This window comes from Massilia sp. W12, from assembly GCF_037300705.1.
In the GTDB taxonomy this organism is placed as follows: Bacteria; Pseudomonadota; Gammaproteobacteria; order Burkholderiales; family Burkholderiaceae_D; genus JACPVY01.
Map to the genome: position 1 here is coordinate 3,514,177 of NZ_CP147776.1, position 56,675 is coordinate 3,570,851.

Annotated in this window: 51 protein-coding genes and 2 tRNA genes (2 of these 53 only partly in view); 22 read left to right on the forward strand and 31 right to left on the reverse strand. The window is 57.4% G+C overall.

Annotated features, from left to right (window positions below; translation table 11 throughout):
- The 6 genes from V8J88_RS14055 to tkt all read right to left on the reverse strand — a co-directional run.
- A protein-coding gene (locus V8J88_RS14055) for a methyl-accepting chemotaxis protein (protein WP_338844767.1) crosses the window boundary here: on the reverse strand, window positions 1–1,067 show its 5' end (the start). Its footprint begins 1,342 nt before the window's first position; the window shows 1,067 of its 2,409 coding nt (coding positions 1–1,067); its start codon is at window positions 1,065–1,067; its stop codon lies beyond the left edge, outside the window.
- 356 nt (window positions 1,068–1,423) lie between these two features.
- On the reverse strand, window positions 1,424–1,876 hold the full coding sequence (locus tag V8J88_RS14060; protein WP_338844768.1) for a rhodanese-like domain-containing protein: 453 nt from the start codon (window positions 1,874–1,876) through the stop codon (window positions 1,424–1,426).
- Between the two features lie 268 nt (window positions 1,877–2,144).
- A complete protein-coding gene (locus V8J88_RS14065) occupies window positions 2,145–2,618 on the reverse strand; it encodes a DUF1203 domain-containing protein (protein WP_338844769.1) in 474 nt (157 codons plus the stop codon).
- Window positions 2,619–2,706: 88 nt separating this feature from the next.
- Complete coding sequence (locus V8J88_RS14070) at window positions 2,707–3,261, reverse strand: nucleotidyltransferase family protein (RefSeq protein ID WP_338844770.1); 555 nt, start codon at window positions 3,259–3,261, stop codon at window positions 2,707–2,709.
- 118 nt (window positions 3,262–3,379) lie between these two features.
- Window positions 3,380–4,387: a type I glyceraldehyde-3-phosphate dehydrogenase gene (gene gap / locus V8J88_RS14075; protein WP_338844771.1), complete on the reverse strand. Its 1,008-nt coding sequence runs from the start codon at window positions 4,385–4,387 to the stop codon at window positions 3,380–3,382.
- Window positions 4,388–4,456: 69 nt separating this feature from the next.
- Window positions 4,457–6,466, reverse strand: coding sequence for a transketolase (gene tkt / locus V8J88_RS14080; RefSeq protein WP_338844772.1), 2,010 nt, complete (start codon window positions 6,464–6,466; stop codon window positions 4,457–4,459).
- Window positions 6,467–6,769: 303 nt separating this feature from the next.
- Between tkt and V8J88_RS14085 the strand changes: the two genes are divergently transcribed.
- Together V8J88_RS14085 and V8J88_RS14090 are read left to right on the forward strand one after the other, a co-directional pair.
- Window positions 6,770–7,495: a 16S rRNA (uracil(1498)-N(3))-methyltransferase gene (locus V8J88_RS14085; protein ID WP_338844773.1), complete on the forward strand. Its 726-nt coding sequence runs from the start codon at window positions 6,770–6,772 to the stop codon at window positions 7,493–7,495.
- 67 nt (window positions 7,496–7,562) lie between these two features.
- Window positions 7,563–7,838: a hypothetical protein gene (locus V8J88_RS14090; protein ID WP_338844774.1), complete on the forward strand. Its 276-nt coding sequence runs from the start codon at window positions 7,563–7,565 to the stop codon at window positions 7,836–7,838.
- A 138-nt stretch (window positions 7,839–7,976) separates the two neighbouring features.
- Here V8J88_RS14090 and V8J88_RS14095 read toward each other — a convergent pair whose 3' ends face one another.
- Entirely contained in the window at window positions 7,977–8,432 is a 456-nt protein-coding gene (locus V8J88_RS14095; RefSeq protein ID WP_338844775.1) for a cache domain-containing protein, read from the reverse strand.
- 45 nt (window positions 8,433–8,477) lie between these two features.
- Here V8J88_RS14095 and V8J88_RS14100 point away from each other — a divergent pair, with 45 nt between their 5' ends.
- From V8J88_RS14100 to V8J88_RS14110, 3 genes are all read left to right on the forward strand, one after another.
- The gene (locus V8J88_RS14100) at window positions 8,478–8,693 is read left to right on the forward strand and encodes a hypothetical protein (protein ID WP_338844776.1); all 216 of its coding nucleotides are present in this window, start codon (window positions 8,478–8,480) and stop codon (window positions 8,691–8,693) included.
- An 80-nt stretch (window positions 8,694–8,773) separates the two neighbouring features.
- Entirely contained in the window at window positions 8,774–9,271 is a 498-nt protein-coding gene (gene purE, locus V8J88_RS14105; RefSeq protein WP_338844777.1) for a 5-(carboxyamino)imidazole ribonucleotide mutase, read from the forward strand.
- On the forward strand, window positions 9,268–10,461 hold the full coding sequence (locus tag V8J88_RS14110; protein ID WP_338844778.1) for a 5-(carboxyamino)imidazole ribonucleotide synthase: 1,194 nt from the start codon (window positions 9,268–9,270) through the stop codon (window positions 10,459–10,461). Before purE ends, V8J88_RS14110 begins: the two co-directional genes overlap by 4 nt.
- Before the next feature lie 5 nt (window positions 10,462–10,466).
- Here the strand turns inward: V8J88_RS14110 and V8J88_RS14115 are convergent, their stop codons facing one another.
- Entirely contained in the window at window positions 10,467–11,381 is a 915-nt protein-coding gene (locus tag V8J88_RS14115; protein WP_338844779.1) for a LysR family transcriptional regulator, read from the reverse strand.
- A gap of 113 nt (window positions 11,382–11,494) precedes the next feature.
- On the opposite strand from V8J88_RS14115, the gene V8J88_RS14120 reads away from it, so the two are divergent.
- Both V8J88_RS14120 and V8J88_RS14125 read left to right on the forward strand, forming a co-directional pair.
- Window positions 11,495–13,000 carry a proton-conducting transporter membrane subunit gene (locus V8J88_RS14120; RefSeq protein WP_338844780.1) on the forward strand — a complete coding sequence of 502 codons (1,506 nt, stop codon included), beginning with the start codon at window positions 11,495–11,497 and terminating at the stop codon, window positions 12,998–13,000.
- Window positions 13,000–15,666 (forward strand): putative inorganic carbon transporter subunit DabA, encoded by a 2,667-nt coding sequence (locus V8J88_RS14125; protein ID WP_338844781.1) that lies wholly within the window; start codon window positions 13,000–13,002, stop codon window positions 15,664–15,666. Before V8J88_RS14120 ends, V8J88_RS14125 begins: the two co-directional genes overlap by 1 nt.
- A 388-nt stretch (window positions 15,667–16,054) precedes the next feature.
- Here the strand turns inward: V8J88_RS14125 and V8J88_RS14130 are convergent, their stop codons facing one another.
- The 5 genes from V8J88_RS14130 to V8J88_RS14150 all read right to left on the reverse strand — a co-directional run bounded on the left by V8J88_RS14130 (window position 16,055) and on the right by V8J88_RS14150 (window position 23,065).
- Window positions 16,055–19,375, reverse strand: coding sequence for a transglycosylase domain-containing protein (locus V8J88_RS14130; protein ID WP_338844782.1), 3,321 nt, complete (start codon window positions 19,373–19,375; stop codon window positions 16,055–16,057).
- 21 nt (window positions 19,376–19,396) lie between these two features.
- Complete coding sequence (locus tag V8J88_RS14135) at window positions 19,397–20,182, reverse strand: molybdopterin-binding protein (protein WP_338844783.1); 786 nt, start codon at window positions 20,180–20,182, stop codon at window positions 19,397–19,399.
- Window positions 20,183–20,319: 137 nt separating this feature from the next.
- On the reverse strand, window positions 20,320–21,285 hold the full coding sequence (locus tag V8J88_RS14140; protein WP_338844784.1) for a sterol desaturase family protein: 966 nt from the start codon (window positions 21,283–21,285) through the stop codon (window positions 20,320–20,322).
- Window positions 21,286–21,288: 3 nt separating this feature from the next.
- Window positions 21,289–22,086: a polysaccharide deacetylase family protein gene (locus V8J88_RS14145; protein ID WP_338844785.1), complete on the reverse strand. Its 798-nt coding sequence runs from the start codon at window positions 22,084–22,086 to the stop codon at window positions 21,289–21,291.
- Window positions 22,049–23,065: a YncE family protein gene (locus tag V8J88_RS14150; RefSeq protein WP_338844787.1), complete on the reverse strand. Its 1,017-nt coding sequence runs from the start codon at window positions 23,063–23,065 to the stop codon at window positions 22,049–22,051. Before V8J88_RS14150 ends, V8J88_RS14145 begins: the two co-directional genes overlap by 38 nt.
- 199 nt (window positions 23,066–23,264) lie before the next feature.
- Here V8J88_RS14150 and V8J88_RS14155 point away from each other — a divergent pair, with 199 nt between their 5' ends.
- The 4 genes from V8J88_RS14155 (at window position 23,265) to V8J88_RS14170 (ending at window position 26,638) form a co-directional block, all read left to right on the forward strand.
- A complete protein-coding gene (locus V8J88_RS14155; RefSeq protein ID WP_338844788.1) occupies window positions 23,265–23,621 on the forward strand; it encodes an FKBP-type peptidyl-prolyl cis-trans isomerase in 357 nt (118 codons plus the stop codon).
- 124 nt (window positions 23,622–23,745) lie between these two features.
- On the forward strand, window positions 23,746–24,009 hold the full coding sequence (locus V8J88_RS14160) for an acyl-CoA-binding protein (protein ID WP_338844789.1): 264 nt from the start codon (window positions 23,746–23,748) through the stop codon (window positions 24,007–24,009).
- A gap of 480 nt (window positions 24,010–24,489) precedes the next feature.
- Window positions 24,490–25,428 (forward strand): DNA adenine methylase, encoded by a 939-nt coding sequence (locus tag V8J88_RS14165; protein WP_338844790.1) that lies wholly within the window; start codon window positions 24,490–24,492, stop codon window positions 25,426–25,428.
- Window positions 25,429–25,441: 13 nt separating this feature from the next.
- The gene (locus V8J88_RS14170; protein WP_338844791.1) at window positions 25,442–26,638 is read left to right on the forward strand and encodes a restriction endonuclease, SacI family; all 1,197 of its coding nucleotides are present in this window, start codon (window positions 25,442–25,444) and stop codon (window positions 26,636–26,638) included.
- Window positions 26,639–26,789: 151 nt separating this feature from the next.
- Here V8J88_RS14170 and V8J88_RS14175 read toward each other — a convergent pair whose 3' ends face one another.
- The 3 genes from V8J88_RS14175 to V8J88_RS14185 are packed head-to-tail and all read right to left on the reverse strand — an operon-like array spanning window position 26,790 to window position 30,098.
- A complete protein-coding gene (locus V8J88_RS14175; RefSeq protein WP_338844792.1) occupies window positions 26,790–27,275 on the reverse strand; it encodes a GFA family protein in 486 nt (161 codons plus the stop codon).
- Between the two features lie 55 nt (window positions 27,276–27,330).
- Window positions 27,331–28,668, reverse strand: a complete 1,338-nt coding sequence (locus tag V8J88_RS14180) for a metallopeptidase TldD-related protein (RefSeq protein WP_338844793.1) — start codon at window positions 28,666–28,668, stop codon at window positions 27,331–27,333.
- A gap of 8 nt (window positions 28,669–28,676) precedes the next feature.
- A complete protein-coding gene (locus V8J88_RS14185; RefSeq protein WP_338849887.1) occupies window positions 28,677–30,098 on the reverse strand; it encodes a TldD/PmbA family protein in 1,422 nt (473 codons plus the stop codon).
- A gap of 219 nt (window positions 30,099–30,317) precedes the next feature.
- Here V8J88_RS14185 and V8J88_RS14190 point away from each other — a divergent pair.
- A tRNA-His gene (locus V8J88_RS14190) sits at window positions 30,318–30,393 on the forward strand.
- A gap of 49 nt (window positions 30,394–30,442) precedes the next feature.
- Window positions 30,443–30,518: transfer RNA gene (locus V8J88_RS14195), tRNA-His, on the forward strand.
- 54 nt (window positions 30,519–30,572) lie between these two features.
- Here V8J88_RS14195 and V8J88_RS14200 read toward each other — a convergent pair.
- Window positions 30,573–31,136, reverse strand: coding sequence for a DUF4240 domain-containing protein (locus V8J88_RS14200; RefSeq protein ID WP_338844794.1), 564 nt, complete (start codon window positions 31,134–31,136; stop codon window positions 30,573–30,575).
- 163 nt (window positions 31,137–31,299) lie between these two features.
- Here V8J88_RS14200 and V8J88_RS14205 point away from each other — a divergent pair, with 163 nt between their 5' ends.
- Window positions 31,300–32,238 carry a hypothetical protein gene (locus V8J88_RS14205; RefSeq protein WP_338844795.1) on the forward strand — a complete coding sequence of 313 codons (939 nt, stop codon included), beginning with the start codon at window positions 31,300–31,302 and terminating at the stop codon, window positions 32,236–32,238.
- 197 nt (window positions 32,239–32,435) lie between these two features.
- Here the strand turns inward: V8J88_RS14205 and V8J88_RS14210 are convergent, their stop codons facing one another.
- Window positions 32,436–35,147, reverse strand: coding sequence for a bifunctional acetate--CoA ligase family protein/GNAT family N-acetyltransferase (locus tag V8J88_RS14210; RefSeq protein ID WP_338844796.1), 2,712 nt, complete (start codon window positions 35,145–35,147; stop codon window positions 32,436–32,438).
- Window positions 35,148–35,366: 219 nt separating this feature from the next.
- Between V8J88_RS14210 and V8J88_RS14215 the strand changes: the two genes are divergently transcribed.
- The 3 genes from V8J88_RS14215 to V8J88_RS14225 are packed head-to-tail and all read left to right on the forward strand — an operon-like array spanning window position 35,367 to window position 36,208.
- A complete protein-coding gene (locus V8J88_RS14215) occupies window positions 35,367–35,543 on the forward strand; it encodes a hypothetical protein (protein ID WP_338844797.1) in 177 nt (58 codons plus the stop codon).
- Entirely contained in the window at window positions 35,540–35,935 is a 396-nt protein-coding gene (locus tag V8J88_RS14220; RefSeq protein ID WP_338844798.1) for a type II toxin-antitoxin system YafO family toxin, read from the forward strand. The genes V8J88_RS14215 and V8J88_RS14220 overlap by 4 nt, the downstream gene beginning before the upstream one ends.
- Before the next feature lie 9 nt (window positions 35,936–35,944).
- A complete protein-coding gene (locus V8J88_RS14225) occupies window positions 35,945–36,208 on the forward strand; it encodes a hypothetical protein (RefSeq protein WP_338844799.1) in 264 nt (87 codons plus the stop codon).
- 103 nt (window positions 36,209–36,311) lie between these two features.
- On the opposite strand, the gene V8J88_RS14230 is transcribed toward V8J88_RS14225, so the two are convergent.
- From V8J88_RS14230 to V8J88_RS14245, 4 genes are all read right to left on the reverse strand, one after another.
- Complete coding sequence (locus V8J88_RS14230; RefSeq protein WP_338844800.1) at window positions 36,312–36,653, reverse strand: hypothetical protein; 342 nt, start codon at window positions 36,651–36,653, stop codon at window positions 36,312–36,314.
- A gap of 3 nt (window positions 36,654–36,656) precedes the next feature.
- Window positions 36,657–37,760 carry a DUF2804 domain-containing protein gene (locus V8J88_RS14235; RefSeq protein WP_338844801.1) on the reverse strand — a complete coding sequence of 368 codons (1,104 nt, stop codon included), beginning with the start codon at window positions 37,758–37,760 and terminating at the stop codon, window positions 36,657–36,659.
- Window positions 37,753–39,015 carry a crosslink repair DNA glycosylase YcaQ family protein gene (locus tag V8J88_RS14240; protein ID WP_338844802.1) on the reverse strand — a complete coding sequence of 421 codons (1,263 nt, stop codon included), beginning with the start codon at window positions 39,013–39,015 and terminating at the stop codon, window positions 37,753–37,755. Before V8J88_RS14240 ends, V8J88_RS14235 begins: the two co-directional genes overlap by 8 nt.
- 82 nt (window positions 39,016–39,097) lie before the next feature.
- On the reverse strand, window positions 39,098–39,847 hold the full coding sequence (locus V8J88_RS14245) for a fumarylacetoacetate hydrolase family protein (protein WP_338844803.1): 750 nt from the start codon (window positions 39,845–39,847) through the stop codon (window positions 39,098–39,100).
- A 195-nt stretch (window positions 39,848–40,042) separates the two neighbouring features.
- Here V8J88_RS14245 and V8J88_RS14250 point away from each other — a divergent pair, with 195 nt between their 5' ends.
- Window positions 40,043–40,765 carry a hypothetical protein gene (locus V8J88_RS14250; RefSeq protein WP_338844805.1) on the forward strand — a complete coding sequence of 241 codons (723 nt, stop codon included), beginning with the start codon at window positions 40,043–40,045 and terminating at the stop codon, window positions 40,763–40,765.
- A gap of 9 nt (window positions 40,766–40,774) precedes the next feature.
- Window positions 40,775–41,584: a hypothetical protein gene (locus V8J88_RS14255; protein WP_338844806.1), complete on the forward strand. Its 810-nt coding sequence runs from the start codon at window positions 40,775–40,777 to the stop codon at window positions 41,582–41,584.
- 251 nt (window positions 41,585–41,835) lie between these two features.
- Here V8J88_RS14255 and V8J88_RS14260 read toward each other — a convergent pair whose 3' ends face one another.
- Window positions 41,836–42,162, reverse strand: a complete 327-nt coding sequence (locus tag V8J88_RS14260) for a hypothetical protein (protein WP_338844807.1) — start codon at window positions 42,160–42,162, stop codon at window positions 41,836–41,838.
- Between the two features lie 204 nt (window positions 42,163–42,366).
- On the opposite strand from V8J88_RS14260, the gene V8J88_RS14265 reads away from it, so the two are divergent.
- The 3 genes from V8J88_RS14265 to V8J88_RS14275 all read left to right on the forward strand — a co-directional run bounded on the left by V8J88_RS14265 (window position 42,367) and on the right by V8J88_RS14275 (window position 46,068).
- Window positions 42,367–44,745 carry a tetratricopeptide repeat protein gene (locus V8J88_RS14265; protein WP_338844808.1) on the forward strand — a complete coding sequence of 793 codons (2,379 nt, stop codon included), beginning with the start codon at window positions 42,367–42,369 and terminating at the stop codon, window positions 44,743–44,745.
- 238 nt (window positions 44,746–44,983) lie between these two features.
- Window positions 44,984–45,613 (forward strand): hypothetical protein, encoded by a 630-nt coding sequence (locus V8J88_RS14270; RefSeq protein ID WP_338844809.1) that lies wholly within the window; start codon window positions 44,984–44,986, stop codon window positions 45,611–45,613.
- 74 nt (window positions 45,614–45,687) lie between these two features.
- Entirely contained in the window at window positions 45,688–46,068 is a 381-nt protein-coding gene (locus V8J88_RS14275) for a nuclear transport factor 2 family protein (protein WP_338844810.1), read from the forward strand.
- An 85-nt stretch (window positions 46,069–46,153) separates the two neighbouring features.
- Here V8J88_RS14275 and V8J88_RS14280 read toward each other — a convergent pair whose 3' ends face one another.
- The 8 genes from V8J88_RS14280 to V8J88_RS14315 all read right to left on the reverse strand — a co-directional run.
- Window positions 46,154–46,924 (reverse strand): hypothetical protein, encoded by a 771-nt coding sequence (locus V8J88_RS14280; RefSeq protein ID WP_338844811.1) that lies wholly within the window; start codon window positions 46,922–46,924, stop codon window positions 46,154–46,156.
- Window positions 46,925–46,933: 9 nt separating this feature from the next.
- A complete protein-coding gene (gene zapE, locus V8J88_RS14285) occupies window positions 46,934–48,031 on the reverse strand; it encodes a cell division protein ZapE (protein WP_338844812.1) in 1,098 nt (365 codons plus the stop codon).
- Between the two features lie 3 nt (window positions 48,032–48,034).
- Complete coding sequence (gene lpdA / locus V8J88_RS14290) at window positions 48,035–49,462, reverse strand: dihydrolipoyl dehydrogenase (RefSeq protein WP_338844813.1); 1,428 nt, start codon at window positions 49,460–49,462, stop codon at window positions 48,035–48,037.
- 96 nt (window positions 49,463–49,558) lie between these two features.
- Complete coding sequence (odhB, locus tag V8J88_RS14295; RefSeq protein WP_338844814.1) at window positions 49,559–50,800, reverse strand: 2-oxoglutarate dehydrogenase complex dihydrolipoyllysine-residue succinyltransferase; 1,242 nt, start codon at window positions 50,798–50,800, stop codon at window positions 49,559–49,561.
- A gap of 103 nt (window positions 50,801–50,903) precedes the next feature.
- Complete coding sequence (locus tag V8J88_RS14300) at window positions 50,904–53,759, reverse strand: 2-oxoglutarate dehydrogenase E1 component (protein WP_338844815.1); 2,856 nt, start codon at window positions 53,757–53,759, stop codon at window positions 50,904–50,906.
- A 431-nt stretch (window positions 53,760–54,190) separates the two neighbouring features.
- Window positions 54,191–55,417 carry a dGTP triphosphohydrolase gene (dgt, locus tag V8J88_RS14305; RefSeq protein WP_338844817.1) on the reverse strand — a complete coding sequence of 409 codons (1,227 nt, stop codon included), beginning with the start codon at window positions 55,415–55,417 and terminating at the stop codon, window positions 54,191–54,193.
- 82 nt (window positions 55,418–55,499) lie between these two features.
- Window positions 55,500–56,054 carry an HAD family hydrolase gene (locus V8J88_RS14310; protein ID WP_338844819.1) on the reverse strand — a complete coding sequence of 185 codons (555 nt, stop codon included), beginning with the start codon at window positions 56,052–56,054 and terminating at the stop codon, window positions 55,500–55,502.
- Window positions 56,035–56,675, reverse strand: the 3' portion of a protein-coding gene (locus V8J88_RS14315) for a nucleotidyltransferase family protein (RefSeq protein WP_338844821.1). The gene runs 58 nt beyond the window's last position; the window shows 641 of its 699 coding nt (coding positions 59–699); its start codon lies off the right edge, out of view; its stop codon occupies window positions 56,035–56,037. The genes V8J88_RS14310 and V8J88_RS14315 overlap by 20 nt, the downstream gene beginning before the upstream one ends.

The following is a 56,675-nucleotide window of genomic DNA, read 5'->3' on the forward strand; positions in this document are numbered from 1 at the left end:
ATGATGACATTCGTGCTGCATTTATCCAGTGCATTCTTGATGCGGACATTGATCACCGCCGCTTCCGCCGCTTCCGCCAATTTATGCCGGGCTTCACGCGCAGTTTCTGTGACCTGCCGTTTCAAGCCCGGCAGTTCTTCCATTTCACTGGCGAAATTGCCTTGCGCATATTCGCGGATCAGGCTGACCAGACGGAATTGCACATCCAGATGGGCTTTGACCAATAGATTAATCGATTCCGCCATCACGCCATAACTGCCGGGCAAGGCATGCACCGGCATCAAAGCGTCAATCGCCCCGGCCTGATGCTGCTGCGCCATGGTGGACTGGGCCTGCTGAAAATCCAACAGAACTTCCTGCATTTTCCGGGTCTCGGCCAATAAGCTGCTCTCATCTCCTGCACGGGTTTGAATATTGCTGGTGAAATCGCCAGCCGCCACTCTTTGCACCACTTTCAAGACCGCTTTCGGATCGCCGCCCAGACTTCTTTGCAAAGAGCGCAGCAGCAAAGCGCCAGCAATCGCTGAGGCGGCGGCAAACAGAATCGCGCCGGCAATCAATACTTCCAGCACATCCTGAATTTTCTGCCGGCTGACGACCTTGGCCTGTCTGGCGATTTTTTGCGCGGTGCGCACTTGTTCCGCCACCTCGCCGGATAGTTTGCCAAAGGCCAGTACGGTTTCTTCGTTTTCCACGCTGGGGCGTTTTTGCTGCAGAATTTTGCTGATCAAGGCTTGCTGCGCCGGCCAGTTTTGCGCTGTTTTTTCCAATTCTGGCAGCGCTTTGCGCGCTGCCGGCAGCAGGCGCTCGATATCTTTCAGCGCGGCGGCCGTGCTTTCGCGGGAGGATTTTGAACCTTCGGTGAGGATGATTTCGCCAACGCCGCGCAAGCTGGCGTCAAGCGCGGCGCTGACTTCTTCCGCCAGATTGGCGTTGTCCAGGGCCAGATTGGCGCGCTGAAAACCATTGACCCCGAGAAAGCTGAGCAGCAAGCCGATGATGACTAAGATGATGACGCCAAACTTTACCTGCCCTGCCAGGGTCTCTATCGCAAACGATTTCAGCATTTCAGCTCCATGGTCATGGTGGAAACTGGAAAAACATGTGCGGGATGTTGCACGGCTCCAATTGTGCCGACATCCAGCGCCGGGAGCCTGTCGGACTTAGAAAAAATTTACTGTAAAACCAGCAGAACGGGCCATATTTCACCGTCTTTTTGCTCAAAGTCGATGCTATTAACGCTGCAAAGTCGGCAAAATCTATCTTCGCCCTGCTGTTTTTTCGCTGCGATTCTCTAAGCCCGACAGGCTCCCAGGTTTTTTCAGGGCAGCCTTGGCGCTGCCCTATAGTGTGAAAGCATCACAAATCAAAGCAAGTGTTGATCCAGCGGATGCATACATGCACTACGTTTTATGTGCTCGTTTTAGCGTTCAACCGGATAGTTTTTGGCTGTCCACTCCGCAAATCCGCCGCGCATATACATCACGTTGGTATAACCTTGCTTGATTGACAGAACTGCAGCCTTATACGATTTCCAACCGGTCGGGCCATCGCTGTAAAACACAATTTTGCTGGCTTTGTCGGCTGGCATTTTGCTGAAATCAAATTGATCCTGCGCCGCATCGAAATTTTCCACCTTCTCGCTTTTTTCCTTGTAGGCAATGGCAACTGCGCCGGGCACATGACCTTTGCCGAAATTGAGGGTGCTGCGGGTGTCAATGAAACTTGCGCCTTTGCTCTTGGCCAAGGCTTGGCCTTCGTCCACAGTAATGACTTTACCGCCTTTGAGTGTGCTCGGAGTGGGCGGCGCGTCATCAGCGCAGGCCAGTGCGGACAGACTGAACAGGCAGGCGGCGAGCAGGTTGCGTTGTAACATGAATGTTCTCCTCGTGAAGTGGGGGAAGTGTCAAGCGGATGCGAAAATGCTTCCAGGCAGGCGAGTCAAACCTTGGATCGGAATGGTTGCAGCTGAGCCTATAGGCGAATGTCAGTATTGTCTGTCGCACAAGTAAGCGGGCAGACCAAAATGCAAGCAGGGACATCGCGGCGTTCATGTAACTGCACGCTTCATTTTACACAGCCGGCTTGAATTGTGTGGATTAATTGTGCTTACAATGCAGGCGTGATGCCTGCCGCGCCACACATCAAACCAGGCGCCGCGCCTCACACATAAAGCAGCCATAGCGCGCATTGTGAATTTGCACATAAGCAATCTCAACCCGGGCCAGCCATGCATGCAATACGCCGGCAAAATCAGTACCCGCCGTCACATCAGCGCATTGCATGCTGCCGCTGGCGTCGTATGCCCGCAGGGAAAGCAAGCGCCGGCTGAGGCAATCCGGCACGGTGTCCGGCGCCAACTGCGCCTGTTGTGCGCCGCGCATCACAAAAATCGGCCCGCTGGCGCGATAGGGCGAATCGCAAGCATGGTGCGGGTAATGCAGCAGCAACACCTCACTGCCGATGGGCGCATCAGTCAGACTGACGCGGCAGGGATAGCTGTGTTCTTCCTCAACCTTGATACGGCGCATCTGCTGCGCCATCAATTCGGCATCGCTGAGCGCAAACAAAGGGGCAAAGTGTGCGGCAGACAGGGCATGGAGTTGAAAAGCGGACATGATGTGGATGCAAAAATTGAAAAATCCAGTGTGACAGCAAGCGCGCGCTCTGTCTGGCTGAAATCGGACATGCAAACCCTGGGCCGCTTTATGTTTGAATGGTTAACATGGGCCAGCGCTGTAAAAACTGTTTTTGTTCCAGCCGCTGCAAGAATACATCGTATGCGACTTGGCGCGGATTATGGCGCAAGACCAGATCGAACAAATCTTGCAAACCGCAAGGCGCCAGCACATGCATTTGCGCCTGCTCATCCAATCGCACAGCAAGCGCGGTCGCCGTTTCCGGCCAGCCGGACACGCCGTCCAGCGTGCTGCGCAAAGGGGGCATTGGGCTTTGCGGCGTGCAGCGCCAACTGTGCACCCCGGCTTGATTCGTCACCTCCCACACCCAGCCAGGGCATATTGCTTGCAAACGCGCCTGCCACATCTGCTCAAAACCGGGGCCGCAATGCTCCACATCAAAATACACCACATCCAACTCACCGCCGGCTGGCGTGCTGAATCCGTGCAAATGATCCCACACCCGGTTGCGGATGGCGCCGGCGCCCAGCCAGGCGTCGGGCAGATTCAGGGAACGGATGGCGCGCAAGGCTTGCATCAGCGCCGCATCCTGCCGCAGCAAGTCACATAAGTGCTTGTGCAAAACATCTGTTGGCAGCATTTCTGTCAAATTATTCCCGCATATCTGGCAAAAGCATCTCTTCAGCCAATAAAAACGGGCGCATGCAGCGCCCGTTTTTATTGATGCCTGATGTGTCAAATCACTTGGCGTTCATCAGCGCCACAGTGGTGTCCAACATACGGTTGGAGAAGCCCCATTCATTGTCATACCAGGACGACACTTTGACCAGATTGCCGGACACTTTGGTCAGGGTGGCGTCAAAGTTGGAGGAAGCCGGGTTGTGGTTGTAGTCGATCGACACCAGCGGATCGGTGTTGTAAGTCAGGATGCCGCCGGCGGCTGCCGCTGCTTCCTTCATGATCGCATTCACTTCATCCGCCGTGGTTTCACGCGCAGCCACGAAGGACAGGTCAACCAGGGACACATTGATGGTCGGAACGCGGATCGCGTAGCCGTCCAGCTTGCCATTCAATTCCGGCAACACCAGGCCGACCGCAGCAGCAGCGCCGGTCTTGGTCGGGATCATGCTCATGGTGGCGGAACGGGCGCGGCGCAGGTCTTCGTGCATCACGTCGGTCAGCACCTGGTCATTGGTGTAAGCATGCACAGTGGTCATCAAGCCGGTCAGCAGGCCGATTTTGTCGTTCAGCGGCTTAACCAGCGGAGCTAAGCAGTTGGTGGTGCAGGAAGCGTTGGAAATCACGGTGTCGCTGGCTTTCAACACATTGTGGTTGACGCCAAACACCACGGTCGCGTCCACATCCTTGCCGCCCGGCGCGGAGATGATGACTTTCTTGGCGCCGCCTTTCAGGTGAGCGGAAGCTTTTTCTTTGCTGGTGAAAAAGCCGGTGCATTCCAGCACCACGTCCACGCCCAGCTCGCCCCATGGGATTTCAGCCGGATTGCGTTGTGCGAACACGCGGATTTTGTCGCCATTGACGATCATGAATTCGCCATCCACTTCCACGGTGCCCGGGAATTTGCCGTGCGCAGTGTCAAAACGGGTCAGATGGGCGTTCGATTTGACATCGCCCAGGTCATTGATGGCCACGATCTGGATATCGTGTTTTTTGCCGCCTTCATAGTGGGCGCGCAGGATGTTGCGGCCAATCCGGCCATAACCATTGATTGCTACTTTGATCGTCATGTTTCACTCCACAAGAAAAAAACTTATTGCGCCCGCGCCATCGTGTATGGCGCGGGCAAATCCTGCATATTATGCGGCCATCACCTGTTCAACCTTGGCCACCACATTGTCCACGGTAAAGCCGAAATGCTTGAACAGCACGCCTGCCGGGGCCGATTCGCCAAAGGTGTCGATGCCGACCACGGCGCCTTCCAGGCCGACGTACTTGTACCAGAAATCGGTAACGCCGGCTTCAATCGCCACGCGCGGCACGCCGCGCGGCAAGACTTGCGCTTTATATGCAGCGTCTTGCAGATCAAAGATTTCGGTACAGGGCATGGACACCACGCGCACCGCCACGCCTTTGGCGGCCAGAGCGTCGGCGGCTTTTTGCGCCAGTTCGATTTCCGAACCGGTGGCGATCAACACCGCACGCGGGTTTTCCGCATCGCGCAACACATAGCCGCCGCGTGCGATATCGGCGATTTGCTGCACGCTGCGCGCCTGAAACGGCAGATTCTGGCGCGAGAAAATCAAATTGCTCGGGCCGTCATCGCGCGCAACCGCGCAACCCCAGGCCACCATCGATTCGACGGTGTCGCAAGGACGCCAGTTAAACAGATTCGGGATCAGGCGCAAGCTCGACACATGTTCCACTGATTGGTGGGTCGGGCCATCTTCACCCAGGCCGATGGAGTCATGCGTGAACACAAAAATACTGCGCAGCTTCATCAGCGCAGCCATGCGCAGGGCATTGCGGCTGTAGTCCGAGAAGGTGAGGAAGGTGGCGCCGAAAGGCAGATAACCGCCATGCAGGGCGATGCCGTTCATGATCGCGCTCATGCCGAATTCGCGCACGCCATAATTGATATGGTTGCCCGGCTGGCCGCTGCGCAAGGCTTTGCACGCTTTCCAGTTGGTCAGATTGGAGCCGGTCAGGTCGGCCGAGCCGCCCAGGAATTCCGGCAACACCGCCGACAGCGCTTCAATCGCGTTCTGGCTGGCTTTGCGGGTGGCGATGGTTTCCTGCTTTTCATTGCAGGCGGAAATCGCTTGCGCCAGGGTGGCGGCGAAGTTTTGCGGCAGTTCGCCCTTGACGCGGCGCTGCAATTCGGCGGCTTTTTCCGGGAATTGTGCGGCATAAGCGGCAAAACGCGCATTCCAGTCGGCTTCCAATTGCGCGCCGGCGGCTTTGGCGTCCCAACCGGCATAGACTTCCGCCGGGATTTCAAACGGCGCATGATGCCAGCCCAAGGCCTCGCGCACGGCGGCGACTTCTTTTTCGCCTAAAGCCGCACCGTGCACTTTGTCGGTGCCGGCCAGATTCGGCGAACCTTTGCCGATCACGGTCTTGCAGCAAATCAAGCTCGGCTTGCCTGCTGTTTTGGCGCTGGCGATGGCGTCGGCAATTGCGTCCACATCATGCCCGTCCACATTGTCAATCACATGCCAGCCATAGGCGGCGAAGCGTTGCGGGGTATTGTCGCGGAACCAGCCATCGACCTTGCCGTCAATCGAGATGCCGTTATCGTCATACAGCACAATCAGCTTGGACAGATTCAAGGTGCCGGCCAGCGAGCAGACTTCATGCGAAATGCCTTCCATCAGACAGCCATCGCCGACGAAGGCGTAGGTGTAGTGGTCGATAATGTCATGGCCCGGCTGATTGAATTCCGCCGCCAGCAGATATTCCGCCAGCGCCATGCCGACCGCATTGCTGATGCCCTGGCCCAGCGGGCCGGTGGTGGTTTCCACGCCCGGGGTGATGTGCACTTCCGGGTGGCCCGGCGTTTTGGAATGCAATTGACGGAAAGCCTTTAACTCAGACATCGGCAGGTCATAGCCGGTCAAGTGTAAAAGCGCATAGATCAACATCGAGCCATGGCCGTTGGAAAGCACAAAACGGTCGCGGTTGAGAAACAGCGGATTGACGGGATTGTGGCGCAAATGCCGGCTCCACAAGGCGACTGCGATTTCAGCCATGCCCATCGGCATGCCGGGGTGGCCGGAATTCGCTTGCTGCACTGCATCCATCGCCAGCGCGCGGATCGCGTTGGCCATTTGCTGTTGCAAAGCGGTAGTCGTGAGTTCAGATGTCATGATAGCTAGAAGGCAATGAAAAAACCGTGACGGGGGCAAATCGCCCTGTCCTGCGCTTGCTGCCGGGCTGCGGCAAGGCACTCCAAAAAATTCGCCAATCATTGGCGCTTTTTGCAATACCCTGCGCCGGTTTGCATGCATTCATGCATGCCGGCCCGCACGCTCAAACAGGAAATGCGCGGCATCTGCCTCAAAGCGTGCTATTTTAGCAGACAAGCGCTGTATAGCCCGCCCCGCCCAGCAAATTTGTGTGCGCTGCCGCATTGCGCATGCCGGGCGCGCAATTCTGAAGGAATGCATAACATGGCAAGATTTTATTTTCCGCAAGCGCTTGAATTGGACGCCGTTCTGGAGCTGCCCGCCGACTTGGCCCACCATGTGCATGTGCTGCGCATGCAATGCGGCGACAACCTGACCTTGTTTCATGGCGATGGCGGCGAATACACTGCACAAATCTGCGCACTCGACAAAAAAACCGCCTCGGTGGTGGTGAAAACCTTTTCCCCGCGCGAAGTGGAATTGCCATACGCCCTGAGCCTGGCGCAAGCCTTGCCGGAAGGGTCGAAAATGGATTGGATCATTGAAAAAGCGGTCGAACTCGGAGTCGCCCTGGTGCAACCGCTGGCGGCGGCGCGCTCGGTGGTCAAGCTCGACGCGGAACGCGCCGAAAAGCGCCAGCGCCATTGGCAGGGCATCATCATCGCCGCCAGCGAGCAATGCGGGCGCAACCGCCTGGCGCGCTTAGCGCCGCTGGCGCGCTTTGAAGAATGGACTGCGCGCCAGGATTTGCACCGCCGCATTCTGCTCTCGCCGCGCGCCACCACCTCAATCAGCGACTGGGCGCGCCACCATCCGCCGCAAGCGCTGACATTGATGGTGGGGCCGGAAGGCGGTTTTTCAGAAGCAGAGGAAAATCAGGCGATTGCCCACGGGGCCTTGAGTTTTTCTCTCGGCCCGCGCGTATTGCGCACCGAAACCGCCGGCATCTACGCCCTGTCCGCCCTGCAGGCGCTGTGGGGCAATCAGTAGTTGCGCCTTGTAAAAAACCTGCCCTCGCCTAAAATGAATCACCTTTGATTGCAGGCGGAGGCAGGCAATGTCAAACCATCGCAGCACAGCACAGTGCGCCACGGCCCTGGCGCAAGGACAGTGTGGCATTCTGGCCACTTTGCGTCAGCTGCCGCAGCGCTTGCGGCTGTACGCCGCACCCAAAATGCCGCCGTCCGCGCCGCCGCGTATTCCACCCCACCCCCATCCGCATCAACGCGCCCCGGTCGATGCGCCGCATGTGCCGATCGATCCGCGCATATCGCCTCTGCCGCCGCCCTTGCTGCCGCCCGCGCCGCCCGGTTTGCGCATGGCGATGTGTTGATTTCACGGTCGTCTTTTCTGGCTGCCCACAGCCTGGATGACTGTTATCCTTGGGGGAAAGACGATCTTTTTCATTCAAAAAAAGAGCCGGGGCGGGCGCCCGGCTCCTGTTGTGGCTGCACAGATTGCACATCGCGCCTTAGCGGTAAATGCCGCAGGCGAACATCACGTCTTCCACAATTTCGTTATACATCGACTTCTTGCCCATTTCCTTGCTGACCGGATGCGGCCAGCGGTAATTCACCCAGCCGCCGTTTTTGCCCTGCCCGGCCGCCAGTTGCTCTTTGACGATCATCACGCCGTCGGCGTCTTTCAGATCGATAATGTTTTTCCCGATCAGCTTCTTGTTCGCGCCATGCGATATCACAGTTCCTTTCAGGTCATACATCACGACATATAAATCCCGCTCATTGAACGGGCCAGCCGGATCGCTGACGGCAGCGATCGTCTTCTCTCTGCCATGCGCCTGGTAAAACGCGATGGCCTTCTTGACCATGGCTTGCGCCTGCTCCGGCGTACTGTTCTGTTGCGCCATCGCACTCGCCAAGCCAGACAGGCCAAGCACCAATAACAACTGCCAAAACCACTTCATCATGCACTCCTTCTTTCGCAAACCGACGCTATGGGCAAAAGAAAGGTCATGCGAACACACCAATCCTGTACTGCCATCGCCACTGCCGATCTGCGTCAGACTGCATGGTTTGGGCAGCCGGGGAATGACGCGGATCGCCTGGCCTTTCCGCGTCTTGACATGAAAGCTCAGAATATCAATCCCGCAACTTTCATTGCAATTATTGCAGCTATTTTCCTGCCTGCAAGGCGGTTTTTTATTGCACAGCACAAATCCCGGCCATAAAATATACTAAAAGTACCTAAAATTTGAGTTTATTTCCTGAAAGTATTACAATTGCGCCCAATTTCATTCCAGGGGCAGTCATGCAACAACAAATTCAGGTCGGCGTGGTCATGGGCTCATCTTCTGACTGGGAAGTGATGCAACACGCAGTCAATATCCTGCAGCAATTCGGCATTGCATTTGAAGCCCGCGTGGTGTCTGCGCACCGCATGCCGGATCAAATGTTTGAATACGCCGAACAGGCTCAACAGCGCGGCTTGCGCGCAATCATCGCCGGGGCCGGCGGCGCAGCCCATCTGCCGGGCATGCTGGCGGCCAAAACCATCGTTCCTGTGCTTGGCGTTCCTGTCCCCTCGCGCTATCTGCGCGGCGAAGATTCCCTGCTTTCCATTGTGCAAATGCCCAAGGGCATTCCGGTCGCCACCTTCGCCATTGGCGAAGCCGGGGCCGCCAACGCCGCACTCTGCGCGGTGGCCATGCTGGCGGCGGAGAATGCCGCATTGCGCGAACAACTGCACGCCTTCCGCGCGGCGCAAACCGCGCAGGCGCAAGCCATGCAATTGCCGGTGAACCCATGAGCGCGCCGGCGTCCTGGAATCCGCTCACGCCGCCGGCCTGGCTGGGGGTGCTGGGCGGCGGCCAACTGGGCCGCATGTTCATTCAAGCCGCGCAAGCGCTGGGTTATCGCGTGCTGGCGCTGGATCCCGATCCCGGCTGTCCTTCCGCCAGCGTGGCCGACCGTTTTTTATGCGCCGCCTATGACGATCCCAAGGCTTTGGCGGAGATGGCGGCGCAATGTCAGGCGGTGACCACCGAATTTGAAAACGTCCCCGCCGCCAGCCTGGAATGGCTGGCGCAACACACCCGGGTCGCGCCCAGCGCGCAGGCGGTGGCGGTCTGCCAGGATCGGATCGCCGAAAAAACCCTGTTGCAAGAGCTGGCCGCCAACAGCGGCGCCCCGCCTGCGCCCTGGCATGCCTTGCGCAGCGCGGCGGATCTGGAACAGGTCGATGCCGCGCTGTTTCCGGCGATTTTGAAAACCGCGCGCATGGGGTATGACGGTCGCGGTCAATGCAAAGTGGAAAATCTGGCGCAGTTGCGCACCGTATTCGCAGAGTGGAATTGCGCCTGCGTGCTGGAAAAACGCCTGGCGCTGGCCTCTGAAATTTCAGTGCTGGCGATGCGCGGCAAAGATGGCGCGGGCGCGGTGTATGCGCCGGCGCAAAATCTGCACCGCAACGGCATTTTGCACACCAGCCTGGCGCTGGGCGATGCCGGCACGCCGCAAGTCAGCGCAGAATTGTGCCGGCGCGCGCAGGATGCGGCGCAACAGATTCTGGCGGCGCTGGATTTTGTCGGGCTGGCCTGCGTCGAATTTTTTGTGCTGCAAGATGGGCAATTGGTGGCGAATGAAATCGCGCCGCGCCCGCACAACAGCGGCCACCACACCTTATCGTCCTGCGACACCAGCCAGTTTGAGCAGCAAGTGCGCGCACTCTGCGGCCTGGCCCCCGGCAGCACACGCCAGCACAGCCCGGCGCTGATGTTGAATCTGCTGGGCGATATCTGGTTTGCCGATGGTCAGACCCGCAATCCGGCCTGGGAGCGGATTCTGGCCCTGCCCGGCGCCGCTTTGCAGCTGTATGGCAAGCAGCCGCGCGCGGCGCGCAAAATGGGGCATTTGACCTTGAAAGCGGAACATGCAGCAGCATTGCAAGTCCAGCTGGAACAGGCTTGCGCCATCCTCGGCATTGCGCTGGAAGAATAAGCGCCTCAGTTCAATCCGCGCTCGGCCCGGTAGCGCGGAATCCAGTCCTGCAACTCCTGCAAAAACGCCTGCGCCGCGCGCGACAGGCGTTTTTGCCGCAAATACACCAGCTGCCAATGCGACTGCAGCGGAAAACCCTGCACCGGCAGCATCACCACCTCATCTTCCGCCACGGTGCGGTGCAAGGTGTGGCGCGATAAGATCGAGACGCCCAGACCGCCCGCCACCGCCTGCTTGATCGCCTCATTACTGCCCAGCTCCAGGCGGACATTCAAACTCTGTCCCTGCTGCCGCAAAAATTCCTCAATCGCAATACGCGTGCCGGAACCTTGTTCACGCATGATGAAACGCTCACGCGCAAACTCTTCCAAGCTGATCGACGCCTGCCCGGCCAGAGGGTGATCCGGCGGCGCAATCGCGGCCAAGGGATTATCCAAAAACGTTTGCTGCACCAAATCCAGCTGCGCCGGCGGGCGGCTCATCACATATAAATCGTCCAGATTATTGCTGATGCGCTCAATGATGCGGTCACGGTTCAAGACTTCCAGGCGCACCTCAATACCCGGATAGCGCTGGCAAAACGGGCCTAACACACGCGGGAAAAAATATTTGGCGGTGGACACCACCGCCAGGCGCAACACCCCGCTTTGCAAACCGCGCATGGCCTGCACTTCCTCATCAAACTCTTGCCACAAACCGGCCATGCCCTGCCAGGTTTGCAACAGCTTTTGCCCGGCGTAGGTTAAATGCAATTTGCGTCCATTGCTCTCAATCAGCGGCTCGCCCACCGCCTCGCTCAAGAGCCGCATTTGCTGCGACACCGCTGGCTGGGTCAAAAACAATTGCTCAGAAGCGCGCGTAAAGCTGCCGCACTCCACCACCTTGGCAAAGATTTGCATCTGACGCATGGTGACATTCATGTTCTCTCCATAATTTTATCTAATGGAAATTTAAAGAAATAGCGATTAGACCTTATACATTGGATTGCTTACCATAGCAAGCAATTCTTCTTTCACGTCTTAATGGGGTCGTTATGTGGATGTTGTCCGTTCTGATGCCTGCGCAATGGGCGCTGCCGGTCTGGTTGCCCGTGATGCTCTGGCCGGCCGCCTGTCTGCTGGCGGCAATCGGGGCCTTATCCGTCCTGCCGCCACGCTGGCCGCTGCGGCGCAACGCGCATCTGTGGGCATTCCTGCCGCTGCTGGGCCTGACTTTGGCCAATCTCTACTGGCAGGCCAGCGCAGCGATGCTGGTCAGCGCCATGATTATTGTGCTTGGCGTATGTATCTTGCATTTTACCCGGCGCATGCTGCAGGGTGCGATAAATCAGTGCCGCATCGTATGCCAGATGGCTTTGCTGACGCTGGCCGCCTTGCAATTGTGGCAACAAAGCCATGGTCTGGGGCTGTTGCTCTGTCTGGCGCTGTGCTATGCCCTGCTGTTTATGCTGCTGGGCAGCGCACGCGACTGGGCGGCGGCGCAACTCGCCGCGCGCCATGCCGCCTGGCGTTTTCTTGCCATCATTGCGCTCTGCGCCACGCCGGTGCTGCTGCAAATCAGCTTGAACGGCGGCGCTGACTTGCCGCTGCTGGAGGTGCGTCACTGGCCGGCCTGGGCCTTGCATCTGGCCAGCGGCGCGCTGGTGTTGGCGGTCTTGATGATCAGTGCGCAATGGCCCTGGCATGGCTGGCTGCAAAATGGCATGTGCGCGCCGACCCCGGTTTGCGCCATCGTGCATGCCGGCCTGGCCGGCGCCGGTGCGCTGTTCTTGCTGCATTACCAAACGCTGCTTGGCGCCAGCGGCTGGGCTTGGCCAGTGCTGGCCGCCGCCGCCCTGCTCTCACTGGTCATCGCCAGCGGCGCCGGGATGATTCAAACCGATCTGAAACGCCGTCTGGCGCTCTCCACCAGCGCGCAGATGGGCTGCATGTTATTGCAATGCGCGCTCGGCGCCTGGCATGCCGCCTTGCTGCACTTGCTGCTGCACGCGGTATTCAAAGCCAATCTGTTTTTACAAGCCGGCAGCGCGCTGCAGGAAAACAAGGCGGCGGCGCCTGCCGCACAGTCTTATGTCTTGCTGGCGCTGTTATGCGCCGCCTTGTACTGGCTGATGCCGGCCAGCACACCGGGCGCGGCCCTGCTGTCGGCAGGTTTATTGGCCAGCGCCCTGCTGCAAGGGGTGGACAGCGCCAGCCCGCAAGCGCAGCGCGCCTGGCTTTTGCTGTGGGCCGTGGCCGGCCTGGCGCTGTGGCTGACTTTGCATCACTGGCTGCATGCGCTGCCGATGTCGCCCAGCCACCAGCTGCCGCTGTGGCTGAGTCTGGCCCTGCCGCTGCTGCTGTGCGCTGCGGTTTGCTGCTGGCAATGGTGCAGCCGCCATCCGCAGCACCGTTTGGCGCAAAAAATGTATTTCTTCTTATTGCGCCAAGGCGAAGCGCGGGCCGCATTTTTTGATGCGCACACAGGACATTTGCTGCAACGCGCAGCAAATGCCCGGCGCACGCCCTTCGCCAGCGCCTGCCCACACACCGGAGTCTGATGATGAATGCCGCTTTATCTGCTGAATTGCGTCACCTGCTGGCGCAAGAAGACGCCCTGGAACAAGCCCTGCAACAGGCTTGCGACCGCCTCGCGCCGCATTGGCCGTTGGCGACTTTCACCGCGCGCAGTCCCTGGCTCGGATTGGAAGATCTGGATTTTCATCAAGTCGCGCAGCGCAGTTGGCACAGTCTGGGCGCACCGCTGTATGCCGACGCCAGGGCGGAACGCGCGGCCTGGCAGGCCCAACCGGGCGACCCCGGCCTTTTGCGCGACACCCTGCGCGCCTGGTTGATGCACTGGAAAAACAGCAGCCATCCGGCTGAACACAGCACGCTGTTGAGCGCTGATTTGCTCAATTATGTGCAGCAGCGCCTGTTGCGCCAGGCGGGCGCGACGGATGGTTTTGACTTGCTGCAAGCCGCCAGCGCGCCACTTGAGGCCGCACCGCGCAGCTTGCTGGCCTGGCAAACCCGCAGCCGGCGCGCCTTGGCTTTCGGCACGGCGCAGCAACAAGCACAAGCGCGCCTGCTGGATGCGCTGTGCGCGCGCAGCGCCAAATACTGGCTTGGCCGCCCGCTTGCGCTGTGGCCGGCAGCCGGCGGCAGTTTCTGGACGTTTGCGCGCCAATTGTGTGCTACAGCCGGCGAATTAAACAAGGCGCAAAACAGCCGTCTGCAAGCGCTGCCGTCCGATCCGCGCGCCTGCATCGCCGCCCTGCTGCCGGGCTTATGCGAAGCCGCCGATCAGGCCGATTATCTGAGCGCGCATCTGTTCGCCCTGCATGGCTGGGCCGGCATGCTGCAGCAGCAAGCCGGCCCTGCTGACTGTCCCATCCTGTATGAATGGCTGGCCCTGCGGCTGGCCTTGGAAAGCATTTTGTTGCCCCTGGACTGCAATGCGCCGCAAGCTGACAAAAGCGTATTGTTGCGGCGCTGGCTGCGTTACAGCCACAGCAATGTGGCGCAATGGAATTGCCTGCCGCCGCCAGCGCGTGCGCTGCGACTGGCCCTGGCGCGCGACTTCGACCCATGCGCCGAAGGTGAAATCTGGCTGCGCATGCGCGAAGAGCTGTGGCGCCGCCAATTGCGCGTCAGCTTGCGCCCGGCAAGCTGCGCACAACCGCAGGCGCGGCCCATGGTGCAGCTGGTGTTTTGCATTGATGTGCGCTCAGAAGCATTGCGGCGTGCGCTGGAGCTGGCCGCAAGTGCGCGCGGCATGCCTGCCGGCGCCTTGCAAACCCTGTCTTGCGCCGGATTCTTTGGTCTGGCCGCACACACGCACGGGCTGGATCAGAGCGCGGGACATGCGAGTTGCCCGGCGATTTTGCAACCGTCCTTCAGTGTGCGCGAGCAGGCCAGCGCCGCCGCGCTGCTGCGCTACCGGCAACGGCGCGCCGCGCAGCAGGCAGCGCAAACATTTGCCAGCCGCGCCAAGCAGGATAATCAAGCGGCGCTGGTGTTGCCGGAGCTGGCCGGCCCCTGGCACGGCCTGCGCATGCTGTGGCGCAATCTGGCCCCGGTCAGCTGGCGGCGCACACTCGACCTGAACTTGGAAAGATGGCGGCAAAAACCGCAAACCCGCTTCGATTTACGCTACCGCCGTCCGCTGCACGCCAAACTGGCGCAGGGGCTGAGCCTGGAGCAGCAGGTGCAGGCCTGCGCCAACGCCTTGCGCAGTATCAATCTGCACGACAATTTCGCCCCGCTCCTGATCATCGCCGGGCACGGCAGCCAGAGTGAAAACAATCCGTATGCCGCGAAATTGCAATGCGGGGCTTGCGGCGGCGCAGCGGGCGGCATGAATGCGCGGCTGTTGGCGCAAATGTTGAACGATGCGCAAGTACGCGCCGGACTGGCGCAGGCCGGCATTCAGATCCCGCAGGATTGCCATGTGATGGCGGCGCAGCATCAAACCAGTCTGGATCAGCTGGATTTTCTCAGCGCTGCGCCAGACCATGGCGCAGCGGCGCAAGCCTGGAATAGCCTGCAAAGCGCGCTGCCGCTGGCCTTGCACACTCTGGCGCTGGAGCGGCTGGCTTTATTGCCGGGCGAAGAAGCGGCGCACAGTCCGGCGCAAGCACGCTTAGCGGCCTGGCGGCGCAGCCATGATGCGGCGGAATTGCGCCCGGAATGGGGACTGGTCAATAATGCCGCGCTGATCCTGGCGCCGCGCGCCATCAGCCGGCACGCGAATCTGGGCGGGCGCGCTTTTCTGCATGAATACGAAGCCGCCAACGACGCCGACGGCAGCCTGCTGGCCAGCCTGTGCGCCGGCCCGGCGACGGTGGCGCAATGGATCAATTTGCAATATCTGGCGTCCAGCAATGCGCCGCATTATCACGGCAGCGGCGACAAAGCCAGTCAGAGTATTTGCAGCGGACTGGGTGTGGTGCAAGGCAATGGCAGCGATTTACTGCCCGGCCTGCCATGGCAAGCGGTGATGCGGGATGATGCGCAAACCATGCATCAGGCGCAGCGCTTGCAATTGGTGATCGCGGCCCCGGACAGCCACATCCTCCGGCTGTTGCAGCATAACCCGGCGCTGGCCCGCAAAGTGCGCCACGGCTGGCTGCTGTTGGCCAGCATCGCCCCGCAAGATGGCGGGTGGCGCGACTGGCTGCCTGGCCCAGACGGGGCCATTATCAGCCAGCATAAGAAAAACTAATTCAAAACAGAAGAATAAGGAATTGGCGTAATCGCTCCAGTTTGACTATGATTAATAGTCAAACTCGCCGCTCTGGTGAGTTACCTTCCTGTCACAACAGGGCCAAGCGCGCAGCACCTTAATGGTCTGCGCGCTTTTTTTTCAGTCAGATACCCGAATCGCAGCCGGCCAGATCGCTGTCTCTACTCCAGATAGACAGCCGGCGCCGGGGAAAGCGCTGACATAAGCGCAGACATAAGCGCAGCCAATCTTGGAAATTGATAAATCCCCCATCCCCACGCCGCGTGTGGCGTGATCTGGAAATGCCTGCAACCATGCGCCCACTGTTTTCGCATCCGGAAAACTCAGGACAGCTTTTTTAACATCATGCTTTTTCCTGTACCCCGCCTCAAGTCGAGCACATGCCCGGCAAACCCGCCTGCGGTTTGCCGGCTTCCAGCAAGGGCATTAAGCGCGGGGCCACGGTTTTCAAGAGTTGCACCGGCAAGGCGCTGGTGAAATCATAATTTTCCGATTGCGCCCCGCTGACATAGGCGGTGATGCTGCCGAAATAACGGCTATCGATATTGAAGACAAAGGTGGCTGAGCGGTTGACGTAGCGCGATTCGATCAGGCGGCCGCCCGCACCCCATACTTCAAAGCGCTGGTCGCCTGTGCCTGTCTTGCCGCCTACCGGCAAGACGCTGCCATCGCTGCGCACAAAGCTGTTGGCAAGGCGCTTGGCGGTGCCCATGGTGACCACTTCATTGATCACGCTTTGCACTGCGCGCGCGACTTCTTTCGGCAATACCTGCTCGCCCTTGCCGGCCTGGCGCTGGAACAGGGTTTCGTAGGGCGAACCGGCGGCGAAATGCAAGGAGCTGATGCGCCAGGTCGGTTTGCGCACGCCGTCATTGATGATGATGCCCATCATTTCCGCCAGCGCGGAAGGACGGTCGGCGGAAGCGCCCAGCGCGCTGGCGTAGCTGGGCACCATGGAATCAAAGGGATAACCCATTTTCTTCCACTGCTTATGCACTTCCAAAAAGCCCTCGACTTCGAGCAAACCGGCAATCCGTTTGTCCTGGGCGTGTTTGCGGTGGGTGTTAAAGAGCCAGGTATAGACTTGCTGACGTTCTTTGGCTGAGGCGGCGATCACATCGCTCAGACTGGCGCCGGGCTTTTGCCGCAAATACCCGACCACCACCAGCTCCAGCGGATGGATGCGCGCCACATAGCCGCGATCCTGCAAGGGCATGGCCTCGGGCGCATATTGCTCATACAGGCGCGAGAGTTTTTCCTGATTGCTGTCATTCGGCAAATTGTCGCGCAGGAAAGCGGAAAACGCGGCCAGGTCAGCTTGCGGCGCAATCGTGCGGTACAGCGCGGCTAAGCGGTGCGGGGTCGGACGCAGGTTTTGCAGCAGAATTTTTTCCGCTTCCTGCGCGCTCTTGCCCTTGTATTTGGGATAAAAGCGCTGAATGAATTCACGCCCTTCACGGTCGGCGAAGCGGGCCAGATAATCTGCGCGGCGCGGATCATCCACATCACTGAGCAATGAAGCCGAGGAACCGGGCGAGTGAAACATATAGTGGTGCACCACATCGCGCATCATGCGCACAAACACCAGATTCACTGAATGGCGCATGGCTTCGCGCACACTCATGATGCGGCCATTGTCTTCTTTTTTGAAGTTATTGAAATAATGCATCCCGCCGCCGGTGAAGAAACCTTCGCCGGTGGAAGCCGAATACTGACGCTGCAAGGCCGCTTCCAGCATCTGCTCCAGGCTGGCGTCCTGGTTTTCCTGCAAAAATTCGACCGCCCAGCGCGACATCTTGTCTTTCGGGTCAATCACCACCGCTTGCAGCGCAGCTTCATCCTTGCCCTGATGTTTGGCGTGCAAATTGGCGACGATATCGAGATAGCTGATCAAGGTGCGCAATTTGGCGGTGGAGCCAAGATCGAGCTTGGCGCCGTCGTTGATATCCAGCGGCTGATCAAAATTATCGGTTTGCAGGCGCAGATAATTCGCATCTTCGCCGCGCTCAAGCAAAGTGAAGCTGTACACCACCTGGGCCGGATCGCCATTCCCCAGCAAGCCCTTGCCGGTGAGGCCGGCGGCCTTGGCTTTTTCGCCATCGCGCAAATCGCGCAGCATGGCAGTGATGCTTTGCTGCACTTCGGCATTGATGGTTGAGACAGCGCTCAGATCGAGCCGGTCGATATTGTATAAGCGGTTTTCACCCAGCAAACTGGCCAGATGGGTGCGCATCGCCGTCACCGCTTTTTTATTCACGAAGGAAGTCGCGGCTTGCGGCGGCAATTTGCCCTTGGCCGCCGGGGCCAGCTTGAGCGCCAGCGCGGCATCGCGCAATTGCGGCGTGATCACGCGATGCGCCGCCAGCAAGCGCAAATGGGTATTGGTCAGGCTGTCCAGATCGCTGTCAGCATCGCCCAGATACCACGAGGGGCGGCGCTGCGCAATCATCAGCGACAGCGCTTCTTTATAGGCCATGGCGCTGAGCGGATCGGGAGCGCGCGCGGCGCGCTGCAACAGTTCGCGGCTTTCATGAAAATCGCGCCCATACCAGGCCCATAAGCCATCGCCAATCCCATTCACTTCGCCAAAACCCGGTTTGGCCGAAAGCGGCACGGTGTTCAGATAATCCAGCACAATCTGGCGCCGCGCTGCGCTGGTGTCTTCGCCGGCCTGATAGGCGCGCAGGCTGGCCGAGATCATTTGCCGCAGCTTATCCTTGGCATTGCTGGTGCGCCCTTCCGGCGAATGGCGGTATTTTTCAATTTGCGTAGCCAGCGTGCTGCCGCCGGCGGTTTTATGCTCGCCGTCAAAACCATGCGCGGCCTGCTCCAGCACAGCTTTCGCCAGCCTGTCCCATTCCACGGCAGGATTGCGCTTGGGATAGGTTTGATCCAGCAATTCGCGGTTTTCAATAAACAGCAGGGAGCTGACCAGCAAGGGCGGGACATTGTTGAAATCGCTGAACACACGTTCCGGATAGCGCGCCGCAAACAGCGGCTGCAAATGGCAATCCGCCATTTCCAAACCAGCCTGGGTCTTTTCACGCCAGGGCATGAACAGGCCAAGATCAGCGATTTCCGCCATTTTGGGCGTGATGCGGGCTTGTTTGACGATGGCGTAATCGCGCTGTTTTAAACGGTTGCTGAACTCTGGCAGGCTGGCGTAACCGAGCCGCTCATCGAAAGGGCTGGCGGCTGGGAAACGGATGTTTTTGCTCTCGCCTTCGGCCAGGGTAAAGCCGGCCTGGCGCGCATGCTCATGGAAAAATTGCGCCTGGTATTTGGCGTCATGCATTTCACGCCAGCCAAACCAGGCCAGCAAGCCCAGCGCCGTCAAAAACACCAGCCAGAACAGAATTTTGCACCAGCGCCAGATGCGCCGGCCCCAGCCGCCTTTTTTACGCGGCGGACGTGGCGGCGGCGGCAATTCTGTGGGCGGTTCGGTGGAATATTGCACCGCTTCGGCGTTTGCAGCCGGCACAGGCTCTGACACCGCCAGCGGCGCCGCTGCATGCGCCGCCGCATGGGCATGCGCATGTGCATGGGGCGCTGCGTGCGGCGCTGCGGCTGGCGCAATGACTTGCAATGGCGCCGGTTTGCCATGTCTGCGCCAAAATACGCGCCACCCTTGACGCACCTGCCCTGCCGCTTGTGCGGTGCGATTCCAGCGCAAGGTGGTTCTCATCATCCCCTCCGCTCCTGCCTTTCCTTACAAGTTGCGGGTTTGCGCCCCCATCTGCGCCAATTCAGCGCAGATACGGGCAAACGCCGCCTCCACTTGTGCCGGATCGCCTTTGACACCCAATTCGATATGCCAGCTCAAGTTTTCTTTGGGCAAACCTGGCAAGCTGAAGACTTTGATCAGCGGGAAATCACGCTCCAATTCTTCCATCAGCGGGGTCAGGCGCGATTCCGCCACTTCAATCACCAGCAAGGCGCGCTCAACCCAGGGCGTGGCGTTGTGCAAATGCGCGTAATGGGTGTCCAGCGTCCAGGCGATCATGGGATGCGCCATTTCCGGAAAACCCGGCACAAAATGCAGATTGCCGCAGCGAAAACCGGGCACTTTATTGTAGGGATTGGGAATAATCTCAGCGCCGGCGGGAAATTCGCCCATTTTCAGGCGCTGCAATTGTTCGGCGCTGTGCAAATCCACTTCCAGACCGCGCTCGCGCGCCACTTCGAGCGCACGCTCCTGGATTTTTTCCTTGGCGAAAGGATGCAATTCGAGATGCACGCCCAGGGCCGCCGCCGCGCATTGGCGCGTGTGGTCGTCCGGCGTGGCGCCGATGCCGCCACAGGAAAACACAATATCGCCGCTGGCGATGCAGTCGCGCAAAATGGCGGTAATGCGACGTGGATCATCGCCTGTCACCTGCGCCCAATCGAGGCGCATGCCGCGCTCGGACAACATCTGCACCATTTTCGGCAGATGTTTGTCACTCCTGCGGCCAGACAGAATTTCATCGCCGATGATCAATAAACCGATTGCCATGCGCACTCCAGAAAAACGAAGGGGGATAGACGCATGTTACAGAAAGCACGGAAAATTGAATATCGAAACACAGCGCTTGTGACAATTCGCAACACATCCGGCGCCAAATTCAGCGCACATGGCCCGCACCTGCGCTTTCAGCTGCGCAAAGCCTGCCATAAGCGGCGCAAACCCAGCCATTGTTGCGCCCAGAAACCACGGCCATAGTCGCGCCCCAGACCATGCGGCGGCGGCAATTGATCGCGCACGCCGGTAGCCATGAATTCCGGGCTGAAATGGGCGCTGCGAAACACCATATCCCAGATTGGAAACAGCACCGCGAAATTACACCCGCCCAGACGCCCGCCCGGCGCCTCGTGGCCGATGCCGATGGCATGATGGCAGCGATGAAAACGCGGTGAAACCAGGAGCCATTCGAGCGGGCCGAAATGCAGGCGCAGATTGGCGTGCTGCAAGCTTTGCAAGATGCGCCCGGCCATCACCAGCATGACATATTGCGCAGGCGGCACCCCGATTGCCAGCGCAATCAGGCCCATCACGACATCGCGCAAAAAATCATCCAGCAAATGATTGCGGTTATCGCTCCACAAATTCATTTCCATCTGGCTGTGATGCAAGCTGTGCAAAGCCCACCACCAGTGAAACCGGTGCTGCATGCGGTGATACCAGTAATCGAAAAAATCCAGGATGAGCAAATACACAAAAAAACTCACCAGCGGCGCATCGGTAATGCCCGGCCACAGATTTTCCAGATTGAAGGGACGCAAACCCTGCAGATGCAGCAAGGCGGCCAACTGATCCAACAGCGGATCGAGCAGGAAAAAGATCAATACCGCAAACACGCCCAGGCGGTGAATCACGGTGTAAATAAAATCATTTGCGCGCGCGCGAAAACTCACCGGCTGCACCGGCCATTTTGCTTCCAGCGGGCGCAAGAGCAGGTAAATCAGCAGCAATTCACATAGGCCGGCGAGAAAAATTTCCACCCCGTCAAACGCCGTTTCGACAAATTCCCCCAGCCCCAAGGCAAACACCGCCGGCTGCACCAGACTTTCAAACAGCCAGGCTTGCAGGGTGGCGAACAAATCGCTCAAATACTGCATGGTTCACTCCTTTTTCGGACTGAGGCGGTAGGCCGGATGCTCGCGCAAGGTGGCAAAACAAAAGCCGCGCGCGCGCAAGCCATCCAGCAAGGGCGGCAACACCGCCGGGGCCCAGGGATCGCGGCGCGACCAGATGCCTAAATGCGCCATCACCACATCGCCGGCTTTTAAATTGTGCAACAGGCGTTTGAGCAACACCGGATTCGGATAGCGTTCGCTGGACTGCTCATCGCCGGAAAAGCCGGCGGGCGACCAGCCGACATGCTGCAAGCCGCAAGCCCGGCCAAAATCCAGGCTGCGCGCCGAGACATGGCCGCCGGGGGCGCGCCACAACGGCTCGCTATGACGCCCGGTGAGACTGAAAAAACGCGCGCGCGCCTGCTGCAAATCCTGGCAAAACTGCGCCTGATCCCAGCGCACGCTTTGGCCGGCCTGGGGGCCGAATTGGGGCCGCATCACAAGCCGCCCGTCTTTGCCATCGGCCAGCCAGCGCGCATGGCTGATGCTGTGACTGCCGAAAGCATGCCCTTCGCTGCTTAATTGCCGCCAAAAGCCGGCCCAGGAATCATCCAGCGCATAATCGCCGCGTGTGGTGCGCTCATTGGCCAGAAAAAAGGTGGCGGCAATCTGCCGTTGCCGCAGTTGGCCGGCAATGAATTCAGCTTGCGCCATATTGCCGGTATCGAAGGTGAGATAAATTTGCGCCGGGCAAGGCGTAGCGCCGCCGCAAAGCGGGGCCGCCAGCGCCAGCGCCGCTGCGCGCTTACTGGCGCGGCGCGTGATTGTGGAAATACACGCCATGTGGAGAACGCCCGACCGGAATCATTTTCAGCACCTTGCGCGATGGCACGTCGATTACCGCGACTTTTTTAATCCAGCGCAAGGTGGCCCACAAGGTTTTGCCGTCATCGCTCAATTCCATGCAATCCGGCCCGCCCGGCACCGGAATCATGCCGACATTTTCCAGCGACTCGGTATTAACGATATTAATCGAATTGCTGACGCGATTGCTGACCAGCACATGGCGTTTATCGCCCATGGCGCGGAAATTGTGCGCACCGTCGCCGGTTTTGATGCGTTTGACCAGTTGCCGGGTGCGCCAGTCAATCACTTCAATATGATTGCTGCCCATAATCCCCACCATCAGATATTTTTGATCCGGCGTCAGATAGATCCCGGCGGGCAGCTTGCCGACCGGCATAGTCCATTGCACGCTCTGGCTTGCCAGATCAATCGCCGCGATCTGGTCACTGCCCTGCAGCGTGATAAAGACCATGCTGCTGTCCGGCAAAAACGCCATATGGCTGGGCAGCTTGGGCAGCGGCAGACGTTTTTGCAAACTGAAATTGCGTCCGTCATAGCGGTATAAATCGACCCTGTCCAGGCGCAGCGCATTGCTGACAAACCATTTCTGATCCGGCGAAAAACCGATTTGATAGGGATCGATAATGTCTTTCACCCGGCGCTGCACGGCCCCGCTTTTAGGATCGAGAAACAGCAATTCATTGCCCATGGAGGAAGCGACGATGAGGGATTTATTATCCGGCGTCGGCATCAGGTGATGCGGCTCCTTGCCGGTGGACAATGTGCCGATTTCAACGCGTTTTTTCTGGTCCAGCAAGGTCACAGAAGCATCACGCGAATTCAGCACCACCACCACATTCCCGCCCGCCTGGGCCGGGGCAGCGCACAGCAGCGCGCCGACAAATAAGTATGCGGATGAAAAGGAAAGGACGGCGCCGACAGAGGCTGCCAATTTGCTGCAAATGCGCTTAGCCATGCTGTGCAACATCGGATCTGTACTGAATGTACTGGAAAAAATAACATTCTACCCTGGCGAAACCGGATATCTGCAAGAATTTTGCGCCCAGGTTTCCAGTGGGTGTGCTGTTGTGCGGTGAATTCCACTACAATCGGCGCTTTGAGCGGCAGCCGCAGGCTTGCGGCAGCTTTGAGCCAATTTCAAAGAAAGATCAACCATGAGCACAATCACCACTCCCTCCGGCCTGCAATATGAAGACGTGCAAAGCGGCAGCGGCGACGCCGCCGCACGCGGCAACTATGTATCGGTGCACTACACCGGCTGGCTGCAAAACGACGACGGCAGCGCCGGGGCGAAATTTGATTCCAGCAAAGATCGCGGCACGCCGTTCCGCTTTTCGCTGGGCATGGGCGAAGTCATCAAAGGCTGGGACGAAGGCGTGCAAGGGATGCAAGTGGGCGGCGTGCGCCGTCTGGTGATCCCGTCTGCGCTGGGCTATGGCGCGCGCGGCGCCGGCGGCGTGATTCCGCCCAACGCCACGCTGATTTTTGAAGTCGAATTACTGTCACTGTAAGCACAGCCGCCGCCGGGCCCCGCCGCCCGGCTGAGTTGAGAAGCGCCTCTAATCCTGCTGTATTGCATCATGCGGACTGGATGCTATTATCGCTGCACTACTTTTCCAACCTACGGAGTCTCTGATGAGCCTGCAAGCCGATTTTGAACAAGCCCAAGCCGATTCAAAAACCCTGAACACCCGCCCGGACAATATGACCCTGCTGAAGATGTATGCGCTGTTCAAGCAAGGTTCAAACGGCGATGTCGAAGGCAAACGCCCCGGCTTCACCGACATGGTGGGCCGCGCCAAATACGACGCCTGGGCTGATTTGAAAGGCAAATCTCAAGATGAGGCGATGCAGGAATACATTGACCTGGTCAAAGAATTGAAAGAAAACGACGAGTAATCGGGGTTTTCTGTGAAAAAGGGCGGCAGCGATGCCGCCGTTTTTTTATGTCTAGTTGAAATCCCAATCAACTCACATGCAACTGGCTTTACGAATGTTGCATCTTCAACAGTGGACACATCTGATAATGCCATGTCAACCACTCCCCTCGAATAAGTAAAAAATATACATATATATTATTAATAGAGTATTTTAATCAGTGATTGTTTGTTACGTTTCAGTCTGTTAAAATACATCACTGATATTTATCACCCTAGCAATGTGCAACACACCAAAACAACATGGTTTAGCTTTCCGATCGAACTCATTCTCCGCCATACAAGTCGCGTTTGTGATTTTCGTGCATCCCAGATGCATCGAAAGCAGACAGATACAAGCATCAAGGACAAAAATCTGCTAACCCGCCAGCGCAAATAAAGCGGCACGGCATCAATCAGGCGCGAACCAAATCTAAGCACTCTCCACAGGAGCAAACAAAGTATGAGCAAGGCAGAGCAACCCAAAAAACAGGGACGTGGAAGATCACCGATTTATCTGGATGAAAATGGCCCTCTGAATCAGTCAAACACCGTTTACGTACGCGGTCGCAAGCGTCGAATTGCTTTTGGCTGGTATGGTGGAAAATTTTCGCATCTCGAATGGCTGCTGCCGTTACTACCCAAGTGCCACCATTACTGTGAGCCGTTTGCGGGATCAGGCGCAGTGCTCATCAATCGGGAAATTTCACCTGTTGAGACATACAATGACATCGATGGCGATGTAGTGAACTTCTTTCGGGTTCTCCGTGATCGTCACGAAGAACTGATCAGGGCAATTACCCTGACGCCATTTTCTCGTGAGGAGTATTACCTTGCGATCTATGGCGACACAAGTAATATCAGTGAAGTGGAATGGGCTAGGCGGTTTTACGTAAAAGCCCGTCAGACTCGAACCGGGCTTGCGCAAACCGCCTCACTAGGACGCTGGGCAAACTGCAAGGAAACGAGCAGGTCGGGCATGTCCGGCGTAGTGTCACGCTGGTTAGGTGGCATTGATGCACTTGACGACATCGCACAGCGACTTATCCGCGTGCAGATTGAGAATCGCCCGGCTGTTGATGTGATCAACCTTTATGACAGTCCCAAGACACTTTTCTATTGCGACCCGCCATATCTGCACGCCACACGCGGCGATTCCAAGGCTTACGGCTTTGAAATGGATGAGTCTCAACACCGAGAATTAGCCAATGCAGTCAATGAATGCAAAGGCATGGTCGCTGTTTCTGGCTATGATCACCCTTTAATGAATGAATTATTCAGGCCAGGAAAGTGGTACAAAACGTTTGCGCCTGACAAAACGATTCATTCAACTAAAGACACACGCACGGAGGTACTTTGGACCAATTACGAACCTAAAAATCAAAAAGAGCTTTTTGCATAAGATATTTTGAAATATGGGGCATCAATATCACCCCGACGATTTGCACATTTTTCATGCAGTCGCGGCGACAAAAGCAGAGAAAATACAAATGACACCAGACGAAATATTACAAAACGTCCAACAGCGTGCTCTTGCTTCACTGAATGCTACTGTCATTACCGACTCGACAATTCGAGAACGTGTCGATTACGTATGTCGCTGCATGAGTAACCGTGCAGGGGTTCGCCTGCTCATGTCATGCCTGCTGGCCAAGCTGGATAAGCCGAACATCGATCCTCGCAAGCCCTACACCGAGATTGGGGGCGAGGATAGTTTTTCCGGTCGCACCTATGACGAACGCCATCTAGGCAAGTTCATCAATGAGCACCGGCTGCCAGTCAATCCGACAACTGCATTTCTGACACCGACGCTTCGCAACATCGACCATCCTCTTACAACCGAGCGGGAACTTGTCGGAAGGCCTCGCGAGCTTTACAAGAAAACCCTTGAGCTGCTGGAGGATGTGGCCTTGGAGCGCATCACTGCTTACGAGCTGCTTGTAGAAACTGTGCGCATGCTAATACTACTGCGCAACGAAAAACTGGCTCGCATGGCTTCTCTGTTAAATGCATTAGATCGTACAAAGGGTGCATTACCACTTTCGTCGGAGGCCATCGTTACCTTATTAAGCCAGCATCTAGCTTGCAAAAACGCTAGCCGCTTACCAGTGTTGATTGTCGCTGCCGCTTATGAGTCTGCAGGAATACGATTGAATGAAAACATATTGCCTTTGAACTCGCACAATGCAGCAGATCTTCAAACCGGCTCATTGGGCGACGTGGAAATCTGCCTCAAAGGTGAAGATTCCGTCGTCACCGCCTATGAAATGAAGATGAAACGAGTCACGCAGGATGATATTGACGCGGCTATTAGCAAAATAGCCAGAGCGCCCAACAGGATTCACAATTATCTATTTATAACTACGGATGTAATTGATCCGATAGTGTCTGAATACGCCGCGACGTTCTACGAAAATACTGACGGCACAGAGATTGCCATTCTCGATTGCATCGGATTTCTGCGACACTTCCTGCACCTATTTCATCGCATCAGAGGAGATTTCCTCAATGCCTATCAGGCGTTACTCTTGAACGAGCCGGATTCGGCGGTCAGCCAGACATTAAAAGAGGCATTTCTGGCGCTGCGGCAAGCCGCTGAAAGCGGCGAGTGATCCTCCACAAGCGAAATCCTCAATCCGCTAAAGAAATGCTGATTTAATACAATAGTAGGCTACCCAAGCCTATTAAAATTAATGGCTTAGGATGAAACTTTTGCTCGTAAGTTAAATTAATCAGCGTTTCCCTAAGCCTCCAAACAAGTGCTTACCTCTCGGCTGCAATTACGTTTTGTAAATTCGCCTTATACCTGTCCCGGCTTTCCTGCGGCCAATATTGCGCCGGATTGTAATATTCCGGCACTGCCGGCGTATCTTGCGGCAACACCACCCACGGCTGTTTGCTGGAGGTGAAAATGTGGATGTCGGGCGCAATGTCATGGCCGGCTTGCAGGGTGCCGACTTTGACGAAATGCACGGCATCCGCCGCGCCGGCGTAATTGCTCCACAGCGCCACTTTGCAGCGCGCGCAGCGATTGATTTTTTGGCCGCGTCCGCTATTGCTGGGCGTATCAATCGACTCGATCTCGCCCTGCACACTGAATTTGGATGCTTCAATCATCGCGTTCAAGGCGAACGCGCTGCCGCTTTCGCGCTGACACCAGGTGCAATGGCAGCAGTGCACAAACATCGGTTTGTCATGCATGGTGTATTGCACCGCGCCGCAGGTGCATTTTCCTGAATATTGCGACATGCCTGTCCCCTTTTCCAGTTAAAAAAACGCCGCAAAATAGCGGCGTTTTTTATTCTTACAGCACAAAGTTGAAATCGCGGATCAAGGCGCCCGGCAGGCGCGCACAACTGTCGCCGCGTTCCTCATAAGTTTCATTGTCGATCAACAGCTCGGTTTGGGCGGTCAACGCTTCCAATTTATCGCCCAGAATATCAAACAGCGAATCATCAAAACGCATCACCGCCAGCGGCGCTTTGATTTTGCCATTTTCCACCCAGAAGCTGGCGAAACGGGTCATGCCGGTCATGCGGCAGTGCGCGCGGTCGGAGAAATTCAGATACCACAGATTGCTGATATACACGCCGGTGCCCAGCGCTTGCAAAATCGCCTCCTGCGCCAAGGCGCCGCCGGCCATATGCGCCGCGCTCATGCCTTCGCCGCCATCCGCGCCATTGGTCGCCAGTCCATATTCCTGCGCAGTGCGCGGGGCGATCAAGCTGCCCACCAGCGCACCATCCTGAATCAATTGCACGCTGTCCGGTTTGATGAAGCCTTCATCCGAAAAGGCCGGAGCCAAGCCGCCCGCAGTGTTTTCACTGAGTTGAATCGAAGGGTGCAGGCGCAAGCCTTCGTCGCGCATTTTGCGCAGACAGCTTTGCTTGGTGCGCAGGGCTTTCTCGCCCACGCCATCCCAGCTCAACATGCTGATAATTTCCTGCAACGCGGTCGGCGTGAGATAGACGCGGTATTGCCCCGGCTGCAATGACACCGGCGGCAGTTTCAGAATTTCCAATTGGCTGCGCACGTCTTCCAATTTGGCCGCCAGTGCGGCGCGCTGCCATTGGTTGCCGGCGTAGGAGGATTTGACCGCTTTGTCAGTGTTTTGATACACCGAGAAATCGAGATTGAAACTATGTCCCTGATGCCAATTGCGCTGGCCGAAGTGATTGGCGAAGCCGCGATACATCGCGCCATACGCCAGCACGCCGACAAAATCCAGACCTTGCGCCAAATCCAGAATGTCGTCCACCATGGCGGCGCTGTCGGGCAGCTGATTGTCGCCGCAATGGGTACTGGAATGGACTTCGGTGGCGGTGAGAAAGTGCGGGTCTGGCGGCAATTCCTGCATTTGCGCGCGCAAGTCTTGCAATGCCTGTTGCAGCTGGGCGCTGTCTTGCGCCAGGTCGTGGCACAAATCAAAGCCGGCGCTGGCGTGCAATGTGCCGTCGGCGCTGCTGGCGCCGATCAGGCTGAAAGCCAGACGCGCCTGACGCACTTCGCCGGGTTGCCGGATCAGGCCATGGTTAAAACGCACAAAACAGGAATCTTCGCCTGACAGCCAACAGGTAAACCCTTCTTGCGGCGCCAGCGCCGCGCTCAATTGCGCCATCAGCGCTTCAAAATATGCTTGCATGCCGCTCATTATTCCTGTCCCCCAAATACTTCCACTTGCGCAAACAGACAAGCCGGCGCGGCGTGGCCGCAACGGATCACTTGCGAAGGCTCGGCTTTGCCGCAGAATGGCGTGCCCATCACCTGGAAGGTGGAGGCGTCGCCCACCGCTTTCAGATTGCGCCAGAAGGTGGCGGAAATGCCGCGATAATTCGGGTTTTTGACCACGCCCTTCAATTCGCCGTTTTCAATCAGGCGGCCATATTCACAGCCGAACTGGAATTTATTGCGCGAGTCATCAATCGACCAGGACACATTGGTGTCCATCAAAATGCCGCGCTCGACCTGGGCAATCATGGCCTGCATGCTGCTGGCGCCGGGTTCGACATTCAAATTCGACATGCGATCTAAAGCCGGGCGGTTCCAGGAACAGGCGCGCGCGGATGCGGCGCCGGGCAGGCCGGCGCGCTGTTGCGAAATCAAGCCGCCCAGGGGGCGTTGCAGCAAGCCGTTTTCAATCAGGAACACTTTTTGCGCCGGCGCGCCGTCATCGTCCCAGCCGTAGGCGGCCAGTTCTTCGCGCCGGGTCGGGTCGAAGCTGACATTCAATAAGTCTGAACCGTATTGATATGTGCCGAACATATCCGGCGTGACAAAGCTGGTGCCGGCATAGTTGCGTTCATCGCCCAAGATGCGGTCAAGTTCTAATGGATGGCCGATCGATTCGTGAATCTGCAGCAACATTTGCGAAGGCATCAAGAGCAAATCCATCTGTCCCGTCGGACAGTTTGGGGCCGCCAGCAATTCCAGCGCCTCAGCCGCCAGGCGCGCGCCGCTGCCGACGAAATTGGAATCATAAAACGCGCCCCAATCGCCTTGGTAAAAGCTGCCGCCGCCGCCAAAACTGCGGCTCTGGGTGTCGGCCCCATCATTGGCGGTGACAGACATGGTCGGCATCACCATGGAGAAGGATTGCCGCACATCCGAACCCTGATTGCTTAAAAACAGGGTGTCGGTATGCACCGTCCACATGCTGGCGATGCTGTCCACAATGCGCTCATCCACCTGCGCCGCTGTGGTTTCCGCCTGCAATAAAGCGATCAATTCTTTCGCCGCCAGGGGCGTGCGGCCATGGTCGGGACTGCGGTATTCGCCGCGCACTTGCGGAAATTGGATTTTGCTGTAATCGGTCACGCAGCGGCCACTGCTGCGTTGCGCCCAGTGGCGCGCGCGCGCATATGCGGCGGCAATCCCGGCTTCGCTCAAGTCGCTGGTGGCGGCATAACCATAGCCGCCCTGATGGATCACGGTCAGCATCACGCCGCGTTCCAGATTGGTGGAGAAAGGTTGCAAGACCCCTTGGCGGCTGCTGGTTTGCTGCTGGCGCTCGGAAAACAGGCGCAGGCTGCAGAAATCAACCTCCGGGGCCAAGCGCGCAAAATGCGCGCGCATGGTGTCGAATAAATCAGTCAAAATACACCTCAGCAAAGGAGCGGCAAAGTCTGGCAGTGTAGCAGATTTGCCGCTGCCAACCAGCGCCGCCCCATGCTGCGCTGAGGCCGGGCTTGGCCGCTTTATTTGAGAAATTTCGCCAAAGCGCCGGATTTCACTTGCCCTGTATAAAAAATCGCTTATAATCTCTTTTCTTCGTGATTAACGAAGACATCGACGGTGGCTGTAGCTCAGTTGGTAGAGTCCAGGATTGTGATTCCTGTCGTCGTGGGTTCGAGTCCCATCAGCCACCCCAGAATTTCAAAAACAGGCGTACCATACGCCTGTTTTTTATGGTTTCAGCGGTGGCTGTAGCTCAGTTGGTAGAGTCCAGGATTGTGATTCCTGTCGTCGTGGGTTCGAGTCCCATCAGCCACCCCAAAACAGTCAAACGGGCGCAATCTGCGCCCGTTTTCATTTCAGCCCGCATACGCCTCAATCATCTTCACTGGCGCCATGCTCTTCTGTGTAAGCAAAGCGCTCCGACAAGCGCGGGAAACGCTCTTCCAAATCCTCTTCTTCCCATGGCTCGCCGCGCGTACCCTGGTAATCCTCTTCCTCATCCTGGTCTTCTTCGTGGATATCGAGTTCAGCCACCGCCTCTTCAATATCTTCGCCGCCCAACTCCTCGAAAGCTTCCTGCGCCGCATAGGCGTAGCTTTCCGCTTCGCAATATTCCGGCAATTCCCAATCCGCCATGCTGTCAGCGTCTTCCAGCGCCTGCTCAAAATGCTCGCGCCCCTCAGAAATCAGCCAGGCGCGGAAATCCATGAAACCATCATCCGAACAACCGCCGCCGATCACATACGCCGCGCCCCACAGATCCCAATGATCTGCACGGTTGAAAGCTTTATCAAACCAGAATTGAAAAGCGGCGACTTGTTCCGGGGTGAGTGACAATAATTTGTCCTTGAGGCAGGCGGCGCGTTCATCGGGATCGATGCCGGCTTCCTGTTTGACTTCTTCGACCAGATTCCAAAATTGCGTGACTTCCATCATATCTCCTTGGGTTAAGTAAAGTCGCTGCAACAAGCATCAAGCATCAAATCAGTGCGTCAGATACTAACAGCAGCGGCAGATGCTGGCAATTGCCGCACGGCCCGGAAATTTTGAAAAAAACGCATGCTGTGCGATCATGCCGCATCTTGTCGCGGAGAAATGTATGCCTTCCAAGTTTGCCCCAGTCTTGCCCCTGATCTGCATTGCCCTGCTGTGCGCCTGCGAACAGTCGGCGCCTGCCAAACCAGCCGCCAGCGCGGCGTCAGCGCAGAGCGCAGCGGCCAGCAGCGCCGCCGCACCCAGCACGCCGGCGCCGGCAGCGGCCAGCCAGAGCGCCAGCGCCACATCAGGCGCGGCCAGCCAGCCAGACGCGCAACTGCTGACGCTGGCGCAAGCCGCGCTGGGTAAAGACTGGCGCGCCGAATTAAAAGGCGGCCTGCGCGAACTGCCCGCGCCGGACAACCGCAACGAATACAGCAATTACCTGCTGGAAGCGCGCGCCTGGGTCAAACTGGAAGATGGGCAAACCATCTTGGCGATGAACAGCCAGCCCGCCGACGCGGAAGGCAAATCCAGCGCCGGACATGTCACGCCCGGCGCCTTAAGCCTGTACTGGCTCAAAGAAGAGCAAGGCAAATGGCTGCTGATGCACAAAGAAGAAAATCTGACCGAATTTGGCTCCTTTGGAGAGTTGGGCAATCTGCGCTTTGTGCCGCTTGACGATAAGCGCATGGCGCTGGCGATCGAAGGCGGCGGGACATGGCAGGGTTACAGCATCACCCACCTGGGCTTGTTGGAAATCCAGGCCAAAACCGCGCGCATTCTGAATAAAAGTTTGATTCCCCTGTCCTCCGACAGTGAAGGCGCCTGCATGCCGGAGACTGAGCGTTGCTGGAGCATTCAAGGGGAATGGAAATTTCTGCCGGGCACGGGCAAGGAGCTGCCCGATCTGCAACTGCAGTTCAAGGGACATGAGAGCAGCGCTGCGCCGCAAGGCAGCGAAGAGCGCAAAAAACGTCCGCAGCAGGGACAAGCCACGTATCGTTTCGGGGCCAAGGGCTATCAATTGCAAAGCGGCAAAAACATCGTGCCGGAGATTTGAGCGCAGGCATGCGCAATAACAGATTGCGCCAATTATGCGGTCTGACATGGGCTGTCGCAGTACTTGGCTGCAGTGACAAAGCGCAGCCCGGCCCTGCATCCCAAAAGCGAGCTGGCGCTGACAACAAGGCGAATATCGGCTCAGCAGCGGCAAATATATCATTGCGCCGCCCTGATGCGCGGCATCGCCCTACTGCCTTATGCCAGGCCTTGTTGCAAATCCAAATGCAGGCGCACGGTGCTGGCGTCGCCCGGCATCGGCGTTACGGAAAAACCCAGCTTGCGCACTAAGGTCTGCACCCCGGTGTTGTGGCTCAAGGCCTCGCCAATGATTTCGCGCGTGCCCCGGCTGCGGTAATAATCGACCAGTTTTTGCATCAGGATGCGGCCCAGGCCGCGCCCTTTTAAGTCGGAGCGGATGATAATGCCAAACTCGGCATGCAAATTATCCGGGTCTGCAATCGCGCGCGCCACGCCCAGGGTCTGCGCGCTGCCATCGGGCAAGGTGCGGCAGGCGATAAACGCCATTTCGCGGTCGTAATCAATCTGCGTCAGGCGCGCCAATTGTGAGGGTGGCAATTCGCGGATGCTGGAAAAGGTGCGAAAGCGCAAATCTTCATGGTCGAGCGAATTGAAAAAGGCCAGATGTTGCGCGCCATCTTCGGGACGGATCGGGCGCAACACCAATTCTGCGCCATCCCACGCCAGGCGCTCCTCCAATTCCTGCGGATAAGGGCGGATCGCCAGCCGCGCTACGCGTTGCGAGGCGCGGTCGCTGCCGCCAGACTGCGCCACCGCGCGCAGCTGCACATGGGTATCCAAGGCCAAGACGCCATGCGCATCGGCTAACAAAGGATTGATTTCCAGCGCTTCAACCTCTGGCAAATCCGCCACCAGCTCGCCAATCGCAATCAAGGCCGCACAAATCGCCTCTTGATCACAGCCCGGCTGCTGACGAAAACCGCCCAACACCCGCGCCAGCCGGGTGCGCATGAGCAAATCCTGCGCCAACACCTGATTCAAAGGCGGCAGCGCAATCGCATGGTCGGCCAATTCCGCCGCAGCATCGCCGCCATGCGCCAGCATGATCACCGGGCCAAACACCGGATCGGTTATCACCTTGATGCATAAGGCGAATGCCTGTGGCCGGCGCACCATCTGCTGCACCGCAAAACCGCTGATCTGCGCATGCGGAATGGCGCGCAAAACCCGTCTTTGCAAAGCCTGCGCAGCTTCGCGCAAACCGGCTTCATCCTCGATATCCAGCGCCAATCCGCCAACATCCGATTTATGCGCGACTTGCGGCGACAAGACTTTCAGCGCAAGCGGATAAGCAATTTCGCGCGCCACTGCCAGCGCCTCATCGATGTTGGCGGCAATGCGCGTGGCGGGAATCGGCATGCCATAGCAGGACAGCAGCTTCTTGGCTTCCACCTCATCCAGAAAATTGCGCTGTTGCGCCAAGGCCTGGCGCACCACTTTTTCCGCACAGGAACGATCAGGCGCATGGCCGGCCGCCAACGCTGGCGGGGCCTGCATCAATAAATCCAGATTGCGCCGGTATTGCACGATTTGCATAAAGCTTTGCACCGCTTTTTCCGGCGTTTGATAGGTTGGAATGCGCGCATCGCTGAAAATCCTGCGCGCTTGCGCGACACTCGCGCCACCGAGCCAGCAAGCGATGAAATTGCGCGATGCGCGCGCGGCCAGCCCCACCACCGCCTGCGCGATTTCGGTCGAAGAGACCAGTGCGGTCGGTGCATGCAGCAGCAAGACCGCATCCACTTCCGGCGCACGTAACAAGACTTGCAAGGTCTGCACATAGCGCGCTACTGGCGCATCGCCGCTTAAATCAACCGGATTGCCGCCTTGCCAGCCGGCTGGCAACACCGCTTGCAACTTCTCCAGCGTCTCCGCGCTCAACTGCGCCAGGCGGCCATCGCTGGCCAACAGCGCATCAGTTGCGATCACCCCCAGCCCGCCACTATTGGTAACGATCAGCAAGCGTTCGCCGCGCAAAGGCTTGGCGCGCGCCAGCGTTTCCACCGCATCGAATAAAGCTCCGGTGGTGGCCACCCGCAGCATACCGGCGCGGCGCAAAGCCGCATCCACCACATCATCCTCGCCCACCCTGGCCCCGCTATGGGCAATTGCAGCGCGCGCGCCTTCCGCGCTGCGCGCCGATTTCAACACCACCACCGGCTTATTGCGCGCAGCGGCGCGCGCGGCGGACATGAATTTGCGCGCCGCGCCAACCTCTTCCAGATACAGCAAAATTGACTGGGTGTCGGGATCGCTGGCCAGATAATCCAGCACATCGCCGCAATCGATATCATCCGCATCGCCGAGTGAGATAAAGTTGGAAAAACCGATGCCGCGCCCGTGCGCCCAATCCAGCACACCGGTGCCAAGCGCGCCGGATTGTGAAATGAAAGCGATTTTGCCCGGCAAGGCCGGCAGATGGGCGCAACTGGCGTTGAGTTGCAAGGCGGGGGACAGCAAGCCGATGCCATTCGGCCCCAACACGCGCAAGAGATGCGGTCGCGCCGCATCCAGCATGGCCTGGCGCAATTGCGCGCCGTTATGGTCGAGTGCGCCAAAGCCGGCGGTCAGCACTATCGCCGCCTTACAGCCTTTTTTCCCCAATTCAGCAATCAGGGCCGGCACGCTGTCCGCCGGAGTGCAGATGATGGCCAGATCCGGCGCCGCCGGCAAATCCGCCACAGCGGCCCAGCAATCCAGGCCGAGCAAGGCTTGATATTTGGGATTGACCGGGTAAATCCGCCCGGCATAGCCGCTGCCCACCATGTTTTGCAACACCGTCGCGCCAACGCTGCCAGCACGCAGCGTGGCGCCGATAATGGCGACGGAGTCGGGCTTGAACAGCTTTTCCAGATTTCTGACACTCATCACAGGCCCCACAGGATGGCTTGAAGCGTCTATCTTGCCATGAGTGCGCGCGGGCGCAAAGCGCGGCGCGCATCAAAGATTATTGCGGGCAGGCAAATCGCAACAGATGCCAGAGAAAACATCCCGTCGTTTTACCTTCACCATGCATTTTGAGTGCAAGTACATTGTTGAATTGATTTTATTTTTTCAGTAAAATGATTATTTTTAATTGAGCCAATCATGCGAAAAACCAAACCCATAGTATTTTTCCGGAAAGAAAATATTAACACAAGGCAATTAAAAACAGGAGTGAGTGATGCTGACTTGATTGCAATCAGGGAGAAAATCCTGCAAGACATTCTCCTCAGCAAAAATAAAGGTGATTTCACAACTTTTTTGGAAATCATTGAAAAATGACTGTTCGAATATTTACTCACAAACACTTTAAGGCAAACTGCCCCGATGAAATGATTGCCGAAATAATCAATGATTTCAGAAAATATAAAAATGGAGATGGTCAGCCCGAGAGATTCGGACGTGACGTTCCTTTTGACGAATCAAAATACACATCTGATGCAGGTTTAATGCACATACATGTAAAAGATGCATCATCAAAGAATTGGCATTTAAAGAAAATAACCTATCACAAGACCAGCAACACAGCATTGATATACTGTGAAGCAAGTCGTAATCCAGGATACTTTCTTCTGATTGGATTTGTACAAGAAGCACATCAGTACTATCGCAAAGAAAGGCAAGCCTTGCTTGCCATGGCAGACATTGCCGAAGATTTTCGTAAAGTATACTAAGGAGATTGCATGATGGAAGTTAAGCTCACATGGCAAACTGGAGCACCTGCGCAAGCAGATCTTTATCTTGTCGCAAATGAATTGAATGAATATTCCGGCTGCTATGAAATCGCGAGCTGGGACGGCGAGCAATGGGAGCATGATCACCCGGAAAATATCGTGGCATTTATCCGGATTGGTGATTTTTTCAAGCAGGTGAAAATTGCCTGGCCATTACCGAGACCAGAAAAACCTGAATACACAAAAATTGAAGGCGGCTGGGACGAGGTGTGACTCAATACACGTCCAACAAATTAAGACGGCTGGCGCCAAGTGTTGAACTGAGATTGGCAAAGGCAGGGGCTATACAGTTAAAACCATGCCCCCCCTTTGTCACTCACACCTGCTGCGGCCACTTCGTCAAATAGCGCAACAACAGCTCCGCCGGATAAGCGCTCATATGTCCGCAACCGCCCAGGCGCGGATCCGGCCCCGACAGTGTTCCCTGCGCCAGAACGCGTTTGCCGTTCAGTTTGCGGCACGCCTCCACATCAAAGCCCAAACTGCCTGCACCTGTCCACAGTGAAAGCGAGCTGCTGTGTCCTGCGCTTTCGCTTAAAGGATAATGCTCCAGGGCAATGCGTTCAAATGCGAAGTGCAAGATCCCCTCCAGGGTCACGTCTTGCCCGGCCAACACGTCCAATTGCGCCAATGCCGCCTTCACACTGATAGTTTGCATCGCTCACCACCGCGAAAAATGATCTTCCGTCACGCCCGGCAACTGGCGCACCGCCACCGCCGGCGCACCCGGCCAGGGCTTGACCCAGCCATTGAAATGGCCGACCGGCTGAAAATAGCGGCTGGCGGCCAAGCCCAGGTTTTTATTTTGCGCGCGCACGCCCGCCGGGATGAATTCCAGCTCAAGCAAACCATCTTCCGTACTGATGCGCCAGGGCGCGCCGGGTTGCGCCGGATCAAATACAAAATGCGCAGGCCCCAGCGGATACAGCGCGCCATCCAGCCACAAGGCATTTTCCTGCGCGCCAAAATATCCCTGTTGCAAATTAAAGCCTATCCCCCGCGCATGCGCCGAGGCCCAGCGCCAGGATGTTTCGCGCGCCAAGGAGCCGCAAGAATAATCCAATGAAGCCACCCCGCCATCCAGCACAATCTTGCGCGCCCCCAGGCGCAACTCGCCGCGCATAGCCCAGGCTGCAGATTTTTGCGTGGCGTGCGCGCGGCGCGTGTTGGCGCCATGCTGCACTGTCCCCACCGCCAGCAAAGCCGGCGCCGCGTCCGTCGCATCCAGCTCGGCGTCAATCTGCAACTGCGCCGTATTCACCTGCAGACGGTAACGCTGGCTGCCGGCTTGATGCGCAAAGCGGATCTGTGTCCCGCCGGCGGAAAACAGGCAATCCGCGCCGGCAAATGGGGCGCCGGACAAGCGCGCCGCGAGCGGCAGTCCTTCGCGGCTGATGGCGAAAATTTCGCGTGCGCTGTCCCACTCAAAAACATACGCAAATGCTGAACTGACCCACCCCAGGTGCACCAGCGCAATGCCGCAAAACACTTCATCCGTACACAGCGCCAGATAACGCCAGCGCTTATGGCGCAAGGGACGCAGCAACGGCCCCGGCAAAAGCGAGGTATGCACCCCGCGCCAGTCCAGACGCGCCAGATCGCCGGCGAAACGGCCAAAACGCGGCATGCCATCACTGCCCAGCAAATGCGGCGGGGCCGGCGGCAGCACAAATTGCTCATGCGCGCTCAACACGGCAGCCCCCGGCAAAAGCGGATCAAATTCCAATCCTGCCGCATCTGGCGGCAGTAATAAGGTTTCACTCATCTTCATCCTTCAACAAATCTTCCCGTCCGGCCAGGCGCATTTGCAGCGCTTGCAACAGACTGCGGCCAAACGCGGCATCGCTGGCATACGTCAGGCTGGCCGCCGTGCAGCCATGCCAGGCGGCGCAGGCGGCAATCGCACGCGCCAGATCGGTTTGCAAAGCGGCCGATGGCTTCACTCCCGGTTCCAAATGCAGCGCCTGCAAGGCGAACACGCCTTCGCGCCGGTGCGCCTTGGCGTCCAGCCGCCCCACCAACTGCCCGCGCCGCAGCAGCGGCAGGCAAAAATAGCCATAACGGCGGCGCGCCGCCGGCGTATAACACTCGATGCGGTAATCAAAATCAAATAATTCAAGGGCGCGCTGTCTATCCCAGACCAGGGGATCGAATGGCGACAGCAGCGTGCTGTGAGTGGGACGCAAATTGGCGGCGTCTTGCAATAATGCCAGATTGTCCGGGTGCGCATACCAGGGGCTGTGCTCACCCTCGACTTGCACTTCCAGCAATAAACCCTGCTGCGCCAGTACTGCCGGATGCGGTTGCGGCCTGGTTTTACAGTGGCGGTAATAGTCGCCCAGCCAGGCCGGCTTGGCCACACCCAGGCGCAAACAGGCGCGCAAAATGAATTCCTGCTGCGCCGCCTCGCGCGTCAGCGCTTGCGCATCGTCCCAATCCGGCAGCACGCGCGCGGCCAGATCATACACGCGCTGAAATTTTTCGCGCCGCGCGATCATCACTTCGCCACGCGTGAATAAGACTTCGAGCGCGCGTTTTTGCGGCTTCCACTCCCACCAGCCGCCGCCCTTATGCTGTTTGGCCTCAAAATCGGCGGCGCGCACCGCGCCATGCTGCTGCAAATGCTGCAAGACTTCTTGCAAGGCGTGCGGATGCTGGCGGCGCCAGTTTTCGCCGGATTTCCAGCCCATCGCCGCCGGATCCAGCATGCGGTGACGCAATAGCGCATAGTCGGCTATCGGCACGAAGCACGCTTCATGCGCCCAGTATTCAAACAAGGCGCGCTCGGCCAAAAGCTGTTCCAGCCAGCGCATATCGTAGTCACCCAGGCGGCTCCACAACACCAGATAGGGGCTGCGCGCCACCACATTGATGGTATCAATTTGCAGCACACCCATCTGCTGGATGCAAGTCAGCACATCGGCTTTGCCGGCGCGGGCGCGGCGGGGTTTGAGTAATTGCAGGCTGGCCAATTGCACCGCGCGCGCTTCGCGCCGGGAAAGTTGCAAGCGCGCACTCATCGCCGCGCTCCACTGCCGCACAGAATAGGAAAATCAACAGAAATCATCATGAAGAAAGGAAGATTGTTGCGCGGCAAGGCGATCAGCGCCGCCGCATTGGCTCCGGGTCCGGCGAGAATCCGGCGGCCATGCGCGGCCAGATCATCACCCGCAATTCACCCAGGCCGCTGATACCGCCCTCCAGTAAATCGCCCTCTTGCACCTCGGCCACCCCTTCCGGGCTGCCGGTAAAGATCAAGTCGCCTTGCTTTAATTCAAAAAAACGTGACAGTTGTTCGATGGTGTCGGGCACATTCCAGATCAGCTTATCAATATTGCTGCGCTGCCGTTTGGCCCCGTTCACATTCAGCCAGATTTCCCCTTCCTGCAGGGGGCCGGTTTGGCTGATCGGATAAATCGGCCCGATCGGCGCCGCATGGTCAAAGCCTTTCGCGGTACACCAGGAGCCGCCCATGCGGCGCGCCTCGATTTGCAAATCGCGCCGCGTCATATCCAAACCCACCGCATAACCCCACACATAGTCCATCGCCAGCGCAGCGGGAATTTCAAATCCATCCTTGCCTATCGCCACCACCAGTTCGATTTCGTGGTGCAGGTCGTGGGTTTGCGGCGGGTATGGCATCTGCCCCACCGCCCCGGCTGGCACCGGCAACACAGCGTCTGCCGGCTTGGTGAAGAAAAAAGGCGCGTCCCGCCCGCTGCCGCCCATTTCAATGGCGTATTTTGCATAATTGCGGCCAACGCAATAAATTCTGTGGACAGGAAAGAGTTCATGTGCGCGCCCGGCAACCGGAACAGCGGCGGGCGGCAAAGGCGGAAACACATACGGCATCGCGAACTCCTGGTGAGGGCGTGGGGAAGATTATGCCATTGTCTGCGCGGCTTGCGGCTTTTGCCACCGAACTTGCTGTGTCCAGGGCATTCCGCTACCATCATAACTCCCGGTTTCGTGGAGTGTGAAGTGAGCCTTGCTCTATCTCAGTTTCAAACCGCTCTCAACAGCCTTGCGCCCGCCACGGCTGCAGTGGTGCAACAATCTTTTGCACTGCTGGATGCGCAATTGCAAGCCAATGCGCATAGCGAAAATGTTCTTCCATCGTCTGACTTTATCTCACTTTTGCAACGTTTCGCCGACGAACTTGGCGCCAGCGCGCCCGACCCCAGCCAAGCCAAACAAGCTTGGTGCGCCGCCTGCTACGCGCATGGGCGCAGAGGGCGTGTGATGCCAACGGCAACGGCCCCAATCATGCTGGGCCGGGTCAACACCGTAAAAAATCAGGCAAGGTGGATTAATCAAAGCCCGGCTTCCAAATTCAATGCAGACGAAGCGAAAGAGTTTTTGCTCGATGAAGAGCATGACCCGGATTTTATTGCCGCCTTGCGCCAGGCATCGCTTGGCAAATACAACCTGTGGGCAACATTTGACGAGCGTGACAGCGCACGCAATCCATTTACCGGCTTGCCACAAAATTATGCCGGCATCACTGCCGCGCTGGGCTTGAATATGACCGAACCCATCATTACTTTGGTATGGGAACATCGTCTGGCCGGTGCGCCAGCCTTGCACCGGCCCACCATTGCCGATGCGGCGGAAAATCCGCTGTTCCGCCCGCATGGCGATGCAGATGCATTTTGGGGTTACACTTACCCCAGGCCATATGCCACGCCATTGCCGCCTATGCCGGAAGTGGTGTTGCAGGAAATTAGCGGCGCCGGTCTGCAGTTGCCATATAAAACGTTTAAGAGCTAAGGGCAAACAGTGAGTACGCATCCCCTCGACGACTATGATCATGCGCAAATCAGCGCCTGGCTGAGGCAAGCGCTGCATGGCAAGGCAGCCCTGCCCCGCGTCTTGCCGGACGAGGCTGCGCATTTGGCCCTGATGCGCCTGGAGCTGACACTGCAAGCGCATACCCGACGTTCTTTGCAGCAGGCCTGCAAGGATTTATTGCGCGAGTTTTGCCACAGCGCGCAAGGCGACAGCCTCTATTTGCATGAATTGCTGGGACTGGTTGACCAGTATAAAGATCATGAACAAATCCACCTGCTGCTTGGTTTGGTGGCGCGCTTTCCAGACTTGCCCTGTTTGCCCCTGCCCATCAAAAATGCGGTGTTGAGCGTACTCAGCATGCACACCACACCGCAGCCGCTTACTTTTTGGCGTGACGTGTTGCAACAAGACCCATATTTTGCCGCGCGCGCGATTTCGGGCGCTTTGGCCAGCGATAAAATGCAGGCGTTGGATTTACTGCCGCTGATGCCAGATGATGCAGAAGAAGGCGGCGCGACCAAACTGAAGCTGAACCGGGCCTGGAAAACCATGGAATTTGAGCAGCGCGAACGTTTTGTGCAGGCGATTCAAGCCATCTTACCGTCTTGCCGCGCCAAGTTTGCCACACCAATTGCGGCTTGGCTGGAAACCAAACAGCCGATACCTGCGCCGCCGTCAAACGCGCGCCGCGATGTCTGCCACAACCCTACTTTACTGTCCGCACTGCAAACATATCTTTCTGGTGAGCAGTTCAATCAGCAACGACTTTCAATTGGCGCCCCCCGCCTGTCTGCATGAACATGACTGAAAACCCGATACTCGCGCGCTTTATTACCTTTTACTCTTTCAAGGGCGGGGTGGGCCGCAGCATGGCGCTGATTAACTGCGCCGCCTTACTGGCCAAACGCGGTTTTCGCGTGCTGGTGATTGATATGGATTTGGAAGCGCCCGGCCTGTCCTTTTTGCTGCGCAAAAACATGGGTGAGCAAACCCAATCTGGCGTCACCGATTTGCTGTTGGACGCGCTTGCGCGTGGCAGCGAGGCGGATTTATTTGCTGCGGATATGCAGCAAGTCATTGCGCAATACAGCAATGAATTTGCACTCACAGAATGCCATGCCGAAGGCAGTTTGCGCATCATGCCCGCAGGCAAGCTGAATCAGGACTATACCGCCAACTTTGAAAAACTCAATTTGCGGCAACTGTATGAAGATGGCGTGGGCGAACCCTTGATTCGCGCCTTGAAGAAAAAACTCGCCGAAAGCGGAGAGCTGGATTATGTATTGGTGGACAGCCGCACCGGCTTTTCGGATGAAGCTGGCGTCTGCACGCGCGATTTGGCTGACTATTTGATTGTATTGAGTGGCTTGAATCAACAAAACATTGAAGGCGCCAGCAGCTTTTTACGCCAACTGCGTATTGGCAGTGCGGGACAGGCTAAGTTTGACATCGTGCTCAGCCCGGTACCCAATGGCGAAGACGATTTATGCGCCCAGCGCAAGGCCCAGGCGCAGCAAGCCTTTGATGAAGCCTGGGGCGGCGCGCTCAAGCTGGAACTGGAGATTCCCTATCACCCGCGTTTGGCCCTGACGGAAGAGCCGCATGTATCACGGCAAAGCAAGGGATATTTAAGCGAGGCGTATCAAAAAATTGAGCGGCAGGTTTTGCGCGGGGTTGGGCATGACAAACAAAGTTTAATGCAAACTTGCCTGCATGCACTCAAGATAAAGAATTATGTGCATGCTTTGCAAGCCGCCGCCGTCTTGCAAAAAATGGATGTGTCCGGGGAAGCACTGGTTGCTTTGATTTTCAGGCTTTTCGTAAAGTTCGAAAATGTCAGCGCCCCTCTGCAGATCAAATCCGATCTGCCGGAATTGCCAGCGATACTGGGGCACGAAGCAGGCCGGCAATTTATCCGTTTTTTAATAGCGCATGTCTCGTTTGATATCAATATTGATGTTGGCAAGATGATGCTCACCCGACTCAATGAGCTTGATGCTGAGCTGACTATAGATTTGTTGAAGAGATGGTGTGCAGCAAAGCCTGAGGATGCGCGTGTTTTGGGCGCCTATGCCTATTTTTTAGAAAAGCAAGGCGATCTGACCCAAGCGCAAGCGTTTTACCTGCGCGCCATTGAGGTGGATCCAGATGATGCAGACAACCTTGGCAACTACGCCCTCATGCTCGAAAAGCAAGGCGATCTACCCCAAGCACAAGCGTTTTACCTGCGCGCCATTGAGGCGGATGCCAAGCACGCGAACAACCTTGGCAACTACGCCAGTTTATTGCACGAACAAGGCGATCTGACCCAAGCACAAGCGTTTTACCTGCGCGCGATTGAGGCGGATCCCAAGCACGCGAACAACCTTGGCAACTACGCCCTCATGCTCGAAAAGCAAAGCGATCTACCCCAAGCACAAGCGTTTTACCTGCGCGCCATTGAGGCGGATCCCAAGCACGCGATCTGCCTTGGCAACTACGCCCTCATGCTGCAGAAGCAAGGCGATCTGACCCAAGCACAAGCGTTTTACCTGCGCGCCATTGAGGCCGATCCAGATGATGCAGACCACCTTGGCAACTACGCCGATTTTCTGGAAAAGCAAGGCGATCTGCCCCAAGCACAAGCGTTTTACCTGCGCGCCATTGAGGCCGATCCCAAGCACACGAACAACCTTGGCAGCTACGCCCTCATGCTGCAAAAGCAAGGCGATCTGCCCCAAGCGCAAGCGTTTTACCTGCGCGCCATTGAGGCGGATCCCAAGCACGCGATCTGCCTTGGCAACTACGCCCTCATGCTCGAAAAGCAAGGCGATCTACCCCAAGCACAAGCGTTTTACCTGCGCGCCATTGAGGTGGATCCAGATGATGCAGACAACCTTGGCAACTACGCCCTCATGCTCGAAAAGCAAGGCGATCTGACCCAAGCGCAAGCTTTTTACCTGCGCGCCATTGAGGCGGATCCCAAGCACGCAGACATTCTTGGCAACTACGCCAATTTCCTGCACAAACAAGGCGATCTGCCCCAAGCGCAAGCTTTTTACCTGCGCGCCATTGAGGCGGATCCAAATGATGCAGGCAACCTTGGCAACTACGCCCTCATGCTGGAAAAGCAAGGCGATCTGCCCCAAGCGCAAGCGTTTTACCTGCGCGCCATTGAGGCGGATCCCAAGCACGCAGGCATTCTTGGTAACTACGCCCTCATGCTGCAAAAGCAAGGCGATCTGCCCCAAGCACAAGCGTTTTACCTGCGCGCCATTGAGGCGGATCCCAAGCACGCAGGAATTCTTGGTAACTACACTCTCATGCTCGAAAAGCAAGGCGATCTACCCCAAGCACAAGCGTTTTACCTGCGCGCCATTGAGGCGGAACCCAAGCACGCAGGCATTCTTGGTAACTACGCCATCATTCTCGAAAAGCAAGGCGATCTGCCCCAAGCACAAGCGTTTTACCTGCGCGCCATTGAGGCGGATCCCAAGCACGCAGGAATTCTTGGTAACTATGCCATCATGCTCGAAAAGCAAGGCGATCTGCCACAAGCACAAGCGTTTTACCTGCGCGCCATTGAGGCGGATCCCAAGCATCCAAACAACCTTTGCAACTACGGCCAGCTTTTATCAGCGCAAGGTGAGTTTGCAAAAGGCGAAGAAACCCTATTGCAAGCATCGCAATATTTTAATGAAACCGATGCCGCCAATCGTGCCGAAACGCATTATGCACTGTGGTTGACCCAACGCATGCAAGGCAAAGACGCCAGCGCCAGTTTGCGCGTTTTTCATTCCTGCCTGATGCAAAATTTTGCACGCTACAACTGGAATTTTGACGCCATGTTGGCGCAAGCACGTCAGCGCTTATCAGCCTCCGAAATGGAATTCGCGCAAGCCTTAGCGGCGGCGTTTTTAGATGCGGATAAAGTCAGCGCACTCGATGCATTTGCTGACTGGCGTGATGTGAGCGTCTAAGCTGGCGCCGGTTTCAAGACTAAGCGGCCAAGATTGATTCCTTGCGCTTTGCTGGCAAAGCCCCTCCCCGCCTGACATCAGCGCCAATCCCCTCGTTACTTGCTGCAAACTGTGCCCCCCCCCCCTGCTTATACCCCCTCCTGCCGCATATTGTTGCAATCAGCGGCAATCAGCATGCCGCCAGCCTTCCGCACACTGCTATCATTGCCAGCCTTACCCCCTTCATGAGAGCTGAAAAATGAGCCCCACCAGTCAACACAGCCTGTCCGTGCTGCGCGATGGCAGCCAGATGGGCTGGCATATGATTCCTTTGTTATTGCTCGTGATCTATGCCTATGCGCGCGAAGCGGATCAGGGCAATTGGTCGCGCGTGCTGGCGGCGCTGGCGTTTTGGGCCATGGATTGGTTGAATGAAATCATGAACGGGCTGGTGTTTCATTTCACGCAGTTTGCGCCGATCTGGGGGATTGGGCACCCCTCTTCCTACCTGATTTTCATGGGCTTGAATCTGGAAATCGCTTTCAATTTCGCCTTGATGGGTTTGGTCGCCACCATGCTGCTGCCCAAAGATCCGGGCATGAAAATCCTGGGCGTGAATAACCGTTTGCTGTTTGCCGTGGTGAATGCCGCGCTGTGCGTGATGGTGGAACTGGCTTTACATCACTGGGGCATGCTGGTGTGGGAATGGCCCTGGTGGGGGGCCGCATTTCCTTTGCCGATTTTACTGTTTGGCTATCTGCCCTTTTTTCTGGTTGGGTATTGGGTGTATGACATGCCATGCCGCAAACGGCAGGTAAAAGTGGTGGCGGCGCTGTATTCCCTGGTCTTTTGCCTGGCGGCTGGCGGCATTGGACTGGGATGGATATGATTGGACTTCACAACACATTACATGCATATATGTTATAATTTCATCACTTGTATGTTTTGTTTTATGAGGGACACATGTCTGGCTATCATCATTTATTGGAACGGTTCTGGGATTGCAGCAATCGGCGCGACTGGCAAGGTTTGCAGGTCTTGCTCAGCCCGGAATTACATTACCGCTTGCCGCAAACGCGCGAGCGGCTTGATAGCGATCAAAGTCTGCTGGAGTTGTTCAGCACCTGGCCCGGTGATTGGGAATGCAAAATTGAGGAACTGGTGGTGGATGGCGTGCGCGGTGTGACGCGGATTGCCTTTCATCCACAGCGCGGCAAACCTGAGCACGAATTGGGCATCAGTTTTTTCCGCTTTGAAAATGATGTGATTGCTGAAATCGTTGAGTTCTGGCCGGTGGCGTATGAGCCGCCGCAACGTTTGTGCCAGGCGCTGCGGCGTTATTAAGCCGCTTCCCGGCTGCGCCAGCCGGCCAAGGCCAAACCGCACTGCGGTTTGGCGGGCGCACTCTGCCGGCGCAGCGCCCCGCCCCTTATTTTCCCTGACTGGCCACCGCCGCCTTGGCGCGTTCCTGCTGTTTTTCCAGCTCTTGCAATTGTTTGCGTTTGTCTTCCACCTGCTTTTCCAAGCGTTCCTGTTTGCGCTTGGCCAGGTCTAATTGGCGTTGCTCTGAATCCTGCTGCTTTTTCAGATATTCGGCTTCATTATCGGCGCGCTTTTTGGCGGCTTCCGCCAATTCTGCGGCATGGCGGCGCTGCCGCGCGGCGGCTTGTTCCCGTCTTTGCTGGCTTTCCTGGGCGCGTTTGGCGGCGGCGCGGGCGCGCTCTTCACTGTCTTCCTGCGCCCATTTCTGTTCGCGTTCGGCGCGCTCCTGTTCGCGTTTTTGGTGCTCTTGCAAAATGCGCGGGCCGGCTTCGAGGTGTTCGCGCTGGCGTTCGCTCAATTCTTTTTCCCGCTGTTGCAAGCTCTGTTCCCGCTTGTAACGCGCAGCAGCGATATCGAGTTTGTGCAGCTGTGCTTGCTGCTGGCGCAATTCCTCTTTGGCGTTTTCGACGCAGGCGGCGGCGAAAAACTGCGGCAAGCAGGCGGCTTCCTGTGCTTGAAAACGCTGCTGCAAGGCGTTGCGCAATTGCGCGACCTGTTCTTGCGCGGCGTTGGCGGCATCCAGATTGGTGAAAACCTGGCCGGGATATTGTTGCAACAGTTTTTGCACATCCTGCGCCACATCGCTTTGCGCTTGCGCTGGCATGTTCAGCGCAAAACCGGTCAAACCGGCCATCAGTCCCGCCACTGCCCGTTTCATGCGCGCTCCTCAGACCAGATTTTGCGCCACCAGCCTTTGCTGGGTCGCCATGTATTCCGCCGACTGCATCTCGATGATGCGTGAGACGGTGCGCTGAAATTCATTCGCCATCGCGCCTTGCACATATAAGCGTTCGGGCGCGACTGCGGCTGATAATAAGAGTTTGACTTTGCAGTCATACAAGACATCGATCAGCCAGGTAAAGCGGCGCGCCGCCGATTCTTGCGCCGGCGTCATTTCCGGCACGCCGGAGACGATAATCGTGTGATACAGGCTGGCCAATTCCAGATAATCGTTTTGCGAGCGCGCGCTCTCGCACAGGGTGGCGAAATCAAACCAGATGATGCTGCCGGCGCGCCGTCTGGCGCGCAATTTGCGGCCCAGGATTTCAATATCCGGCTTGGCGTCGGCCACTTCGGCGATTTCATCGAAGGCGTGCGTGAGCGCGGCATCGGCCTGCGGCCCGAGCGGGGTGTAGTACGCCGCCACTTGTTCCAGCACACGCTTGCGGTAATCAATCCCGGCATCAACATTGACCACATCCATCTTTTCTTTCAGCAGGGCAATGGTGGGCAGCATGCGGTCGCGGTGCAAGCCATCCGGGTACAGGTCGTCAGGCCGGTAATTGGATGTCATGACGAAACACACGCCATGCTCAAATAAGGCGGATAAAAGGTTGTACATGATCATCGCGTCGGCCACGTCGGAGACGTGGAATTCATCGAAGCAGATCATGCGGTATTTGCGCGCGACGCGCTTGGCGACTTCTTTCAAGGGGTCGGGCTGTCCCTTGAGTTCGTCCAGCTGGCGGTGTACGCCGCGCATGAATTCGTGGAAGTGCAGCCGGGTCTTGCGCACCAGCGGCAAGACCGAGTAAAAGCTGTCCATCAAAAACGACTTGCCGCGCCCGACGCCGCCCCACAAATAGACGCCGCGCGGCAAGGGGGGACGCACTAACAAGCGTGTGATGCTGTTGGAGCGGCGCGCTTTATACGCCGTCCATTCATCAAACGCCTGCTGCAGGCGCGCCACCGCCGCCAGTTGCGCCGGGTCGGCCTGATATGCACGCCGCGCCAGCGCATCCTGGTAGTACTCGGTGACGTTCATGCTTTAGAAATTCAAGGTGCGCTTATCCACCGCCAGCGCGGCTTCCTTGGTGGCTTCCGAGAGGGACGGATGAGCGTGACAGATACGCGCAATGTCTTCAGCGGCGGCGCGGAATTCCATCGCCACCACGGCTTCGGCGATCAATTCAGAGACCATCGGCCCCACCATGTGGACGCCCAGAATTTCATCGGTTTTGGCGTCGGCCAGGAATTTCACCATGCCGGAGGTGTCGCCCAGGGCGCGCGCGCGGCCATTCGCCATAAACGGGAATGTGCCGGCTTTGTATTCCACGCCTTCCGCTTTCAATTGCTGTTCGGTTTTACCGACCCAGGCGATTTCCGGCGAGGTGTAGATCACCCAGGGGATGGTGTTGAAATTCACATGGCCATGCTGGCCGGCGATACGCTCCGCCACGGCGACGCCCTCTTCCTCGGCTTTGTGCGCCAGCATCGGGCCGCGCACCACGTCGCCCACCGCCCACACGCCGGGCAGATTGGTTTTGCAGTCGTCATCGACTTTGACGAAGCCGCGCTCATCCAACGCCAGACCGACGGCTTCGGCATCCAGGCCGATGGTGTTGGGCACGCGGCCAATCGAGATGATCAGGCGGTCAAAACGCTGGCTTTGCGCTTCGCCTTTGGCGTTTTCATATTCGACCGAGACGCCGCTATCGTCGGCGCTGATCTTGCCCAGCTTGACGCCGAGTTTGATGTCCAGACCTTGCTTGACCAGCAGCTTTTGCGCTTCTTTGGCGATTTGCTCATCGACCGCCGCCAAAAAGGCCGGCATCGCTTCCAGCACGGTGACTTTGGCGCCGACGCGGCGCCACACGCTGCCCATTTCCAGGCCGATCACGCCGGCCCCGATCACGCCCAGGTTTTCCGGCACGGCGTCAATCGCCAGCGCGCCGGTATTCGACAAAATACGTTTTTCATCAAACGGCGCGCCCGGCAATTCGCGCGGGTTGGAGCCGGTGGCGATGATGACTTGTTTGGCGATCAATTCGGCCGGTTTGTCGCCGCTGACTTTGATGGCGTAAGCATCTTCCGAGCGCCCGGCGAAGCTGCCACGGCCATGGAAGAAGGTGACTTTGTTTTTCTTGAACAGGAACAAAATGCCGTCATTGTTTTGTTTGACGATTTTGTTTTTGCGCTCCAGCATCTTGCCCAGATCCAGGCGCAGATTGTCCATGCCGATGCCGTGTTCGTCAAAGCCGTGCGCGGCATGCTCGAAATGCTCCGACGATTGCAGCAGGGCTTTGGACGGAATGCAGCCGACATTGGTGCAAGTGCCGCCCGGGGCCGGGCCGCCGGCGGCGTTTTTCCATTCGTCGATACAGGCCACCGACAGACCCAGTTGCGCGGCGCGGATTGCGGCGATATACCCACCTGGGCCTGCGCCGATGACTACGACATCAAATTGTTGGCTCATTGCATTTCCTGAATAAATAATGGGGGTTTGCCATCCCCTGCTTTCCGGCAAGCAGTCAAACGCCGCCTGGCGGCGGCGTTTGATGCTGTTGTGTGATTAGAGATCGAGCAACAGACGGGCCGGATCTTCCAGCGCTTCTTTCATCGCCACCAGACCCAGCACGGCTTCGCGACCATCGATGATGCGGTGGTCGTAAGACATCGCCAGGTAGTTCATCGGGCGGATCACGATCTGGCCATTTTCCACCACCGCGCGTTCCTTGGTGGCGTGCACGCCCAGAATCGCCGATTGCGGCGGGTTGATGATCGGGGTCGAGAGCATGGAGCCGAACACGCCGCCATTGCTGATGGAGAAGGTGCCGCCGGTCAATTCGTCCAGGGTCAGCTTGCCATCCTTGGCTTTGACGCCGAATTCGCCGATTTTCTTTTCGATTTCAGCAATGCTCATTTGATCCACATTGCGCAGAATCGGCACCACCAGGCCGCGCGGCGAACCGACCGCAATGCCGATATCAAAGTAGCCGTGGTACACGATGTCATTGCCATCCACCGAGGCGTTCAAAATCGGGTATTTCTTGAGGGCGGCGACAGCGGCTTTGACAAAGAAGGACATGAAGCCCAGCTTGACGCCATGTTCTTTCTCAAACTTGTCTTTGTATTTGTTGCGCAACTCCATCACCGGCAGCATATTGACTTCGTTGAAGGTGGTCAAAATGGCGTTGGTGGATTGCGATTGCACCAGGCGCTCGGCGATACGGGCGCGCAAGCGGCTCATCGGCACGCGCTGTTCCGGGCGGTCGCCCAAATCCAGGTTGCTGGGGGCGGCGACTTGCTGCAGCGGGGCTTTGGTCTGCACTGCAACCGGAGCCGGAGCCGGAGCCGGGGCGGCGGCGCCCTCTTCCAGCTTGCGCACCACATCGCCCTTGGTGATGCGGCGGTCGCGTCCAGTGCCTTCCAGGTGTTCCGGGTCAATCTTGTGTTCCGCCATCAGTTTGGCGGCGGACGGCATGGCGCTGCCGGCGCCGGGTTTGTCGGCGCTGGCCGGAGCTGCTGCGGCAGCCGGTGCGGCGGCGGCGGCCGGTGCGGCGCCGACGCTGGCTTCGGTATCGATATAAGCGATGATTTCGCCTGCCACCACGGTGCTGCCATCGCCCTTGACGATTTGGGTCAGCACGCCGGCGCCAGGGCAAGGCAGTTCCAGCACCACTTTATCGGTTTCCACGTCAACCAGATTCTGGTCGCGTTCAACTTTTTCACCCGCTTTTTTATGCCAAGCTTGCAAAGTGGCTTCCGCCACGGATTCCGACAATTGCGGTACTTTCACTTCAATGATTGCCATGTAATTCTCCGGTATCTTCAAACGGCGCAACGGGGTGTGGGTCGCGCACAAAATTCAGTTAAACACGTCAAGCGCGGCCTGTGCCTGCGCTTGACGCAAATTGTCATTTGGTCAGCACAAAGCCTTTGAGCTTGGAAAACGCGGTGTCGAGCAAGCCCTTTTGCTGCGCATAGTGCTTGTCGTAGTAACCCACGGCAGGCGAGGCGCTGGCTGCGCGGCCGGCATACGCCAAACGCTGGCCGGCTTCCATGTTTTCAAAAATATTGTGCTGGGTCTGGAACCACGGGCCTTGATTTTGCGGCTCGTCTTGCGCCCACACCACCTCCGCCAGATTCGGATATTTCTTGAGTTCCGCAGCAAAAGCTTTGTGCGGGAACGGATACAGCTGTTCAATGCGGATGATGGCGACATCGTTTTGCGCCCGTTCTTTACGCGCATTCACCAGGTCGTAATACACACGGCCCGAGCAGGCGATGACGCGCTTGACCTTCTTGGCGTCGATCTTTTCGTCCACTTCGCCGATCACGGTCTGGAAAGCGCCCTTGGCCAGATCAGACAGCGGCGAACCGGCGTCTTTGTTGCGCAGCAAGGATTTCGGCGTCAGGATCACCAGCGGCTTTCTGAACATGCGGATCATTTGGCGGCGCAGCAGATGGAAAATCTGCGCGGCGGTGGTCGGCTGCACCACTTGAATATTGTTGTCTGCGCACAGCTGCAGGAAACGCTCAGGACGGGCCGAAGAGTGTTCCGGGCCTTGGCCTTCATAGCCGTGCGGCAGCATCATCACCAGGCCGGAGGCGCGGCCCCACTTCACTTCGCCGGAGACGATGAATTGGTCAATCACCACTTGCGCGCCATTGACGAAGTCGCCGAATTGCGCTTCCCAGATGGTCAGGGTATTCGGTTCTGCGGTGGAATAACCGTATTCAAAGCCGAGCACTGCTTCTTCCGACAACACCGAGTCGATGATGGTGAAGGTGGCTTGCTTATCGCTGATGTTTTGCAGCGGCACATAGTTGCCGGCGTCCCAGCGCTCACGGTTTTGATCGTGCAGCACGGCGTGACGGTGCACAAAGGTGCCGCGCCCGGCGTCCTGGCCGGTCAGGCGCACAGCATAGCCGGAAGCCAACAGGGTGGCGAAAGCCATATGTTCGCCCATGCCCCAGTCCAGATTCATTTCACCACGGCCCATGGCGGCGCGGTCGCCCAGCACGCGCTCGACCAGCGGATGCACCTTGAAGCCTTCCGGCACTTCCGTCAAACGCGCGGCAATGCGCTTGAGTTCGGTCAGCGGGACAGCGGTGTCAGCCACATCCGTCCACTTGCGGTTGAGGAAGGGCATCCAATCCACCGCATACTTATTCTTGAAGTTGGAGATGACCGGATCCACGGTGTGGCGCCCGGCTTCCATCGCCGCACGGTAGGTTTTGATCATTTCATCCGATTCATTCGGCGCCAGCGTGCCTTGCGCGGTTAAGCGCTCGGCGAACAGTGCGCGCGTGCCCTGATGCTGGCCGATGCGCTTATACATCAGCGGCTGGGTCAGTGCCGGGGTGTCTTGCTCATTGTGGCCGAGTTTGCGGAAGCAAACGATGTCCACCACCACGTCTTTCTTGAATTCCATGCGATAGTCGAGCGCGAACTGGGTCGCCAGCACGACTGCTTCCGGGTCGTCGCCATTGACGTGGAACACCGGTGCTTCGATCATCTTCACCACGTCGGTGCAATACAGCGTGGAACGGGCGTCGCGCGGGTCGGAGGTGGTGAAACCGATCTGGTTATTGATCACGATATGCACTGTGCCGCCGGTGCCGTAACCACGGGTTTGCGCCAGATTCAGGGTTTCCATCACCACGCCCTGGCCGGCAAATGCCGCGTCGCCGTGCACCAGCACCGGCAACACTTGCGAACCGTCTTTATCGCCCCGGCGTTCCATCCGCGCCTTGCAGGAGCCTTCCACCACCGGGTTGACGATTTCCAGATGCGAGGGGTTGAACGCCAGCGACAGATGCACCGGGCCGCCGGCAGTCGCGATGTCAGACGAGAAGCCCTGATGGTATTTGACGTCGCCGGACGGCAGGTCGTCGCCATGACGGCCTTCAAATTCTTCAAACAGATCCCCCGGCGATTTGCCCAGAGTGTTGACCAGCACATTCAGGCGGCCGCGATGCGCCATGCCGATCACGATTTCCTGAATGCCGCGCTCACCGGCGCGCTGGATCACTTCATCCATTGCGGCGATAAAGCTTTCGCCGCCTTCCAGGGAGAAGCGCTTTTGACCAACGTAACGGGTATGCAGATAACGTTCCAGACCTTCAGCGGCGGTCAGACGTTCGAGGATGTGCTTTTTCTTTTCAGCGTTGAAGCTGGGAGTGGAGCGGATCGATTCCAGCTTTTGTTGCAACCAGCGTTTTTCCGACGGGTCGCTGATATACATGAATTCTGCGCCGATGGAACGGCAGTAGGTGTCGCGCAGTGCGTTGAGCAAATCGCGCAGACTGGCGGTTTCGCCGCCGAAGTAGGTATTGCTGATATTGAACACGATGTCCATATCGGCATCGGTGAAACCGTAGAAAGACGGCTCCAGTTCATGAATCACCGGGCGTTCCTGGCGCTGCAGCGGATCGAGATTGGCCCAGCGGCTGCCCAGATAGCGATAAGCGGCGACGAGTTGGGTGACAGCGATGCGCTTTCTGGCCATTTCCGCATCCGCCGCCGCAGAAACGGTGCGGATCGGGCCTTGTTTGGCGCGCTCAGCGAAGGAGGCGAGCACCGGGGCATGCGCCACGTCAGGGCGGCTGGAGCCGTCCACGGCGGGCACGTTTTGCATCGCGTCGAAATAGGCGCGCCAGTTATCGGGCACCGAACCGGGGTTGTCGAGATAAGCTTCGTAGAGTTCTTCGACGTATGGCGCATTGCCGCCAAACAGGTAGGAATTGGCTTTGTATTGCTGCATCATTTTTTGCTCACCTTTCTTCGCGCTTCGCGAGTATGGGGCGGGTTAATCTAACCTTCCGCGACACGGCCTGACCGGTTAGCGGATTGCACATCGGGGGACTGCGGCAAACATCTGCCACAGCGCCGCAATCCCCCGCACTGGGAGAGGGACTGCAACGCTGCAAGCGCTTTGTCACAGACCGCCCTTCATCAAGTATGTGGGGAAGGAGTCACAGCTCGAAATTCCAGCGGAAACGCAAAGCGCTTTTTTTGCCTCTTGTCTTGCACAGAATTTGACAATCATTTGGCGAAAAAAAATGCCCGCCAGATGAGAGCATTCAGTCACAAGGATAGCATAAACAGGCTTGTGCCAAAAGCAATTTCTTTGTATCAGGATTTATCCATGGCAACGCTGCGCAAAGCGGCACAAGCGGCATTTGCGCGCCGCCGCCATCAGGCTTGCCACAGCACTTCCAGGCTTTTCGGGCCGAACAGGCGCTCATATTCCTGCGCCGCAAATGCATCCATCATGCCGGAAATATAGTCGGCCACCAGACGCTGCAATGGAAAACGGTCTTGCAGCACGCGCAATTCCGCCGGCAAGAGCATGCCGCCGCGATTGAAGCCGGCATCGGTCAAGGCGGCAAATAAACCGCGTATCACTTTTTCGCCGCGTTTTTCATAAAACTGAATATCGCGCTTGCGCGTCACGGCGCGAAACAGCAGTACTTTCAGGCCGCGCGCCAGCTGTCCCAGCTGGCGATAGCCCAAGCGCTCCTGCCCTGCCGCGCCGACCACGCTGATATCGCGGCACAGACGGTTGACGATGCGCGAAGTCAATTCTTTGCGCAAGACGATGGAATATTCTTCAGAGGTGCCCAGCCGCTTGGCGCGCAACGCTTCTTCCTGCACATCGCACGCAATCTCGGAAAAAATCAGATAGCCCTCACTGTATAAAGGATCGATGCAAAATTCATGCACGATTTCGCCCAATGAAATAATGCCAAAACTCAAGGCGTCTTCCAGATCATGCGCGGCGTAAGCGATTTCATCGGCCAGATCCATGATTTGCGCATCAATGCTTTTGCGCAGCGTGACGCCATGCGCATCCAATTGCTCTTGCAGGAATTGATAATCGTCGGGATACAGAAATTTTTTCGGATTGTCTTTGGCGCGGTAAAAATATTTGGTGATGCCAAACATCGTGCGCACGGTCAGATTCAAGCCGTCGTAGGCATGATGTTTGCGTTCCAAAGTGCGCAAGGTGCGGAAGGCTTGCGCATTGCCCTCATAACCGCCAATCGCGCCGCACAGCTCATGCAATATATCTTCGCCATGATGGCCGAATGGCGGGTTGCCGATGTCATGCGCCAATGAACAGGTTTCCGCCACCACGGTTTGCTGCAGCCCGAGGCTGGCGGCAATCGAGCGCGCAATTTGCGCCACTTCCAGGCTGTGGGTTAAACGGTTGCGGTTGAAGCGGTTGGCGTCCACGCCCAGCAATTGCATCTTGCCCTGCAGTGCGCGAAAGGAAGAGGAATACAGCACGCGCGCATAATCGCGCATGCACTCCTCACGACCATCGCCACGGCCATCGCTGTGCTCCACCATCCGGTATTCCAGACAGGCGATGCGGTTTTCTTCTTCCCGGGCAAATTCCCTGGTTTGCTGGTCGTACATAAAATCCTCTCAGTCTGTATCCGCACGTCCAAGGCTGGACGCGAACTCCAGCAGCATGAGAACGGCATATGGACTTTGCCCGCTACAATAAGGCAAGTAAATCCCGCAAATCAGTCAGCACCGCGTCCGCACGAGTCTGCAGCTCTCGCCGCCCCTCTCCGCTGGCGTATAAGAAATTTCTGCCGACTCCTGCAGCCAGACCGGCTTGAATATCGCTTTCTTTATCCCCTACCAGAATTGACGCTGCTAAATCAACCTTAAAATCCCGCACCGCATCTAAAATCATGCCTGGCTGCGGCTTTCTGCGCAGAGAGGCGCATTTATAAGCGCCCACACCAAATTCAGGATGCGTCGGACAGTAATACACTTCGCGGATCGGACAGTCTTGTGCAGCAAATTGCGCTCGCACCCAGCTCATCAATTCTTCGAAATCCTGTTCGCTATAATACCCGCGCCCTATTCCAGCCTGATTTGTTACTACAAATATACTATATCCACGCTGCACCGCAGCACGACAAATATCAAAAATGCCATCGACAAACTCAAATTGACTTTGCCGATAAACATAACCGTAATCTATGTTTATAACCCCATCCCGATCCAGGAATAAACCTTTTTCAGGCTGCAAATTTTCCACCGGCCATCTCCTGTTGCGCACGTAAATAGTCTTGTGGAATGCCAATATCAATGAAATAACCTTCAGCCACGTAGACCAAAAAATCCTGCAAGCGTACTTGCGGCGCTAAAAAATCTGACTCCAAAGAAAAAACACTATCTCTGGCAAAATCATTCAGTATTGTTTTTGGCAAGACATAGCAGCCAGCATTAATCACCCCCGCGCCCTGCCCTGTTTTTTCCAAAAAATCAAGCACATGCTTTCCATCCACTACTAATTGACCATAACGCGCCACATCCTCCACGCGCCGTCCGACAATTACGGGCATACGCTGTGCACACCACATATCTTCAAGAGCTTGATAATCCAACTCCAAATAAGAATCACCATTCAACACAAAAGCATGATCAGTTTTACACACATCCAAGGCATTGCGCAAAGCCCCCCCTGTGCCCAAAGGTGAAGTTTCGATCTCATAACTTAGCCGCATTCCCTGAAACTGCGAGCCAAAATGACTAATGATTTTTTCGGACATGTAGCCAATAGACAAAACGATATGCTCAAAACCGGCAGCCGCCAAGCGTTGCAACACAATTTCAAGGAACGGCTTGCCACCAACCACAGCCATTGGCTTTGGCAGAT

What these genes read in the sequence shown, in the direction of transcription:
- V8J88_RS14185 (WP_338849887.1), bottom strand. Translation starts at nt 30,098, where the DNA reads ATGCGCGCGCATTTTGCGCGCTTGGCCCCGGAGGTTGATTTCTGCAGC.
- V8J88_RS14205 (WP_338844795.1), top strand. Translation starts at nt 31,300, where the DNA reads ATGCCTTCCAAGTTTGCCCCAGTCTTGCCCCTGATCTGCATTGCCCTG.
- V8J88_RS14065 (WP_338844769.1), bottom strand. Translation starts at nt 2,618, where the DNA reads ATGTCCGCTTTTCAACTCCATGCCCTGTCTGCCGCACACTTTGCCCCT.
- V8J88_RS14100 (WP_338844776.1), top strand. Translation starts at nt 8,478, where the DNA reads ATGCGAACACACCAATCCTGTACTGCCATCGCCACTGCCGATCTGCGT.
- V8J88_RS14230 (WP_338844800.1), bottom strand. Translation starts at nt 36,653, where the DNA reads ATGCAAACTATCAGTGTGAAGGCGGCATTGGCGCAATTGGACGTGTTG.
- V8J88_RS14240 (WP_338844802.1), bottom strand. Translation starts at nt 39,015, where the DNA reads ATGAGTGCGCGCTTGCAACTTTCCCGGCGCGAAGCGCGCGCGGTGCAA.
- V8J88_RS14200 (WP_338844794.1), bottom strand. Translation starts at nt 31,136, where the DNA reads ATGATGGAAGTCACGCAATTTTGGAATCTGGTCGAAGAAGTCAAACAG.
- V8J88_RS14145 (WP_338844785.1), bottom strand. Translation starts at nt 22,086, where the DNA reads ATGGCGTGTATTTCCACAATCACGCGCCGCGCCAGTAAGCGCGCAGCG.
- V8J88_RS14175 (WP_338844792.1), bottom strand. Translation starts at nt 27,275, where the DNA reads ATGTCGCAATATTCAGGAAAATGCACCTGCGGCGCGGTGCAATACACC.
- V8J88_RS14270 (WP_338844809.1), top strand. Translation starts at nt 44,984, where the DNA reads ATGAGCCCCACCAGTCAACACAGCCTGTCCGTGCTGCGCGATGGCAGC.
- V8J88_RS14220 (WP_338844798.1), top strand. Translation starts at nt 35,540, where the DNA reads ATGACTGTTCGAATATTTACTCACAAACACTTTAAGGCAAACTGCCCC.
- V8J88_RS14280 (WP_338844811.1), bottom strand. Translation starts at nt 46,924, where the DNA reads ATGAAACGGGCAGTGGCGGGACTGATGGCCGGTTTGACCGGTTTTGCG.
- zapE (WP_338844812.1), bottom strand. Translation starts at nt 48,031, where the DNA reads ATGAACGTCACCGAGTACTACCAGGATGCGCTGGCGCGGCGTGCATAT.
- V8J88_RS14180 (WP_338844793.1), bottom strand. Translation starts at nt 28,668, where the DNA reads ATGCAAGCATATTTTGAAGCGCTGATGGCGCAATTGAGCGCGGCGCTG.
- purE (WP_338844777.1), top strand. Translation starts at nt 8,774, where the DNA reads ATGCAACAACAAATTCAGGTCGGCGTGGTCATGGGCTCATCTTCTGAC.
- V8J88_RS14170 (WP_338844791.1), top strand. Translation starts at nt 25,442, where the DNA reads ATGGGGCATCAATATCACCCCGACGATTTGCACATTTTTCATGCAGTC.
- V8J88_RS14165 (WP_338844790.1), top strand. Translation starts at nt 24,490, where the DNA reads ATGAGCAAGGCAGAGCAACCCAAAAAACAGGGACGTGGAAGATCACCG.
- V8J88_RS14275 (WP_338844810.1), top strand. Translation starts at nt 45,688, where the DNA reads ATGTCTGGCTATCATCATTTATTGGAACGGTTCTGGGATTGCAGCAAT.
- lpdA (WP_338844813.1), bottom strand. Translation starts at nt 49,462, where the DNA reads ATGAGCCAACAATTTGATGTCGTAGTCATCGGCGCAGGCCCAGGTGGG.
- gap (WP_338844771.1), bottom strand. Translation starts at nt 4,387, where the DNA reads ATGACGATCAAAGTAGCAATCAATGGTTATGGCCGGATTGGCCGCAAC.
- odhB (WP_338844814.1), bottom strand. Translation starts at nt 50,800, where the DNA reads ATGGCAATCATTGAAGTGAAAGTACCGCAATTGTCGGAATCCGTGGCG.
- V8J88_RS14110 (WP_338844778.1), top strand. Translation starts at nt 9,268, where the DNA reads ATGAGCGCGCCGGCGTCCTGGAATCCGCTCACGCCGCCGGCCTGGCTG.
- V8J88_RS14090 (WP_338844774.1), top strand. Translation starts at nt 7,563, where the DNA reads ATGTCAAACCATCGCAGCACAGCACAGTGCGCCACGGCCCTGGCGCAA.
- V8J88_RS14160 (WP_338844789.1), top strand. Translation starts at nt 23,746, where the DNA reads ATGAGCCTGCAAGCCGATTTTGAACAAGCCCAAGCCGATTCAAAAACC.
- V8J88_RS14215 (WP_338844797.1), top strand. Translation starts at nt 35,367, where the DNA reads ATGCGAAAAACCAAACCCATAGTATTTTTCCGGAAAGAAAATATTAAC.
- V8J88_RS14235 (WP_338844801.1), bottom strand. Translation starts at nt 37,760, where the DNA reads ATGAGTGAAACCTTATTACTGCCGCCAGATGCGGCAGGATTGGAATTT.
- V8J88_RS14210 (WP_338844796.1), bottom strand. Translation starts at nt 35,147, where the DNA reads ATGAGTGTCAGAAATCTGGAAAAGCTGTTCAAGCCCGACTCCGTCGCC.
- V8J88_RS14125 (WP_338844781.1), top strand. Translation starts at nt 13,000, where the DNA reads ATGATGAATGCCGCTTTATCTGCTGAATTGCGTCACCTGCTGGCGCAA.
- V8J88_RS14140 (WP_338844784.1), bottom strand. Translation starts at nt 21,285, where the DNA reads ATGCAGTATTTGAGCGATTTGTTCGCCACCCTGCAAGCCTGGCTGTTT.
- tkt (WP_338844772.1), bottom strand. Translation starts at nt 6,466, where the DNA reads ATGACATCTGAACTCACGACTACCGCTTTGCAACAGCAAATGGCCAAC.
- V8J88_RS14135 (WP_338844783.1), bottom strand. Translation starts at nt 20,182, where the DNA reads ATGGCAATCGGTTTATTGATCATCGGCGATGAAATTCTGTCTGGCCGC.
- V8J88_RS14150 (WP_338844787.1), bottom strand. Translation starts at nt 23,065, where the DNA reads ATGGCTAAGCGCATTTGCAGCAAATTGGCAGCCTCTGTCGGCGCCGTC.
- V8J88_RS14095 (WP_338844775.1), bottom strand. Translation starts at nt 8,432, where the DNA reads ATGATGAAGTGGTTTTGGCAGTTGTTATTGGTGCTTGGCCTGTCTGGC.
- V8J88_RS14300 (WP_338844815.1), bottom strand. Translation starts at nt 53,759, where the DNA reads ATGATGCAGCAATACAAAGCCAATTCCTACCTGTTTGGCGGCAATGCG.
- dgt (WP_338844817.1), bottom strand. Translation starts at nt 55,417, where the DNA reads ATGTACGACCAGCAAACCAGGGAATTTGCCCGGGAAGAAGAAAACCGC.
- V8J88_RS14155 (WP_338844788.1), top strand. Translation starts at nt 23,265, where the DNA reads ATGAGCACAATCACCACTCCCTCCGGCCTGCAATATGAAGACGTGCAA.
- V8J88_RS14085 (WP_338844773.1), top strand. Translation starts at nt 6,770, where the DNA reads ATGGCAAGATTTTATTTTCCGCAAGCGCTTGAATTGGACGCCGTTCTG.
- V8J88_RS14245 (WP_338844803.1), bottom strand. Translation starts at nt 39,847, where the DNA reads ATGCCGTATGTGTTTCCGCCTTTGCCGCCCGCCGCTGTTCCGGTTGCC.
- V8J88_RS14225 (WP_338844799.1), top strand. Translation starts at nt 35,945, where the DNA reads ATGATGGAAGTTAAGCTCACATGGCAAACTGGAGCACCTGCGCAAGCA.
- V8J88_RS14120 (WP_338844780.1), top strand. Translation starts at nt 11,495, where the DNA reads ATGTGGATGTTGTCCGTTCTGATGCCTGCGCAATGGGCGCTGCCGGTC.
- V8J88_RS14115 (WP_338844779.1), bottom strand. Translation starts at nt 11,381, where the DNA reads ATGAATGTCACCATGCGTCAGATGCAAATCTTTGCCAAGGTGGTGGAG.
- V8J88_RS14130 (WP_338844782.1), bottom strand. Translation starts at nt 19,375, where the DNA reads ATGATGAGAACCACCTTGCGCTGGAATCGCACCGCACAAGCGGCAGGG.
- V8J88_RS14060 (WP_338844768.1), bottom strand. Translation starts at nt 1,876, where the DNA reads ATGTTACAACGCAACCTGCTCGCCGCCTGCCTGTTCAGTCTGTCCGCA.